Below are 55,834 nucleotides of genomic sequence, written 5' to 3' on the forward strand. Positions count from 1 at the left end.
CTGGCGCATGGCAGGTACTCAACGCAAGGAGAGCTTTGAGTATAAACACGCCACGCCGTGGAAAAATCCCCTTCAGGCGCGATAGTCTGGCGAACACATCACCCAGGAGCGGTCGGGGCATGGTCAGGCGTTTTCTTCCAGGGTTGATAGTCGTGCTGCTCAGTGGCTGCTCCAGCGTCAGTTACTACAGCCAATTGGCAGGTGGTCAGTGGCAGCTGTTGCGAGCCCGGGAGCCGGTTGCCGAGGTCATCGCCGATCCGTCGCGGCCGCAGGGGCTGCGTGATCATCTGGCTCAAGCACAGAAAGCTCGAACCTTCGCCAGCGAACACCTGAATCTGCCTGACAACCAAAGTTACCGGCTGTATGCCGATATCGGCCGACCTTATGTGGTCTGGAATGTCTTCGCCACGCAGGAATTTTCCCTGGCGCCTCAAACCCATTGCTTCCCCATTGCCGGTTGCGTGGCCTATCGCGGCTATTACAGCCAGGGCGCGGCACGGGGTGAGGCGGCGTTGTTGCGCCAGCAAGGCATGGACGTATCGATAGGTGGCGTCGAAGCCTATTCCACCCTGGGTTGGTTCAACGACCCGATCATGAATTCGATGATGAACTGGGGCGACGAACGCCTGGCCACGCTGATTTTCCATGAGCTGGCGCACCAGCGGTTCTACGTGAAGGATGACACCGAATTCAACGAGTCGTTTGCCAGCTTCGTCGAGCAGGAAGGCACCCGCCAGTGGCGCGCGGCCCAGGGCCTGGCGCCGCTTGGCAGCTCGACGCGGCAGCAGCGGGACCAATTTACCCAGCTGATCCTCGATACCCGTAAGCGCCTGGAAAAACTCTACGTGCAACCGCTGTCCGTCGAGGCGATGCGCCAGGCCAAGGCGGCCGAATTCGAGGCGTTGCGCCGTGAGTACCGGCAGATGCGCGATAGCCAATGGGGCGGGGACAAGCGTTATGACGCCTGGATGAACCTGCCGATGAACAATGCGCGGTTGTTGCCGTTCGGGCTGTATGACCGGTGGGTGCCGGCGTTTGCGGCGTTGTTCAGGCAGGAAGGCGGGGATTGGCGCAAGTTTTACGCCGCAGTGGAGAAGATGGGCGAGTTGCCGGTGGGGCAGCGCAAGGCTGCGTTGAGGCGGTTGGAAGGTACTGATCGGTAGAGCCTCATCGGCGGGCAAGCCGCTCCCAATGTGGGAGGAGGCTTGCCCCCGATGGCGGCCTCAGGGCCGCATCAAAAACGCCTGATGCATCTGCGCCAACGTCTCGAAATGCCAGGTCGGCGCTTCGGCGTTCAACTCTTCGAAACTGCCAAACCCATAACCGACGGCCGCCGAATCCACGCCATTGCTGCGCGCCCCGATCAGGTCGTGCTTACGATCACCGATCATCAAGGTAGTGGCCGGATCCAGGCCTTCTTCGCGGAGCACATGCGCAATCAACTCAACCTTGTTGGTGCGTGTCCCGTCCAGTTCACTGCCGTAGATCACCTTGAAGTGCCTGGCAAAATCGAAATGCCGCGCGATCTCGCGGGCAAACACCCAGGGCTTGGATGTGGCGACGTACAACTGGCGGCCCTGTTTGTCCAGGTCTTCGAGCAGCGGCATCACGCCCTCGAATACGCGGTTTTCATACAGCCCGGTGACCTTGAAGCGCTCGCGGTAGAAATTCACCGCCTCCCAGGCCTTGGCCTCATCGAAGTCGTAGAACTGCATGAAGGCTTGCAGCAACGGCGGGCCGATGAAGTGTTCGAGTTGGGTCAGGTCGGGTTCGTCGATGCCCAGTTTGCCAAGGGCGTACTGGATCGAGCGGGTGATGCCCTCGCGTGGGTCGGTGAGGGTGCCATCCAGGTCGAACAGGACGGTTTGGTAAGGGAGGGTCATTGGTCGAATCCTTCAGCCAGGTGCAGGTCTTTGAGCTTCACGTAGTTGGCGGCGCTGTAGGTGAAAAAGGCGCGTTCCTTGTCAGTCAGCGGGCGGATTTGTTTAACCGGGCTGCCCACATACAAAAAACCACTGTCGAGTTTCTTGCCCGGTGGCACCAGGCTGCCGGCGCCGATGATGACGTCGTCTTCCACCACGGCGCCGTCCATCACGATGCTGCCCATGCCGATCAAAATCCGGTTGCCCACCGTGCAGCCATGCAGCATGACCTTGTGGGCGATGGTCACGTCATCGCCGATCAGCAGCGGGAAACCGCCAGGATTGAACGGTCCGGCATGGGTAATGTGCAGCACGCAGCCGTCCTGCACGCTGGTGCGCGCGCCGATACGGATGCGGTGCATGTCGCCGCGAATCACGGTCAGCGGCCAGACCGAGCTGTCGGTGCCGATTTCGACATCGCCGATCACCACCGCCGAAATATCGACAAAAGCCCCGGCGCCCAGGGTTGGCGTGTGGTTCTGATAGGTGCGAAGGGTCACGATAGCCTCTCTCTTATGTGCTGATAGCTGCGGTGGGCGTTGATTGTAATTAAGATGGCCCCATCTTTGTTCTTACATGTTTCTTCAGCCAAGGTGCCAACCGTGAGCGCGAACAACCCTCTTCTGCAGTCCTACGACCTGCCGCCGTTCTCGGCGATCCGTGCCGAGCACGTGCAACCGGCCATCGAACAGATCCTCGCCGATAACCGTGTTGCCATCGAAGGCATCCTGCAAAGCCAGGGTAAAAATCCGACATGGGCCGGCCTGGTGCTGGCCATGGACGAATTGAATGATCGCCTGGGCGCCGCCTGGAGCCCGGTCAGTCACCTCAACGCCGTGTGCAACAGCGCCGAGCTGCGCGAAGCCTACGAGGCGTGCCTGCCGGCGTTGAGTGCCTACTCCACCGAGATGGGCCAGAACCGCGCGCTGTTCCAAGCCTTCGAAGCCCTGGCCAACAGCCCGGAAGCCGCCGGTTTCGACGTGGCGCAAAAAACTATTCTTGAACACTCCCTGCGCGACTTCCGCCTCTCGGGTATCGACTTGCCGCCTGAGCAGCAAAAACGTTACGCCGAAGTGCAGAGCAAGCTTTCCGAGCTGGGCAGCAAATTCTCCAACCAACTGCTGGACGCCACCCAGGCGTGGACCAAGCACGTCACCGAGGAAGCCACCCTCGCCGGCCTGACCGATTCGGCCAAGGCGCAGATGGCCGCTGCCGCGCAGGCCAAAGGCCTCGACGGTTGGCTGATCACCCTGGAGTTTCCGAGCTACTACGCGGTCATGACCTACGCCCAGGACCGCGCCCTGCGCGAAGAAATCTACGCGGCCTACTGCACCCGTGCGTCAGACCAAGGTCCGAATGCCGGTCAGAACGATAACGGCCCGGTGATGGAACAGATCCTCGATCTGCGTCAGGAACTGGCCAAGCTCCTGGGTTACGCCTCGTTCTCCGAGCTGAGCCTGGCCACCAAGATGGCCGAGTCCAGCGACCAGGTGTTGAGCTTCCTGCGTGACCTGGCCAAGCGCAGCAAGCCGTTCGCTGCCCAGGACCTGCAACAGCTCAAGGCCTACGCCGCCGAACAAGGCTGCGCCGACCTGCAAAGCTGGGACAGCGGTTTCTACGGCGAAAAGCTGCGTGAGCAACGCTACAGCGTGTCCCAGGAAGCCCTGCGCGCCTACTTCCCGATCGACAAGGTGCTGGGCGGCCTGTTCGCCATCGTGCAGCGTTTGTACGGCATCGAGATTGCCGAGCAAAAAGGCTTCGACACCTGGCACCCGGATGTTCGCCTGTTTGAAATCAAGGAAAACGGCCAGCACGTCGGGCGTTTTTTCTTCGACCTGTACGCCCGCGCCAACAAGCGTGGCGGTGCCTGGATGGACGGCGCGCGCGACCGTCGTCGCACCATCGACGGTGTGCTGCAAAGCCCGGTGGCGAACCTGGTGTGCAACTTCACCCCTGCCGACAGCGGTAAGCCTGCCCTGCTGACCCACGATGAAGTGACCACCCTGTTCCACGAATTCGGCCATGGCCTGCATCACCTGCTGACCCGCGTCGAGCATGCCGGCGTGTCCGGTATCAATGGCGTGGCGTGGGATGCGGTGGAGTTGCCAAGCCAGTTCATGGAGAACTGGTGCTGGGAGCCGGAAGGCCTGGCGCTGATCTCCGGTCATTATGAAAGCGGCGAGCCACTGCCCCAGGACCTGCTGGAAAAAATGCTCGCGGCGAAGAACTTCCAGTCCGGCCTGATGATGGTGCGCCAGTTGGAGTTCTCGCTGTTCGATTTCGAATTGCATGCCACCCATGGCGATGGCCGCAGCGTGGCCCAGGTGCTCGAAGGCGTGCGCGATGAGGTGTCGGTGATGCGTCCTCCGGCCTACAACCGTTTCCCCAACAGCTTTGCGCACATCTTCGCTGGCGGTTATGCCGCGGGCTACTACAGCTACAAATGGGCCGAAGTGCTGTCGGCGGATGCCTTCTCCAAATTCGAAGAAGACGGCGTGCTCAACGCAGAGACCGGCCGTGCATTCCGTGAGGCGATCCTGGCGCGCGGCGGCTCCCAGGCGCCGATGGTGCTGTTCGTCGACTTCCGCGGACGTGCCCCGTCGATTGACGCACTCTTGCGCCACAGCGGCCTGAGTGAGGACGCAGCAGCATGAGTGAAGGGCCTGTGATTACCAAAAAGCAATTTATCGCCGGGGCGGTCTGCCCGGCGTGCAGCGAACCGGACAAGTTGAAGATGTGGACCGAGGACAGCGTGCCGCATCGTGAGTGCGTGGCCTGCGGGTACACCGATACGCTGAATGATCAAGGTCTGTCGGTGCCCAAGGAATTGGGCACGCGGGTCAATACATCGGCGTTGAAAGCGCCGGACCCGAAGGTGCAGGCGGTGCAGTTCTTTCCTAACCCGAAGCTGAAGAAAGACTGACTCGTCTACCCCCTGGGAGTGCGTCTCAGGGGGTGACCAGCAGTGCGGTTTTTTCCTCGGCGGGCTCGTGATCCTTGTTCGCCGGGTTCAGCCAGCTGTTCATTGAGCACAGGGCAAAGGCGCTGGTGCTGCAATCGCCATTCGCCAAGGCTGTGCGCAACTTGTCGATATCGGCCCTCATCATGTAGCGAACGCCGTCCTTGAAGCCGTTACTGGTGCCGAAACCGCCCAAGGTCATCTCGTTCAGCGCATCCTCCTTGCTCCATCCCTGAATCACCACGCGATACATCGCCGCCATCAGGCCGGTGCGGTCAGAGCCGTGCTTGCAATGCATCAGCACCGGGCCGTCAGCTTCCGCTTCCTTGATCGCCCTGAGTGCCGCCAGCACGTCAGAGTCATCCACATGGTTGGTGCGATAACTCAACTGAACCTGACGGATGCCTGGCGCCTTCAGCCAGTTGCTATCGGACTCGGGCAGGAAGTTGATCACGGTCCCGATCTTGAGCTGTTCCAGCAACGGCGCTGCCTTGCTATCCGGCAATGCGCTGCGATAGAGCGTGGGCGTCATTTGATGCAGGTTGTAGCGGTCGCCCACTGGCTGGGCCCATTCTGGAGAACGCAGGGACGTAGCGTCATCGGCCCGAACAAAAGCTGTGGTGAACAGTGCCATGAACGCGAGGCCCAGGGCTGGCAACCAATGATGCTTGTACATGGGCGACGTCACCCTATAGGGAGTGGTTGATGGCGCCCAGAGTCGGTCACGGCGGGTCAAGGAGGTGTGAGGTGTGCGTCAAAGAATCGTGAATCCTCAATCTTTAGTCGCTGAAGCGATTCTCTCGATGCTTAGGCTGCTATCATTTGTAACTATTGTTTGCGCGCTGCGCTCTATCTCCCTGGATCACCTGGATCCAGATCGCCGCCCGACAACGCCAAGCCACTCCCTAGAAGCGGCTGATAACCCCGTGACCACATGATGAGGTGCCACCATGTCTGATCAAGATCAAGACAACCCCCGGCGTGACTTTCTACGCAAATCCTTGACCTTGATCCCGGTGGTCACGGTTGCCAGCACCGGCCTTGGCGGTTCGATGCTGATGGCGACGCCTGCGCCGGTCGAGGCTGCGCCAGCCAAGCCTGCGGCCAGCGAAAAAGCCTACGAGCCAAGCTATTTCACTGCCGAGGAATGGGCGTTTATCAACGCTGCCGTCGAGCGTCTGATCCCGGCCGATGCCCAAGGCCCCGGCGCCCTGGAAGCTGGCGCGCCGGAGTACATCGACCGGCAGATGAACACGCCTTACGCCAGCGGTGCCCTGTGGTTCATGCAAGGCCCGTTTAATGCCGATGCGCCACCGGAGATGGGCTGGCAGAGCAAGTTGGTGCCCAAGGACATCTATCGCCTGGGTATTGCCGCGACGGATGCCTGGTCGAAGGCGTTCAACGGCAAAGTTTTTGCTGCGCAAGACAGCGCTACCCGAGACGATATGTTGCGGCGCCTGGAGGCGGGCGGCAGTGAGGTTACGGCACATTTTGACGCGGTGCCGCCGAAGATGTTCTTCAACCTGCTGCTGCAAAACACCAAGGAAGGCTTCTTCTGCGACCCGATCCATGGTGGCAACAAAGGCATGGTCGGCTGGACCATGATTGGCTTCCCCGGCGCCCGCGCCGATTTCATGGACTGGGTGGAACGCAATGAGCAGTACCCCTTCCCGGCAGTATCCATCCGCGGCGAGAGGGCATAAACGTGGCGACCATCATGAAGAAAGTGGATGCGGTGATTGTCGGCTTCGGCTGGACCGGCGCGATCATGGCCAAGGAGCTGACGGAAGCCGGGCTGAACGTGGTAGCGCTGGAGCGCGGCCCGATGCAGGACACTTACCCGGACGGCAACTATCCCCAGGTCATCGACGAACTGACCTACAGCGTGCGTAAAAAACTCTTCCAGGACATCTCCAAGGAGACGGTGACGATTCGCCATAGCGTGAATGACGTTGCCTTGCCTAACCGTCAGCTCGGCGCGTTTTTGCCGGGTAACGGCGTAGGCGGTGCGGGCTTGCACTGGTCGGGCGTGCATTTCCGTGTCGATCCGATTGAACTGCGCATGCGCAGCCATTACGAGGAACGCTACGGCAAGCATTTCATTCCCAAGGACATGACCATCCAGGACTTCGGCGTGAGCTACGAAGAGCTGGAGCCGTTTTTCGACTATGCGGAAAAAGTCTTCGGCACCTCAGGCCAGGCCTGGACCGTGAAAGGCCAGGTGGTGGGTGAAGGTCGTGGCGGCAACCCCTATGCGCCGGACCGTTCCAACCCGTTTCCGTTGGAAGCGCAAAAGAACACAGTCTCCGCACAGCTGTTTCAGAAAGCCGCCGCCAGCGTCGGGTACAAGCCCTACAACCTGCCGTCAGCCAATACCTCGGGACCTTACACCAACCCCTACGGCGCGCAGATGGGCCCGTGCAACTTCTGCGGTTTTTGCAGCGGCTACGTGTGCTACATGTACTCCAAGGCCTCGCCGAACGTGAACATCCTGCCGGCGCTGCGCCAGGTGCCGAATTTCGAGCTGAGGCCCAACTCCCACGTGCTCAAGGTCAATCTGGACAGCACCAAGAGCAAGGCCACCGGCGTGACCTACATCGACGCCCAGGGCCGAGAGTGCGAACAACCGGCAGACCTGGTGATCCTCGGCGCGTTCCAGTTCCACAACGTGCGGCTGATGCTGCTGTCGGGCATCGGCAAGCCTTACGACCCGATGACCAATGAGGGTGTGGTGGGCAGGAACTTTGCCTACCAGAACATGGCCACCATCAAGGCGTTCTTCGACAAGGACACCCATACCAACAACTTTATCGGTGCCGGCGGCAATGGCGTGGCCATCGATGATTTCAACGCCGACAACTTCGATCACGGGCCCCATGGCTTTGTGGGCGGTTCGCCGATGTGGGTCAACCAGGCCGGCAGCCGGCCGATTGCCGGTACGTCCAACCCGCCCGGCACTCCGGCCTGGGGCAGTGCCTGGAAGCGCGCCACCGCCGATTACTACACCCACCAGGTGTCGATGGATGCTCACGGTGCCCATCAATCCTACCGGGGTAACTACCTGGATCTGGACCCTGTCTACCGTGATGCCTACGGCCTGCCGTTGCTGCGCATGACGTTCGACTGGCAGGAAAACGACATCAAGATGAACCGCTTCATGGTTGAGAAAATGGGCAAGGTCGCCGAAGCGATGAACCCCAAGGCGATAGCCGTGCTGGGCAAAAAAGTCGGTGAGCACTTCAACACCGCGTCCTACCAGACCACCCACCTCAACGGTGGCGCGATCATGGGGACCGACCCGAAGACCAGTGCGCTGAACCGCTACTTGCAGTGCTGGGATGTACACAACGTGTTTGTTCCCGGCGCATCCGCTTTCCCACAGGGCTTGGGCTACAACCCTACAGGCCTGGTGGCGGCATTGACCTACTGGTCGGCCCGGGCGATTCGCGAGCAGTACCTGAAAAACCCCGGCCCGCTGGTTCAGGCATAAGGAGCGATGACCATGAAAGCATTTGTTATCGCGACGTTTGCCCTGCTCAGCAGCTGCTCGATCAGTGCCGCCGAAACCGACCTGATCAAGCAGGGCGAATACCTGGCCCGCGCCGGCGACTGCGTGGCCTGCCACACCGCCAAGGGCGGCAAACCGTTCGCCGGTGGCCTGCCGATGGAAACCCCCATCGGTGTGATCTATTCCACCAACATCACCCCGGACAAGACCGGCCTGGGCGACTACAGCTTCGAGGACTTCGACAAGGCCGTGCGTCACGGTGTCGCCAAGAGTGGTAGTACGCTTTACCCGGCGATGCCCTACCCGTCTTATGCGCGCGTCAGCGAAAGCGACATGCAGGCGTTGTATGCGTACTTCATGAAGGGCGTGGAACCGGTCGCCCAGGTGAACAAGGACAGCGACATTCCGTGGCCGTTGAGCATGCGTTGGCCGCTGGCGGCGTGGCGCTGGATGTTTGCCCCTGAGGTGGTGGATAAGCCTGTCGTGGCCGACGCAGACCCGGTGATCAGCCGTGGCGCCTATCTGGTGGAAGGCCTTGGCCACTGTGGCGCGTGCCATACACCACGCGCCCTGACCATGCAGGAAAAAGCCCTGAGCGCGACTGACGGCAAGGCCTTCCTGTCCGGCAGCGCGCCACTGGAAGGCTGGATCGCCAAGAGCCTGCGCGGTGACCACAAGGACGGCCTCGGCAGTTGGAGCGAGGCGCAGCTGGTGCAATTCCTCAAGACCGGTCGCAGTGATCGCAGCGCGGTATTTGGCGGTATGAGCGACGTGGTCGTGCATAGCATGCAGTACATGTCCCAGGACGACCTGACCGCTATCGCCCGTTACCTCAAGAGCCTGCCGGCGGTGGACCCGCAGGACCAGCCGCACCAGTATGACAAGCAGGTGGCCGAGGCGCTGTGGAAGGGCGATGACAGCAAGCCCGGCGCCTCGGTGTACATCGACAACTGCGCGGCCTGCCACCGTACCGATGGCCATGGTTACACGCGGGTGTTCCCGGCGTTGGCGGGCAACCCGGTGGTGCAGACTGCAGACGCCACGTCGTTGATCAACATCGTGTTGAACGGCGGCACGTTGCCGGCCACTCACACGGCGCCGTCGACCTTTACCATGCCGGCGTTCGCCTGGCGCCTGTCGGACCAGGAAGTGGCGGATGTGGTCAGTTTCATCCGTGGCAGTTGGGGTAACCAGGGTGCCGCAGTGAAAGCCAGTGACGTGGCCGACCTGCGCAAGAACGACATGCGCACCACCTCGGGCGATGACCTGGGGCAGGTCACACAAAAGCACTGACCGCCAGACGGCACTGGTCAGGAACCTCGCGCCTCGATACTGTATATAAAAACAGTATCGAGGCGCTTTCATGTCTACTCCGCTGCCGCCCCGTGGTCGGGGCACGGCCACCAACCTGCATAACCGCTTTGCGCCCACCGTCAGCGTGGCGGAGGACGACGGCTGGTACCAGGAAGTGCCGCCGACCCAGGGCACCGAAGTGCGCATCGAAACGGCCAAGACCATCATCACCCGCAACAACTCTCCGGACCTGCCGTTCGACCGCTCCATCAATCCCTATCGTGGCTGCGAACATGGCTGCATTTACTGTTATGCACGGCCCAGTCATGCCTATTGGGACATGTCACCGGGGCTGGATTTCGAAACCAGGCTGATCGCCAAGAGCAATGCGGCCGACGTGCTGGAACAGCAGTTGTCGAAGCCGGGCTATGTGTGTGCACCGATCAACCTGGGTTCCAACACCGACCCGTACCAGCCTATCGAGCGTGAGTACAGGATCACCCGGCAAACCCTCGAAGTGCTGCTGCGCTATCGGCACCCGGTCACCATCATCACCAAGGGCTCGTTGATCCTGCGTGACCTGGACCTGCTGGCGGAGCTGGCCAGGCAACGCCTTGTGGCGGTGATGATCAGTCTCACCAGCCTGGATGATGAGCTCAAGCGCATCCTGGAGCCGCGCACCGCCGCGCCCAAGGCACGGTTGCGGGCCATACGGGTGATGCGCGAGGCGGGCATCCCGGTGGGCGTGCTGTGCTCGCCGATGATCCCGATGATCAACGACAGCGAGTTGGAAAGCCTGCTTACCGAAGCCCATGCCGCCGGTGCGCAGAGTGCGGCGTACATGATGTTGCGCCTGCCGCTGGAGGTGGCGCCGCTGTTCGAAGAGTGGCTGGCGGCGCATTACCCGCAGCGTGCGGCCCATGTGATGAGCCTGGTGCGCCAGGTGCGCGGTGGTGAGGTCTACGACAGTCGGTTCGGCGTCCGCATGCGGGGCGAGGGGCCGTTTGCCGACCTGCTGGCCCAGCGCTTCAGCAAGGCGATCAAACGCCTGGGGCTCGATCGCAGAGAAGGCTTCAATCTGGATTGCACGGCGTTCTGTCCACCGGGCAGACAGATGGCATTGTTGTAGACTGAAAAGGCAGAATGCACCGTTCCTGTAGGAATAGTCGCGTTTTGACATTACTGAAACCCGCGATCTAGAGCGGTTCATTCAGTTTGAGTTAAGTTTCGGTGGTTACCTTGTTCAGCGAGTGACTGATGAGTCGGCAGTCTGGTTGGTGGCTTTTACAACTATTTCACTGGCCTGGCGTCGAACTGACCTGAAAACTCCCCTGCATTAATCAAGAGGATGAATCATGAGTGACAAGGATAAACAGCCGTTGGCTGCGTCGGCTTCAGCCCCTCAGGTGGCAGAGTCTGCCGATGCAGCGCTAAAACACATCGTTGACGGCTTTTTGCATTTCCATCACGACGTCTTCCCTCAGCAGGAAGAACTCTTCAAGAAACTCGCCACGGCCCAGAGCCCGCGGGCGATGTTCATTACCTGCGCCGACTCGCGCATCGTGCCTGAGCTGATTACCCAAAGCTCTCCCGGCGACCTGTTCGTGACCCGCAACGTCGGTAACGTCGTGCCGCCTTATGGGCAGATGAACGGCGGTGTTTCCACTGCCATCGAGTACGCAGTACTGGCCCTGGGCGTGCAGCACATCATCGTGTGCGGGCACTCCGATTGTGGCGCCATGCGCGCGGTCCTCAACCCCGCCAGCCTGGAGAAGATGCCAACGGTAAGGGCCTGGCTGCGGCACGCCGAAGTCGCCAAGTCCATGGTCGAGGACAATTGCGACTGTGCCAACGAAGGCGAGAGCATGAAAGTGCTCACCGAAGAAAACGTCATCGCCCAACTGCAGCATTTGCGCACCCATCCTTCGGTGGCGTCGCGCATGGCCAACGGTCAGCTGTTTATTCACGGCTGGATCTACAACATCGAGACCAGTGAAATTCGAGCCTACGATGCTGATCAGTCGGCATTCCGACCGTTAAGCGGCGAAGGGCCGATTCCTTCCGCGACGCCTAAAGCGCGCTTCTAAACACTTCCCTGCCGGGTAAAGCGGTGGCTGCCATGGATGCAGCCAGGCTTTGCCGCGCCCGGCGAATACCTCGGGAGAGCCATCATGCGTGCTGCTCAATTGAAAGCTGTATTGCCACGGGAGCTGCTCGCCTCCGTGGTTGTGTTTCTGGTCGCCCTGCCCCTGTGCATGGGGATCGCCATCGCGTCCGGCATGCCGCCGGCCAAGGGCCTGATCACCGGGATTATCGGTGGCCTGGTGGTGGGCTGGTTGGCGGGCTCGCCGCTGCAGGTCAGCGGCCCGGCGGCGGGGCTGGCGGTATTGGTGTTCGAGCTGGTGCGCCAGCATGGGATGCTGATGCTCGGGCCGATCCTGCTGCTGGCCGGCTTCCTGCAACTGGTGGCCGGGCGCCTGCGCCTGGGCTGCTGGTTCCGCGTCACGGCGCCGGCGGTGGTGTACGGGATGCTGGCGGGGATCGGCGTATTGATTGTGCTATCGCAGATCCATGTGATGCTCGACGGTGCGCCCAAGCCCTCCGGGCTGGATAACCTGGCGGGCTTCCCCGCCGCGCTGGTGCAGGCGATTCCTACCTTGGGCGGCGGACTGGGTTGGCAGGCCGGATTGCTCGGTTTGTCGACGATGCTGGTGATGTACCTGTGGGATAAATTCCGTCCGCAAACCCTGCGTTTCGTGCCCGGAGCCCTGTTGGGCGTGGGCCTGGCAACGGTGACCAGCCTGGTGCTGGCGCTGCAGGTCAAGCGTGTGGAAGTCCCGGAGAACCTCGCCGACGCCATCGATTGGCTGCGTCCCAGCGACCTGTTGAACCTGGCTGACCCTCAGTTGTTGATCGCTGCGTTTGCGGTGGCGTTTATCGCCAGTGCCGAAACCTTGCTCTCTGCGGCAGCGGTCGACCGCATGCACAGCGGCCAGCGTTCCGATTTCGATAAGGAATTGTCCGCCCAAGGCGTGGGCAACATGTTGTGCGGCCTGGTGGGTGCTCTGCCGATGACCGGTGTGATCGTGCGCAGCTCGGCCAACGTGCAGGCCGGTGCCACCACGCGGTTGTCAGCCATGTTCCATGGCGTATGGCTGTTGGGGTTCGTACTGTTGCTGTCGAGCGTGCTGCAAAGCATTCCTGTGGCAAGCCTGGCGGGTGTGTTGGTGTACACCGGGATCAAGCTGGTGGACATCAAGGCCTTCAAGGCCCTCGGTCGTTATGGGCGTATGCCGATGTTTACCTACGCGGCCACGGCGTTGGCGATCATTTTCACCGACCTGCTGACCGGTGTGCTGGTGGGCTTCGGGCTCACACTGGTCAAGCTGGCGCTCAAGGCCTCGCGCCTGAAAGTCAGTCTGATCGACCTGCCCCCGGAGGGGGAAATGGAGCTGCGTTTGACCGGTGCGGCGACTTTTCTGAAAGTGCCGGCGTTGACCCGGGTGCTGGCGACGGTGCCTCCGGGCACGACTGTGCACGTACCGCTGAGTAACCTGAGTTATATCGACCATTCCTGCCTGGAGTTGCTGGAGGAATGGGACCGGGCGAATGCGGCCAAGGGCTCGAGGCTGGTGATCGAGGCGCGTGGGTTGAAGCGCAGGCTCGAAGGCCGGGTCAGGATGACGACAGGGATCGGCTCGGCGCCCTCAGTCGGCTGACGGAACCGGATCAACATGTGGGAGGGGTGTAGTCCCCTCCCACATTCGTTCTGTGTCGAATTCAGGATTTAAGCCGGCTGGTCCAACGCCAACTCAACCCCCAGCTGGCGGGACAGGCATGGCCAGCGCTTCCACGCGGCTTCCGTTGCCGGGCTTTTCAGCTGTTCGCGATACGCTTCGACAGACTCCAGTGCAAAGCTGTCTTCGTTGAGCATTTCATCCACCGCATGATGAACGGCTTCATCCAGCTGGTTGGCGAATGCTTCGCCGATCAACTGATGGGCAATCACGTTGGCCACGGTGGTATCTGCTGGAATCAGTGGCCGGCCAAAGTGTTTGATATACAAATCGTTGACCTCTTCCACCAGGCGATGGGCCAGGTAAGCCTCGTCCAGCAGACCGTCGAGCCCTTCATGGCCGGCCAGGATCGCGGGGGGCTGCAGGAAGAAATGCTCGGCGATTTTCAGCACTGGCTTGATCTGGCTTTCGATGCCGGCCTCGCGGGCCACGTCGTTGGCGGCGTCCAGCAGGTCCGGCACGAGATCGATGTAGGCCGTGACGAAACGGGTCATGACAATGTTGCGATCGCCATCAGCCAGGGAAATGGCCGAATGCAGGTGCGGCAATTGCTCTTCCAGCTGCTTGGCCAACTGGCCAGTGCTGGATTCGTGTTGATGGGCACGGGAAATCTGCTCGCGCAATGCGGCGGTGTTCATGAAGGCTCCAGTGAAGCAGGCGTAGGAATAGGGACAGCATAAGGTAGCTCGTTTATACGAGCGCCTAAGACGCATTTGTCATAATTATTTCATGGTTATGCACAGGCGTTATATCGAATTGCCATCGTTGGTCGGATAAACGATTCCGCACCCGGTTTTATTAGGCCTGGCCACTCATTTTTGCTCATTTGCCCCTACACATTGCGGGGTTGCAGAGCGTGTCTATACTCGGGTTTGTACGCGATTAGCTGATGACGCCAGACTGCATAAGCAGGTAAGGCTAAGCGGTTGTAAGCAGTATGGAAGCCGCTCCCTTCGACGCAGGTGCAAACCGGCGGGATAACAAGAACGATAAGGGGAACCCGCAATGACGCGACATCCACATGTTTGGATGGGCCTCCTGTTGTGGTCGGTATTCGGCCAGGCGCACGCCGCCTGGACAACGAATATGGCGCCAGGGGCAACTGAAGTCAGTCACGCTGTGTTCGACCTGCACATGACCATTTTCTGGATCTGTGTAGTGATCGGCATTGTCGTTTTTGGCGCGATGTTCTGGTCGATGATCCTTCATCGCCGCTCTACGGGCCAGGTTGCGGCCAAATTCCACGAAAGCACCACCGTGGAAATCCTCTGGACCGTGGTGCCCTTGCTGATCCTGGTCGCGATGGCCATTCCGGCGACCAAGACCCTGATCAATATCTACGACAGCACCGAGTCGGATATCGATATCCAGGTCACCGGCTATCAGTGGAAGTGGCATTACAAATACCTGGGCCAGGACGTGGAGTTCTTCAGCAACCTGGCCACGCCCGCCGAGCAGATCCATAACCAGGCCACCAAGGGCGAACATTACCTGCTGGAAGTCGACCAGCCGCTGGTGCTGCCGGTGGGCGCCAAGGTGCGCTTCCTGGTGACCGCCGCCGACGTGATCCACTCCTGGTGGGTGCCGGCCTTTGCGGTCAAGCGTGACGCCATCCCGGGGTTCGTCAACGAAGCCTGGACCCGCGTCGAGAAGCCTGGCATCTACCGTGGCCAATGCGCCGAACTGTGTGGCAAGGACCACGGTTTCATGCCCATCGTGGTAGAGGTCAAGTCCAAGGCCGACTACGACACCTGGCTCGGCGAGCGCAAGGCAGAGGCCGCCAAGCTCAAGGAGCTGACCTCCAAGGAGTGGACGCTGGAAGAGCTGGTGGCCCGCGGCGACAAGGTCTACCACACCACCTGCGTGGCCTGTCACCAGGCCGAGGGCCAGGGCCTGCCACCGATGTTCCCGGCCCTCAAGGGTTCGAAAATCGCCACCGGGCCCAAGGAAGGTCACCTGAGCCTCGTCTACCACGGCAAGCCCGGTACGGCGATGGCCGCATTCGGCAAGCAGCTCTCGGAAGTGGATATCGCCGCCGTGGTGACCTACGAGCGCAACGCCTGGGGTAACAACAAAGGCGACATGGTCACGCCTAAAGACGTGCTGGCCATCAAGCAGGCGGAAAGCAAATGACTTCATTCATTGCGTATGCCCCGAACCGCCCCGCCCACTCGCTTGCAGGAGAACGGCCATGAGCGCTGTGATCGATGACCATGGCCACGCCGGTGACCATGCCCACGGCCCCGCCAAAGGCTTGATGCGCTGGGTGCTGACCACCAACCATAAGGACATCGGCACGATGTACCTGTGGTTCGCGTTCACCATGTTCCTGCTCGGCGGCTCGTTCGCCATGGTGATCCGTGCCGAGCTGTTCCAGCCTGGCCTGCAGATCGTCGAGCCGGCGTTTTTCAACCAGATGACCACCATGCACGGCCTGATCATGGTGTTCGGGGCGGTAATGCCGGCGTTTGTCGGCCTGGCCAACTGGATGATTCCGCTGATGATCGGCGCGCCGGACATGGCCTTGCCGCGCATGAACAACTTCAGCTTCTGGCTGCTGCCGGCGGCGTTCCTGCTGCTGGTCTCGACCCTGTTCACGCCCGGTGGCGGGCCGAATTTCGGCTGGACGTTCTACGCCCCGCTCTCCACCACCTACGCACCGGAAAGCGTGACGTTCTTCATCTTCGCCATCCACTTGATGGGCATCAGCTCGATCATGGGTGCGATCAACGTGGTTGCCACCATCCTCAACCTGCGTGCGCCCGGCATGACCTTGATGAAAATGCCGCTGTTCGTCTGGACCTGGCTGATCACCGCATTCCTGCTGATCGCGGTGATGCCGGTGCTGGCCGGCTGCGTGACCATGATGTTGATGGACATCCACTTCGGCACCAGCTTCTTCAGCGCGGCCGGTGGCGGTGATCCGGTGCTGTTCCAGCATGTGTTCTGGTTCTTCGGCCACCCCGAGGTGTACATCATGATCCTGCCGGCGTTTGGCGCCGTCAGTTCGATTATCCCGACCTTCTCGCGCAAGCCGTTGTTCGGCTATACGTCGATGGTCTACGCCACGGCGAGCATCGCGTTCCTCTCGTTTATCGTGTGGGCGCACCATATGTTCGTGGTGGGCATTCCGTTGGTCGGCGAGTTGTTCTTCATGTACGCCACGTTGCTGATTGCGGTGCCCACCGGCGTGAAGGTGTTCAACTGGGTCAGCACCATGTGGCAAGGCTCCCTGACCTTCGAGACGCCGATGCTGTTTGCCGTGGCCTTCGTGATCCTGTTCACCATCGGCGGCTTCTCCGGATTGATGCTGGCGATTGCCCCGGCGGACTTCCAGTATCACGACACCTACTTCGTGGTGGCGCACTTCCATTACGTACTGGTGCCTGGTGCGATCTTCGGCATCTTCGCCTCGGCCTACTACTGGCTGCCGAAATGGACCGGCCACATGTACGACGAAACCCTGGGCAAGCTGCATTTCTGGTTGTCTTTCGTGGGCATGAACATGGCGTTCTTCCCGATGCACTTCGTGGGACTGGCCGGTATGCCGCGTCGGGTGCCGGACTACAACCTGCAGTTCGCCGACTTCAATATGGTCTCGTCGATTGGCGCGTTCATGTTTGGCGCCACGCAGATCTTCTTCCTGTTTATCGTGATCAAGTGCATCCGTGGCGGCCCGCCCGCGCCGGCCAAGCCGTGGGATGGCGCCGAAGGCCTGGAGTGGAGCGTGCCCTCGCCCGCGCCGTACCACACCTTCACCACGCCACCGGAGGTCAAATGAACAGGGTAAGCGGAGGTGGTCATGGCTGACTCCGTGCCCCTCAAGCGCCTGGTTACCCGCCTGCTGATCCTGGTGGTAGCGATGTTCGCCTTCGGCTTTGCCCTGGTGCCGATCTACGACGTGATGTGCAAGGCGTTCGGCATCAACGGCAAGACGGCCGGGCAGTACGAAGGCGAGCAGGTCGTCGACCTCACGCGCCAGGTACGGGTGCAGTTCCTGTCCACCAATGCCATCGACATGGTCTGGGAGTTTCATTCCAAGGCTGACGAGGTGGTGGTCAACCCCGGTGCCGTCACCGAGATGCTGTTCGTGGCCTACAACCCCACTGACAAGCCGATGACCGCCCAGGCGGTGCCGAGCATTTCCCCCGCCGAAGCGGCGATGTATTTCCACAAGACCGAATGCTTTTGCTTCACCCAGCAAGTGCTGCAGCCAGGCCAACGCATCGAGATGCCAGTGCGTTTTATTGTCGACCGTGACATGCCCAAGGATGTGAAGCATTTGACCCTGGCGTACACGCTGTTTGATATCACTGCGCGCCAACCGCCCGTGGCTGTCCGTACCGGCGGCTAGCTACTGTTTGCCCGCTCAATCAGGAGAGCGAATACATGTCGACTCATGATACGTACTACGTACCAGCGCAAAGCAAATGGCCGATAATTGCCACGATTGGCATGCTGGTCACCGTGTATGGCCTGGCCGTGTGGTTCAACGACCTGAAGGCGGCACGCCCGGAATCCCACGGGCCGTGGATCTTTTTCGTCGGAGGGCTGTTGCTGGCCTACATGCTGTTTGGCTGGTTCGGTGCAGTGATCAAGGAAAGCCGCGCCGGTTTGTACAGCGCCCAGATGGACCGCTCGTTTCGCTGGGGCATGACCTGGTTCATTTTTTCCGAGGTGATGTTCTTCATCGCGTTTTTCGGTGCGCTGTTCTACGTGCGCCATTTGTCCGGTCCCGCATTGGCCGGCGAAGGCCCCAAAGGCATTGCGCACATGCTGTGGCCGAACTTCGAGTTTGCCTGGCCGTTGCTCAACAACCCGGACCCGAAGCTCTATCCCGCGCCGGAGGGCACCATCAGCCCGTGGGGCTTGCCGTTGGTGAACACCATCCTGCTGGTGAGTTCCAGCGTGACCATCACCATTGCCCACCACGCCTTGCGCAAGGGGCATCGCGGCGCGCTGAAAATCTGGCTGGCGATCACCGTCTTGCTGGGCCTGGCATTCCTCGGGTTCCAGGCCGAGGAATACATCCATGCCTATAAAGAACTGGGCCTGACCTTGGGTTCGGGGGTGTACGGCGCGACGTTCTTTATGCTCACGGGCTTCCACGGTGCTCACGTGACCATCGGCACCATCATTTTGTTTGTGATGCTGATGCGCATCCTGCGCGGGCATTTCAATGCCGAGCATCAGTTCGGTTTCGAGGCGGCCAGTTGGTATTGGCACTTCGTGGATGTGGTGTGGATCGGGCTGTTTTTCTTCGTCTATGTGCTCTGAGGCGACTTACCAGGGCGCATGAGATACCAGCTGGCCGCTGAAAAATCCCCAGGCGATCAATGCCACGGTGATCACGGCCAGTACCACACGCACGGTCAAGGCCGTCACGAGGCGGTTGGAGTTGCCCTCGTCCTTGACCAGGAAGAACAGGCCACTGAACAGGCTCACGACGGTCGCGATCAGCATCAGGGCAATGGCTGCTTTGAGCATGGTCTGGTTCCTGGCGTTGGTGGGCATTAAGGGGATGGGCGGGCAATGAAAACAAGTATAGCCAGCGCCATGAAACGCTTTCGTCCAGGTATCGCACCGACCGTGGTGGTGATGATTCTGCTGCCTTTGATGGTGGGCTTGGGCGTCTGGCAGCTGTCGCGCGGCCATGAGAAGCAGTTGCTGGTGGACAGCTATGCCGAACGCCGCGCCGCTGAGCCGATCAGCAGTGTGCAACTCGGGGATATGGCGGACCCGGCCTTTCGCCGCGTGCATCTGCGCGGGCAATTCGATGCCGAGCACAGCGTATTGCTGGATAACCGCATGCGCGACGGCAAGGCAGGTGTCGAGTTGCTGCAACCCTTTCATGACCAGGCCAGCGGCCTGTGGTTATTGCTCAATCGGGGCTGGTTGCCGTGGCCGGATCGGCGCACCCCGCCCGTCTTCACCACCCCGGATCAGCCTTTAAATCTCGACGCCTGGGTGTATGTCGCGCCCGGCGAAACCTTCCAGCTGCATGCGGACCCCACGACCGCGCAATGGCCGCGCCTGTTGACCGCGTTGCACCCCGCCGCGCTGTGGGCTGAGCTGGGCCGCAACGGTTTTGCCTATGAGCTGCGCACCGAAGCCGGCCCCGGCACGTACGAAACCACCTGGCCCATCGTTGCGATGGGGCCGGAAAAACACTTGGCCTACGCGGTGCAGTGGTTCGCTATGTCCCTGGCGCTACTGGCTCTTTACCTCTACCTCGGATGGCACACCACAAAGGAGAAGCCCCATGGGAACGGCCACGAATCCACTCAACATGTCTGAGGTACCTGATCGGCGCAAAGGCCGCTGGCAGCTGATGCTGATCCTGCTGATGGTGATCGGTCCGATGGTGCTGGCCACCTTCATGTACAAACTGCAGTTCTGGGTGCCGGACAGTCGCAGCTACCACGGAGAAATGATCGGTAACGGTCAGACCCGCGCCGATATTGGCGTGCAGGCCGATGAACAGCGCTGGCAGTTGCTGGTCACCGCGCCTGGCGCCTGCGCCGCCGATTGCCAGCAACTGGTGTACCTCGCGCGCCAGTTGCAGATCGGCCTGGGGCGCGACGCTTCACGCGCCAGCCATGCCTTGGCCAGTGCGCAACCGGTCGCTGCCGACTATGACACCAAGCTCAAGGCCGAATACCCGCAATTGCAGCGCTACTCACTGGATCTCTCGACCTTCACCAAAAACGCTGCCGCGCCGGGCGCTGCGCAACTGTGGATCGTTGACCCTCACGGCAACCTGGTGCTGCGCTACGACGCCAAGGTCAAGGGCAAGGACTTGCTCAATGACCTGCGCCACCTGCTGAAACTGTCGAACATCGGATAAGGGCATCGTCATGGCCAAACCTGGATTTCGCCTCGCGTTGTTTGCCACCCTGCTGGCGCTGATCGTCGTGCTGCTCGGCGCCTACACCCGCCTGACCCACGCCGGCCTCGGTTGCCCGGACTGGCCGGGTTGCTACGGCTTTATCAGCGTGCCGCAAAGCGAGGCACAGCTGGCCCATGCCGAATTGCATTTTCCCGATACGCCCGTGGAGGCTGACAAGGGCTGGGCCGAGATGACCCATCGCTACTTCGCCGGCACCCTGGGCCTGTTGATTGTGCTGTTGGCGGCGCGTTCGTGGAGCCATCGGCGTGATCCGGGCCAGCCAGTGAAACTGCCGTTGTTTCTGTTGATAGTGGTGTTCGCCCAGGCGGCGTTTGGCATGTGGACGGTGACCTTGAAGCTGTGGCCCCAGGTGGTGACGGGGCACTTGTTGGGCGGCTTTGCGACCTTGAGCCTGTTGTTCCTGCTGACCCTGCGCTTGTCTGGGGTGTTGCCCGCGTTGATCGTGCCCAGGCGCCTGCAATATTGGGCCACGGCGGGTCTGGTGCTGGTGATCGGCCAGATCGCCTTGGGCGGCTGGGTCAGTTCCAACTATGCAGCGGTGGCCTGCATCGATTTGCCCACCTGCCATGGCCAGTGGTGGCCTGCGGCGGACTTTGCCAACGGCTTTCACCTGACCCAGCACATCGGCCCCAATTACCTGGGCGGCCAGCTCGACAGCGACGCGCGCACCGCTATCCACCTGACCCACCGCATCGGTGCAGTGCTGGTCACCCTGGTGCTTGCGGGGCTGGCCTGGCAGCTGCGTGCGGTGGGTATGACGCGGCTCGCGGGCCTGCTGTTGATTGCCCTGGCGGCACAAATCAGCCTGGGCCTGAGCAACGTGTATTTCCACCTGCCGCTGCCGGTTGCGGTCGGCCATAACGCCGGCGGTGCAGCGTTGTTATTGACCCTGGTGCTGGTCAATTACCACGCCCGCACCAGTCTGGTCCGGGTGCGTCACCAGTTGCCCTTCGGCTGGCGCTTCAGCCCGCGCAAACACGTATCGGGCCTCATCACCCTTAAAGGAGAGATGCCATGGCGACCTTGATCGGCGCGCGCCACAGCCAGGCGATCTGGCGCGACTACCTGGAGCTGACCAAGCCGAAAGTGGTGGTGCTGATGCTCATCACCTCCCTGGTCGGCATGTTCCTCGCCACCCGCGCCGGTGTGCCGTGGGCGGTGCTGGTTTTCGGCAACCTGGGGATAGCCCTGTGTGCCGGTGGCGCGGCGGCGGTGAACCATGTGGTGGACCGGCGGATTGATGCGGTGATGGCCCGCACCCATAAGCGACCGTTGGCGGAGGGGCGTGTGTCGCCGGTGGCGGCGCTGGCCTTTGCTTTGTTTCTAGCCGTTGCAGGATTGGCCTTGTTGCTGGCGTTCACCAATCCCCTGGCGGCATGGCTGACGCTGGCTTCGCTGCTCGGTTACGCGGTGGTCTACACCGGTTTTCTCAAGCGTGCGACGCCGCAAAATATTGTCATCGGAGGCCTGGCCGGTGCCGCGCCACCGCTGTTGGGCTGGGTTGCCGTCACCGGCCATGTCAGCGCCGAACCCTTGTTGCTGGTGCTGATCATCTTCGCCTGGACCCCGCCGCACTTCTGGGCCCTGGCCATTCACCGCAAGGAGGAATACGCCAAGGCCGATATCCCGATGCTGCCCGTCACTCACGGCGAGCACTACACCAAGGTGCATATCCTGCTCTATACCTTCGCCCTGTTGGCGGTGAGCCTGATGCCCTATGTGATCCACATGAGCGGCCCGCTCTACCTGGCCTGTGCGCTGGTTTTGGGCGGACGCTTTCTGCAATGGGCCTGGGTGCTGTACCGTGGCGCTCAGCCGCACGCGGCGATCAACACCTTCAAGTACTCTATCTGGTACCTGTTCCTGCTGTTTATCGCCCTGCTCGTAGACCACTACTTACTGTTGAACCTATGACTCGAACTCAAAAAACCGTCTTTATCCTGGTGGCCATCGTCGCGTTGATCATGGGCCTGACCGTTAACAAAGTGCTCTCGGGCAAGGGCCAGGGCGACCCTACCGCGTTGATCGACGCCGGCATCATCCTGCTGCCGCAAAGCCGCCAGCTGCCGCCGGTCAGCATGACCAACCAGGACGGCCAGCCGGTGCGGGTCAACGAGTTGAAAGGCAAGTGGAGCCTGCTGTTCTTCGGCTACACCTTCTGCCCCGACATCTGCCCGACCACCCTCGCCCAACTGCGCCAGATCAAGAGCGAGTTGCCTAAGGAGGCTGTGGATAAGCTGCAGGTAATCCTGGTCAGCGTCGACCCGAACCGCGACACCCCGACCCAGCTCAAGCAGTACCTGGGCTACTTCGACCCGCAATTCGAAGGCCTCGCCGGCGCGAACGTGGAGGATGTGCAGAAGGTCTCGAATGCCGTGAGCATCCCGTTCATCCCGGCAGACACCAGCAAGCCCAACTACACCGTCGACCACAGCGGCAACCTGGCGCTGATCGGTCCGGATGGTACCCAGCGCGGCTTTATCCGTGCGCCGTTGAACAACCAGAAGCTGGTGGCGCAACTGCCAGGGCTGTTGCAGCGCAAGTAACAAGGCAATACACAACACATGTGGGAGGGGGTAAGCCCCCTCCCACATTTTTTGATCTCCAGCGTGTTGGAGACCGAGTCGGATCAGAACGCCGGCAGGATCGCGCCTTTGTACTTCTCTTGGATGAATTGCTTCACCTCAGGGGTGTGCAGGGCTGCAATCAGCTTCTTCATCGCGTCCGAATCCTGGTTGTCTTCGCGGCTCACGAGGATGTTCACGTAAGGCGAGTCATTGCCTTCGATCACCAGGGCGTCCTTGGACGGGTCCAGCTTGGCTTCCAGCGCATAGTTGGTGTTGATCAGCGCCAGGTCGACCTGGGTCAGCACGCGCGGCAGGGTGGCGGCTTCGAGTTCGCGGAATTTCAGGTTTTTCGGGTTTTCGGTGATGTCCTTGATGGTCGACAGGATGTTGGTCGGGTCCTTCAGGGTGATCAGGTTGTGCTTGGCCAGCAGCAACAGCGCGCGGCCACCGTTGGTGGCGTCGTTCGGGATCACCACGTTGGCGCCGTCAGGCAGGTCTTCCAGTTTTTTGTACTTGCTGGAGTAAGCGCCCAGGGGCTCCAGGTGCACAGCGCCGACGCTCACCAGGTGAGTGCCTTTGGCTTTGTTGAATTCATCCAGGTATGGCTGGTGCTGGAAGAAGTTCGCGTCCAGGCGCTTTTCCGCTACCTGGACGTTGGGCTGTACGTAATCGGTGAAGACTTTGACTTGCAGGTCCACGCCTTCTTTGGCGAGGGCAGGTTTCACGAATTCCAGGATTTCCGCGTGGGGCACCGGCGAGGCAGCGACTTTCAGGGTCTCGGCGGCGTGGGCGGAAAACGCGGCAACGGCGGCGAAAGCAACCAGTAGTTTTTTCATCCAACAAGCTCCTTGTTCGGGCATGTGCCGGCTTTTGACCGGCAATGGCCGTTATTTTCGAGAAAAGTGCACCACCAGCTTGTCGCCGACGGTTTGCAGAATTTGCACCAGGATCAACAGCATTACCACGGTGACCACCATCACATCGGTCTGGAAGCGCTGGTAACCGAAACGGATCGCCAGGTCACCCAGGCCTCCGGCACCGACGACACCGGCCATGGCCGTGTAGGACACCAGGGTAATCGCCGTCACCGTTATCGCCGCGAAGATGCCGGGGCGTGCCTCGGGCAGCAGCGCGTTGATGATGATCTGGCGGGTGCTGGCCCCCATGGACTGGGTGGCCTCGATGATGCCGCGGTCCACTTCACGCAAGGCGGTTTCCACCAGGCGCGCGAAGAATGGCGTGGCCCCTACGACCAGCGGCGGGATCGCGCCCGCTACGCCCAGGGAGGTACCGGTGATCAGCACGGTGAACGGGATCATCACGATCAGCAGGATGATGAACGGCAGCGAGCGCAGGATGTTCACGACCAGCGACAGCAGCGCGTACAGGCCTTTTTGCTCGAACAGCTGGCGTGGGCTGGTCAGGAACAGCAGCACGCCTAAAGGCAGGCCCAATACCACGGTGAAAAACAGCGAACCGAACAGCATGATCATGGTGTCGCCGGTGGCGAGCCAGATTTCGGACCAGTCGATATTGGCGAAGAAACTCAAGAAAACGTCCATCAGCGCAGCACCTCCATGTGGACGTCTGCGGCGGTAAAGCGGGCAAAGGCCGCTTCCATGTCACCGCCGGTGACCGCAAGGGTCAGTTGCCCGTAGGGGATGTCCTTGATGCGGTCGATGCGGCCGGCGAGGATGCTGTAGTCCACCCCCGTTTCGCGGGCGACGGTACCCAGCAATGGCGCGTAGGTCGCTTCACCCTGGAACGTCAGCCGTACGATGCGACCCGGTACATGGGCGAAGTCATCACGCTGCTCGCCTTCATCGACCTGCTCGGCTTCCTGCACAAAACGCTTGGTGGTCGGGTGCTTGGGGTGCAGGAACACGTCGGCCACCGAGCCTTGCTCGACGATCACGCCGGCGTCCATCACGGCTACCTGGTCACACACGCGGCGGATCACATCCATTTCATGGGTGATCAGCACGATGGTCAGTTTCAACTCGCGATTGATCTCGGCCAGCAATTGCAGGACCGAGGCGGTGGTCTGCGGGTCGAGGGCGCTGGTGGCCTCGTCGCATAGCAGGATTTTCGGCTTGGTCGCCAGGGCGCGGGCAATGCCGACGCGCTGCTTCTGGCCACCGGACAACTGCGCCGGGTACTTCCCGGCGTGGTCCGACAGGCCGACGCGGGCAAGTAGCTCGGCGACACGTTGGTCGATGTCCTTGCGCGACAATTCGCCGGCCAGGGTCAGTGGCAAGGCCACATTGTCGGCAACGGTCTTGGACGCCAGCAGGTTGAAGTGCTGGAAGATCATCCCGACCTGCTGGCGGAAACGGCGCAGGCCGTTGGCGTCCAGGGCGGTGACTTCTTCGCCGTCCACCGTGATCTGGCCGCCGCTGGGCTCTTCCAGGCGGTTGATCAGGCGCAGCAGCGTGCTTTTACCTGCACCCGAGTGGCCGATCAGGCCAAACACCTGGCCGTTTTCGACGCGCAGGCTGGTGGGGTACAGCGCGGGAATATCCTTACCGGCGACGCGGTAGGTTTTATGGACGTTTTGAAACTCGATCACGTAGCGAACCTTGTGGGGCGCATTGAAAAGGGATCAGCGGTTAGCCGGGCGCGCATTTTAGCCTGTCCGTATAGCGTTTCTTAGCATTTATTTCGCATTCAACCAGTGATTTGGCAATAACGCGATCAAAGGTCATAAAAAAGGAACGGCAGAAAACCGTGTCAGTCACTACTTAAGCAACTCGATTTCCCAGGTGCCGTGCCTGGGGTTTTGCTCAAACGAGCCGGGGACCGCTCTGGCCACTTTGAATAAGGAGTTTTGACTGATGAGTACCAAGAAGCCAGCCACCCCGTCGAAGAGTGAACTTGCAGGCACCGACACCCTGGACCGTGGCAACACCAACGCCAAGCTGCAAGCCCTGGAGGAATTCCGTTCCGATGCGACCGGCCAGGCCCTGCGTACCAACCAAGGCGTGAAGATCTCCGACAACCAGAACACATTGAAAGTCGGTGCCCGCGGCCCCTCGCTGCTGGAAGACTTCATCATGCGTGAAAAAATCACGCACTTTGACCATGAGCGTATCCCCGAGCGCATCGTGCATGCCCGGGGCACCGGCGCCCATGGCTATTTCCAGACCTATGAAAACCATTCCGCGCTGAGCAAGGCAGGTTTCCTGCGTAACCCCGAGCATAAAACCCCGGTGTTCGTGCGTTTCTCCACCGTGCAGGGCCCGCGTGGCTCGGGCGATACGGTGCGTGACGTGCGCGGTTTCGCGGTGAAGTTCTTTACCGACGAGGGCAACTTCGACCTGGTCGGCAACAACATGCCGGTGTTTTTCATTCAGGATGCGATCAAGTTTCCCGACTTCGTGCATGCGGTAAAACCTGAGCCACACAACGAAATTCCTACCGGCGGCTCGGCCCACGATACGTTCTGGGATTTTGTTTCGTTGCAGCCGGAGTCGGCGCACATGGTGATCTGGGCGATGTCTGACCGCGCCATTCCAAAAAGCCTGCGTGCCATGCAGGGGTTTGGCATTCACACCTTCCGCTTGATCAATACCGAAGGTAAGTCCAGCTTTGTGAAGTTCCACTGGCACCCGAAGGTCGGCACCTGTTCCCTGGTGTGGGACGAAGCGCAAAAGCTTGCCGGTAAAGATACCGATTACCACCGCCGTGACCTGTGGGAAGCGATTGAAAGCGGCGACTACCCTGAGTGGGAGCTGGGTGTGCAGATCGTTGCGGAAGAAGACGAGCATAAGTTCGACTTTGACCTGCTCGATCCGACCAAGATCATCCCCGAGGAACTGGTGCCGATCACGCCGCTGGGCAAGATGGTGCTGAACCGTAACCCGGATAACTTCTTTGCCGAAGTCGAGCAGGTCGCGTTTTGCCCGGGCCACATCGTGCCGGGTATCGACTTGACCAACGACCCGTTGCTGCAAGGTCGTCTGTTTTCCTACACGGATACGCAGATCAGCCGTCTCGGTGGGCCGAACTTCCATGAGCTGCCGATCAACCGGCCTGTAGTGCCTTTCCACAATGGCCAGCGCGACGCCCAGCACCGCACCGTGATCGACAAGGGCCGAGCCGCGTACGAGCCGAATTCGATCGATGGTGGTTGGCCGAAAGAAACGCCGCCGGCTGCCCAGGATGGCGGTTTCGAAACTTATTACGAGCGTGTCGATGCCAACAAGGTACGTGAGCGCAGTGAGTCGTTTGGTGACCACTTCTCGCAAGCCGCGCTGTTTTTCCACAGCATGAGCCACCACGAGAAAGAGCACATCATCGCGGCCTACAGCTTCGAGTTGGGCAAGGTGGAGCGCGAGTTTATCCGCGCGCGTCAGGTCAACGAGATTCTGGCCAATATCGATCTGGAACTGGCCAAGCGCGTGGCGCAGAACCTTGGTCTGCCGGCGCCGACCAAAGGCACGGTAGCGCCGCGTGAGTCTTCGCTGAAAGAGTCGCCGGCATTGAGCCAGGTGAACCTGCTGTCCGGCGATATCAAGACGCGCAAAGTCGCGATTCTCGCGGCTGACGGTGTGGATGGCGCGGCAATCGATGCGCTGAAAAAAGCACTGGCTGCAGAAGGTGCCCATGCCAAGTTGCTGGGGCCGACCTCGGCGCCGGTGAAGACGGCGGATGGCAAGCGCCTGCCGGTGGATGCGTCGATGGAAGGCATGCCGTCGATTGCGTTTGATGCGGTGTTTATCCCTGGCGGGAAAGAGTCGGTGAAAGCACTGAGCGGCGATGGTGTGGCGTTGCATTACGTTCTGGAGGCCTACAAACACCTGAAGGCGATTGCAGTTGCCAGTGACGTGAAGCCACTGCTGGATCTGCTGAAGCTGGAGACGGATGCGGGGTTGATCGTGGGTTCGGATGCGAAAGCGTTCAAGGCGTTTTTTGCCGCGATTGCACAGCATCGGGTTTGGGATCGTGAGCCGAAGGCTAAGGCGATTCCGGCCTGATTTTTTGGTTGTTTGTTAGATCGCCATCGGGGGGGCAAGTCGAATCGTCGCACCGCCCCGATGCTTTATTCCGCCTTGCGCGGGATCAGCACAACCTGCGCCGGAATATGTTTCAGAATCTGCCGATGAATCTTCAGGTCATACCCTGAATCAATACGCTTCACCCGTTTGGTCAGCAACGTGGCCAGCCACGGGTAATCCTGGGTGCGCGGCGCCTGGATCGTCACATCGCACTGGTAATTCACCACGTCGGTGGCAATCGCATCCAGTTGATGGCGCAGCGCTTCAATATCAGTAAGGTTCAGCGCCACGGTGGTGCTTGGCGCGGCCGGGTCGATGACCTTGGCAGCGGGCTTGGCTTCGGCGGCCTTGAGGGCCTCTTCGGCTTTATCCAGCTCGACTTTACGGGCGTGGGTGATGGCGCTGTTGACGCCACCGGTCAGCGCCGGCGCCTTGGGCATCAGCGCGCGGGCACGGCTCAGGGCGGTGGCGGCGGCGTTTACATCGCCTTTTTGCAGCACAATCTGGCTGCGCTGCAGGTAAGCCTCGGCCAATTGACGTTGGTAGGGCTCCAGCGTCGGGTCATTGGGCGACTGGGCCTGCAGCGCGGCCAGTTGGTCTTCGGCGGTGGCCAGCTCACTGCTGGCCAGGTTTTGCTCCAGCTGCGCGATGGCCGCAGCACGCGGATCCGGGGCCTCTGGGGCGGCGGGCGGTGTGCTTTGACAGGCGCCCAGCAGCAGGGAAAACGCGGCAAGGAGCAGATAACGGGAGGTGAACAACTTCATTCCTGCGACTCTCTATTTGCGCAAAAAGCGAGCAAGTCTACACCCCTCGACGGGGCAGGACAAAACTCAGCAGAAACAGGGCGGCCGCCGTGACTACGATCGACGGTCCGGCCGGTGTGTCCTTGAACCATGACAACGCCAGGCCCCCGCACACTGCCAGCATCCCCAACAGGCTGGCACCGATTGCCATCTGCTCCGGCGAGCGGGCGTGGCGCTGGGCGGCGGCGGCCGGAATGATCAACAGCGATGTGATCAACAATACGCCGACAATCTTCATCGCGACAGCGATCACCACGGCAATCAGCAGCATCAGGGCCATGCGCAACGCTGGTACGGGCAAACCTTCGACCCTGGCCAGTTCTTCATGCACCGTGATGGCCAGCAGTGGGCGCCACAGGGCGACCAATAGCACCAATACTGCGGCGCTGCCGCCGAGAATCCAGGCAAGATCGGTGGGGCTGATCGCCAGCAGGTCGCCGAACAGATAGGCCATCAGGTCGATGCGCACTTCATGCATAAAGCTCAGCACCACCAGGCCCAGGGACAGCGTGCTCGGCGCCAGGATGCCCAACAGGGTGTCCGAGGCCAGTGGCTGGCGCTGTTGCAGGGTCACCAGCAGCACCGCCAGCAGCAGGCAACCCACGGTCACGGCGATGGTCGGGCTCACATCCAGCAGGAAGCCCATGGCCACGCCCAGCAGCGCGGCGTGGGACAAGGTGTCGCCAAAATACGCCATGCGCCGCCAGACCACGAACGAGCCCAGCGGGCCCGCCACCAGCGCCAGAGCCAAGCCTGCCAGCAGGGCGTAAAGCAGAAAATCAGCCATGCTTGCAGCTATCTCCATGAACGTGGGTGTGGGGCGTCGCGGGATCGTCAACGACAGCGCCATGCAGGTCATGGGCGTGATCGTGATGGTGGTGATAGATCGCCAGGCTCTGGGCGTTCTTGCCGAACAGTTCGACGAACGCCGGGTCGCTGCTGACTTGTTCCGGGTGGCCGGAGCAGCACACGTGGCGGTTGAGGCATACCACTTGGTCGGTGGTGCTCATCACCAGGTGCAAATCATGGGAGACCATCAGCACGCCGCAGCCATGGCGGTCGCGCAGGCGGGTGATCAGGCTGTACAGCTCGGCCTGGCCGGCGACGTCGACGCCCTGCACGGGTTCATCCAGCACCAGCAACTCGGGCTCGCGCAGCAGGGCACGGGCCAGCAGCACGCGCTGCATTTCGCCGCCGGAGATGCTTTGCACCGGGCTGTCGATGACCTGCTCGGCACCGACTTCCTTGAGGGCGGCCTGCGCGCGGGCGCGGTCCACACCGGGCACCAGGCGCAAAAACCGCAGTACAGACAAGGGCAAGGTCGGATCAACATGCAGCTTTTGCGGCATGTAGCCCACGCGCAGCCTGGGCTTGCGCCACACGCTGCCGGTGTCGGGCTTGAGCAGGCCGAGTACGGCGCGCACCAGGGTGGTCTTGCCGGCGCCATTGGGGCCGATCAGGGTGACGATCTGCCCCGGCTCGACGCTCAAGGCGATGTTATCCAGCACGTTCTGCCCGGCAAACGTGACGCCGACCTGCTCCAGGCGGATTAACGCGTTGCTCATCAAGCCCCCTGGCAGCCCGAGCACAGGCCGACCACTTCGACCGTCTGCCCTTCGACCCGGAAGCCTACGTCGGCGGAGCTCTTGATGATGGCGTCGCTGATGCTTTTTTGTTCAAGCTCGATGGCGGCGTGGCACTCGCGGCAGATCAGGAACTGGCCCTGATGCGCGTGCTCCGGGTGGTTGCAGCCGACAAAGGCGTTGAGCGAGGCAATGCGGTGCACCAGGCCGTTTTCCAGCAGGAAATCCAGCGCGCGGTACACGGTCGGCGGCGCGGCCCGGCGGCCGTCCTGCTCGCTGAGCACACCCAGGATGTCGTAGGCACCCAGGGGCTTGTGGCTCTGCCAGACGAGTTCCAGCACCCGGCGACGCAGGGCGGTCAGGCGCAAGCCTTTCTGTGCGCACAGGGTGTCGGCCTCCGACAGCGCGGTATGCACGCAGTGAGAGTGGTCGTGTGGACGGCTGGCAAGCGGTGTTTTAGGCATGAGCGGCGACAGATATTTGATAGAGACGTTATTATGTTACCCGTTCCTACGTCATTGAGTGGTCATCGTGTCCCGACTTTTTCCCGTTTTTGTCGTATTTGTCACCAGTTTGTTCCTCGCTGGCGCCGCTCAGGCCGAGGTCAAGGTGCTCACGAGCATCAAGCCATTGCAGTTGATTGCCGCTGCCGTGCAGGACGGTGTGGCGGTTCCGGAGGTATTGCTGCCGCCGGGTGCATCGCCCCATAACTTCGCCTTGCGCCCATCCGACGTACGGCGCGTGCAGTCGGTCGATCTGCTGTATTGGATCGGGCCGGACATGGAGGGCTTCCTGCCTCGCGTGCTCAAGGGGCGTACCGCGCTGACCGTAGCAGTTCAAGACCTGCCGGGGATGAAATTGCGTCGGTTCGCCGAAGATAGCCATTCCCACGCCGACGATGCCGACGAACATGACCATGATCACCGCCCGGGGAGCCTGGATGCGCACCTGTGGCTGTCCACGGTGAACGCTCGGGTGATCGCAGCGCGTATGGCCGCTGACCTCAGTGCAGCGGACCCCGTGAACGCCGCGCGTTATCAGAGCAATGCCAAGGCTTTCGACGAGCGCCTGGATGCACTGGATGCGCGCCTGAAAAAACGCCTGGCGAGCATCGGTGACAAACCTTACTTCGTGTTCCACGAAGCCTTTGATTACTTTGAAGACGCCTACGGGCTCAAGCACACCGGCGTGTTCAGCGTTGCCGCCGAAGTGCAGCCTGGCGCCCAGCATGTGGCGGCGATGCGTATGCGTTTGCAGGAAGTGGGCAAGACCTGTGTGTTCAGTGAACCGCCGCTGCGTCCACGTTTGGCGGAAACCCTGGTGGCAGGTTTGCCGGTGAAGCTGGCGGAATTGGATGCGCTGGGCGGCTACACCCCGGCCACAGCCCAGGGTTACGAACAGGTGCTGGAGAAGTTGGGGAACGACTTGGCAGGGTGCCTGGAGTCGTTATAAGCCGCAACGCAGATCAAATGTGGGAGGGGCTTGCTCCCGATAGCAGAGTGCCAGTCAGTGCATAAGTTGACTGATCTACCGCTATCGGGAGCAAGCCCCCTCCCACATTTTTTTGCCCGCCTGAACCGTTAAAGGGCGAACGGCAGGTGGACAGTGACGTCTTGGCGTTGCGCCAGCCGATGCTCGAACTCGGCGGGATCGTGAATGAGAACATCCTGCCCGGCAAAGGACTCAGCGGCGATCAGGCGCGACAGCCAGAACCGCACGCACGCCACCCGCAGCATGGTCGGCCATAGCTCGGCCTCCTTGGCCGTGAACGGCCGCAGGCCTGCGTAGGCACCCAGCAACGCTCGGGCGCGCGGGCCATCAATTACGCCATCGGCGTCCGAACACCAGTCATTCAGGGCGATTGCCACGTCGTACAGCATCGGGCCCGAGCAGGCATTGTAGAAGTCGATCAGACCCGTCAGGTGCGTGCCCTCGAACATCGCGTTGTCGCGGAACAGGTCGGCGTGCACGTTGGCGCGTGGCAGGGCGAGGATCTCGGCCTTATGGGCCTCGATTTCAGTCAATGCTGCTTGCAGCAGGCTTTGCTGTGCATCGTCCAGGTGCGAAATCAGCTGCGCACCCTCGCTGAGCATCCAGTCCAGGCCGCGATCGGTTCTGCGCTCCAGCACCTTCTCGCCTTGCGTCGCCAGGTGCAGATGGCCGAGCAGGTCGCCGACCTGGGCGCAATGCTGTGAGTTGGCGTCCTTGATGTGCTTGCCGGCCAGGCGTGGTTGCAGCAGGGCTGGTTTGCCTTTCAGTTCGCGCAATGCAACGCCATCGGTGGTACGCAGGGCATAGGGCACCGGCAGGTTGGCGTCGTGGAGCACGTCGAGCAGTTCGATGAAGAACGGCATTTCCTGCACGGGCCCGCGCTCAACCAGGGTCAGGACGTACTCGCCCTGTTCCAGGCTGATAAAGAAATTGGTGTTTTCGCTACCAGCGGCAATCCCCTGGAAGTCAAGCAGGCGGCCGAGCCCGTAGGGGGCGAGAAAGGTTTCCAGCTCGGGCCGAGCCAGGGGGGTGAACACAGACATGGTTAAAACTGCCAGTACGGGCGCCGCAGTGGGCGGCGCCAATTGAAGTTAAGAAATCATTTCCATTCGAAGATCTTCCATGACGGGATCAGCATATCCGGCTGGTCAGAGCGGATGAAGTTCGCGTCGGTTCCATCCGCGCGTACCAGGAAATACGGAGGCGCGCCTTTTACGGTCACCTTGATTGCATACAGGAAACCGTTTTGACGGTACTCCTGGATAGTCCGGTCGCCTTCCGTGCGAATGGTCACTTCCGGATCACCCGAAGGCGCGCTGTCTGCCGCCATGGCAGCCATCGGAGCGAGTGCAATCAGGCCGGTCAACAGCAGGCGATTGAATGTACGCATGATAACCTTGTCCCTTTGTTTTCATTGGTCCGGCTATTCTAGCGCCTGACCCGCCGAAAAGGTTGATCCTGCTCATGAGCCAAGCCCCCCTCGTCCTGGTGGACGGTTCGTCTTACCTGTACCGCGCGTTCCACGCGCTGCCACCGCTGACCACTTCCAAAGGCCTGCCGACCGGTGCGGTCAAGGGCGTGTTGAACATGCTCAAAAGCCTGCGCAAGCAGTACCCGGACAGCCCGTTCGCGGTAGTGTTCGACGCCAAGGGTGGGACGTTTCGCGATGACATGTACGCCGAATACAAGGCCAACCGCCCAAGCATGCCCGATGACATGCGCGTGCAAATCGAGCCCCTGCACCAGAGCGTGATCGCCCTGGGCTTCCCTTTGCTGTGCGTCGAAGGCGTCGAGGCCGATGACGTGATCGGTACCCTGGCCCGCAGCAGTGCGGCCGCTGACCGTCCGGTGGTGATCTCCACCGGCGATAAGGACATGGCGCAGTTGGTCGACGGGCACATTACCCTGGTCAACACCATGACCGGTAGCTCGATGGACATCGAAGGCGTAAAGGAGAAATTTGGCGTCGCTCCGGAGCAGATCATCGACTATCTGGCGTTGATGGGCGATTCGTCCGACAACATCCCGGGCGTTCCGGGCATTGGTCCGAAGACCGCTTCCGGCTTGCTGGTGGGCGTGAACGGCGGCCTCAAAGAGCTTTATGAGCAGTTGGACATTGTGCCGACCCTGCCGATCCGCGGTGCCAAGACGCTGCCGGCGAAGCTGGAAGAGCATAAGGAGATGGCATTCCTCTCCTATCAGTTGGCGACGATCAAGATCGATGTGCCGCTGGACGTGGGTCTGGACGATTTGCACCTGATTGAACCGGATCGCGAAAAGTTGCTGGAGCTTTACACCCTGCTGGAGTTCAAGAGCTGGTTCGATGAGATTCAGCGCGATGCCAAGCGAGTGGAGCTCAAGGCCGCGCCTGTTGCCGAGGACATTGTTGAGGCCGCGCCCGCGGCACCCGCAGAAACGACCTACACCACGATCCTCGACCAAGCCACATTCGATGCCTGGCTGAAGAAGCTCAACGACGCGAAGTTGTTCGCTTTCGACACCGAAACCACCGGGATCGACGCTCAGCAGGCGCAACTGGTGGGGGTTTCCTTCGCCGTGCAGCCCCATGAAGCCGCCTACATCCCGCTGACCCATTCCTACATCGGTGCGCCGCAGCAGCTGGATCGCGACACTGTGTTGCTGGCCTTGAAGCCATTATTGCAAGACCCGAGCAAGCTCAAGGTCGGCCAGCACGCCAAGTTCGATATGAATATCCTGGCCAACTGTGCCATCGGCGGCGACCCGGCGAATGGCATCAGCGTGCGCGGTATCGCGTTCGACACCATGCTTGAATCCTACGTGTTGAATTCCACTGCGACCCGCCATGATATGGACAGCCTGGCCAAGAAGTACCTGGACTACGACACCGTCAGTTTCCAGGACATCGCCGGCAAAGGCGCCAAGCAGCTCACGTTCGACCAGATCCCGCTCGAACAGGCTGGCCCTTATGCCGCCGAGGATGCGGACGTGACGCTGCGCCTGCATCAGGCACTGCACGCACAGCTCACCGCCATACCGAGCCTGGCGAGTGTGTTGACGGACATCGAAATACCCCTGGTGCCGGTGCTTGCGCGTATCGAACGCCAGGGCGCGCTGGTGGATGCGCAGCTGCTCGGTGTCCAGAGCATCGAGCTGGGCAACAAGATGGTCGAACTGGAGCGCCAGGCGTTCGAGATCGCCGGCGAAGCATTCAACCTGGGTTCGCCCAAGCAGCTCGGCGCGATTCTCTACGAGAAACTCGGCCTGCCGGTGCTGAAAAAAACGGGCAAGGGCCAGGCATCCACGGCAGAGGAAGTGCTGGCCAAGCTGGCCGAAGATGACTATCCGCTGCCCAAGGTACTGATGCAGTACCGCAGCATGAGCAAGCTGAAAAGCACTTACACCGACCGCTTGCCGGAGCAGATCAACCCGCGGACCGGGCGTGTTCACACCTCTTACCATCAGGCGGTGGCGGCGACCGGGCGGCTGTCTTCCAGCGACCCGAACCTGCAGAACATCCCGGTGCGCACCGCCGAAGGGCGGCGCATCCGCCAGGCGTTTGTCGCGCCCAAGGGCTACAAACTGCTGGCGGCGGACTATTCGCAGATCGAACTACGGATCATGGCGCACCTGTCCAAGGACGAGGGGCTGATGAATGCGTTCCGTAACGACCTGGATGTGCATACCGCCACGGCGGCCGAGGTGTTCAAGGTCGAATTGGCTGAGGTCACCTCCAATCAGCGTCGCAGTGCCAAGGCGATCAACTTTGGCCTGATCTACGGCATGGGGGCACAGAAGCTCGGCAAGGACATCGGTGTCGATACCAAGACCGCAAAGGCTTACATCGATGTGTACTTCGCCCGCTACCCAGGCGTTCGCGAGTACATGGAGCGCACCCGCGCCCAGGCTGCCGATCAAGGCTACGTGGAAACCTTCTTTGGACGTCGGCTGTATTTGCCGGATATCAACTCCAACAAGCCCCAGGAGCGCGCGGCCGCAGAACGCACGGCGATCAACGCGCCGATGCAGGGCACGGCGGCGGATATCATCAAGAAGGCCATGGTGCTGGTGGATAACTGGCTGACCGCGTCGGGCCTGGATGCCAAGGTGATCCTGCAGGTACACGATGAACTGGTGCTCGAAGTGCGGGAGGATCTGGTGGCCGAGGTCAGCGAGAAGATTCGCGAGCACATGAGCGCGGCCGCGCAGTTGGATGTGCCGTTGGTGGTGGACGTTGGCGTAGGCGACAACTGGGACGAAGCGCACTGATTTCGCGGCATCGCCACCACCGAGTGTGGTGGCGCAGTGCTTTAGATCGGAAATCCGCTGCAGTTATTTCCAATAGTTTTTTGAACCTGCCGGAACTTAACCTGTGAACTGCTACTCAGAGTTACTGAATGGGTGGTGAAGCCCTTCAATGCTCCTATGTTGTGTTAAGTGTTGGCAGATATCCGGACCCCGCCCTAGCGGTCCGGTACTTGAACCCCGAACTTCCCCTCCCCATACGAAGTCCGGGGTTTTTTTTGCCCGTAGAAAAGTTACTCGGCGAGTTCCGCACCTTTGTCAGCCAATTCCATCCAGCCGGCCAGCACGGTATAGGCATCTTCCAGGCCCATGCGCTTGGGGGCCGAGAACAGCTGGATGGTGATTGTGTCACCCCAACCCTTGCGGATTTCGGACTGCACTTTGAGCAAGGTGTTCTTGGCGGCGCCGTAGGTAAGCTTGTCGGCCTTGGTCAGCAGGATATGCATCGGCATGCCGCTGGCGACCGCCCAATCCAGCATCAGCAGGTCGAAGTCGGTCATTGGATGACGGATATCCATCATCAGGATCAACCCCTTCAAGCTCTCCCGGCCACCCAGGTAAGCCTCCAGGTGACGCTGCCAGTGCAGCTTCAGCGGGATAGGTACTTTTGCATAACCATAGCCCGGCAGGTCGACCAGACGCCGATCATCGTCTAGCTTGAAGAAGTTGAGTAACTGCGTGCGGCCCGGGGTTTTCGAGGTGCGTGCGAGGCTGGCGTGGGTCAGGGTGTTCAGTGCGCTGGATTTACCGGCGTTGGAGCGACCGGCAAAGGCGACTTCAAAGCCTTCGTCATCGGGGCATTGGTCAACTTTGGCGGCGCTGAGCATGAAGGTGGACTGTTGGCACAGGCCGAGGATGGGGTTCTTGAGTTGCATGAGATTTCCGATGTGGGCGGTGCCGAAAAAGGGTGCGGCAAGCGGTGTCGTTTCCGTTTCAGTAGCGCCAGTATATAATGCCGCAGATTTTGTGTGTGCTTTGTCCCAGCGAAGGATGAAGTTCACGGGAGCGATAGACCTTTATTGCGCATTAGAACGCAAAACGCTCTCAAACCCTGAAAAGGTCGATGTATGACCCGATGGTTGCTCGCTTTCGGTGCCCTGGTTCCGCTGTATGGCGCTCAGGCTACACAGGATCCGGAAGCGGTGTACAACCGAGTTTGCGTGGCTTGCCATGCCGGCCAACTGCCGAACGCCCCGAAACGGGGTGACCAGGCAGCCTGGGCGCCAAGACTGGCGCAGGGCATGGACACGCTGGTGCAACACGTGACCCAGGGTTTCAAGGCAATGCCGCCGCGTGGTTTGTGCATGGACTGCAGTACCGAGGATTACCAGGCCATCATTGAGTTGATGGTGAGTAAACCCGGTAGATAACTCTTAAACCCTTAGCCGTAGTTGGATTAGCTGATGAACAAACTGATCGTGAGTCTGCTGTTGACCTTGGGCATCACCGGTGTTGCCGTCGCCGCAGAGGGCCCCCTTAAAGGTGATGCCACTGCCGGTCAAGCGAAAGCCGCCGTATGTGGTGCCTGCCATGGGCCGGATGGTAACAGCCCGGCGCCGAACTTCCCCAAATTGGCCGGCCAGGGTGAGCGTTACCTGACCAAGCAGATGCACGACATCAAGGATGGCAAGCGCACGGTCCTGGAAATGACCGGCCTGCTGACCAACCTCAGTGACCAGGACCTGGCAGACCTCGCGGCTTATTTTGCCAGCCAGAAAGGCAGTGTGGGAGCTGCTGATCCGAAACTGGTGGCCCGTGGTGAGAAACTGTTCCGCGGCGGTGACCTGGATAAAGGCCTGCCTGCCTGCACCGGTTGCCACTCGCCCAATGGCGCGGGCATAGCCGCCGCCGGCTTCCCGCACCTGAGCGGCCAGCACGCTACCTACATTGCCAAGCAGCTGACCGATTTCCGTAAGGAAGAGGCCGGGCGAGCCAATGATGGCGACGCGGCAATCATGCGCACCATCGCTCGCAAGCTGAGTGATGAAGACATTGCGGCGGTCTCCAGCTACATCCAGGGCCTGCACTAAGGTGCACGCAACGTTAACGCTCGATTAATCCATCGATGCAAGCATAAAAAGGGTGGCTTAGGCCGCCCTTTTTTGTGGCCGCTGCCGTTACACTAACGAACTCATGCCCGCGTAGACCTGTCACAACAAAGGTCGCGTGAGGCGACTTTATTTGTCCAGGAGTAAAGCATGCGTAATCTGATCCTCAGCGCCGCTCTCGTCACTGCCAGCCTCTTCGGCATGACCGCGCAAGCTGCCGATGTGCCGCTTGAAGCCGGTAAAACCTACGTTGAATTGGCCAACCCAGTGCCGGTTTCGGTACCGGGCAAGATCGAAGTGGTAGAGCTGTTCTGGTACGGCTGCCCGCATTGCTACGCTTTTGAACCGGTCATCAACCCTTGGGTCGAGAAGCTGCCTAAGGACGTGAACTTCAAGCGCATCCCCGCCATGTTCGGCGGCCCATGGGATGCCCACGGCCAACTGTTCCTGACCCTGGAAGCCATGGGGGTGGAGCACAAGGTCCACAACGCGGTATTCGACGCCATCCAGAAACAAGGCAAGCGCCTGACCAAGCCGGACGAAATGGCTGACTTCATTGCCACCCAAGGCGTCGACAAGGACAAGTTCCTGGCCACCTTCAACTCCTTCGCCATCCAGGGCCAGATCAAACAGGCCAAGGAGCTGGCGCAGAAGTACGGCGTGCAAGGCGTACCGACCATGATTGTCAACGGCAAGTATCGTTTCGACCTGGGCACTACCGGTGGTCCTGAAGCGACCCTCAACGTTGCCGACCAGTTGATCGCCAAAGAACGCGCAGCCAAGTAAGGGGCTCCTCATGCGCCGCTGGGGTACTGAACGTGTGGTTGGCCTGCGTGAACCGCAGGTCAACGCACATCACCTGGAGTCCACAGGTTTGCCGGCAGACAACCGCCTGCGCCTGCTCAGCTTCAATATCCAGGTGGGCAACAGCACCGAGAAGTACCGGCACTACCTCACCCGTGGCTGGCAGCATTTGCTGCCCCACAACGGCCGGGCCGGTAACCTGCAGAAGATCGGGGACCTGTTGAATGATTTCGACCTGGTCGCCCTGCAGGAAGCCGACGGCGGCAGCATGCGTTCCGGCTATATCAATCAGGTCGAACACCTGGCGCACCTCGGGGCCTTCCCCTACTGGTACCAGCAGCTCAATCGCAACCTCGGGCGCCTGGCGCAGCACAGTAATGGTGTGCTCAGCCGTTTGAAGCCCACCTCCATCGAAGATCACCCATTGCCGGGCCCCAAGGGGCGCGGGGCGATTCTCGTGCGTTTTGGCGAAGGGCCTGAGGCCTTGGTGGTGGTGATGATGCACCTGGCGCTCGGGGGGCGTACGCGCAACCTGCAATTGGCCTACGTGCGCGACCTGATTGGCAACTACAAGCATCAGGTGTTGATGGGTGACATGAACACCCATGCGAACGACCTCCTGCTGAATTCCCCGTTGCGTGACCTCGGGCTACTGGCGCCGCAAGTCGAAGCCACGTTCCCCAGCTGGCGCCCGCAACGCTGTCTTGACCATATCCTGCTCAGCCCGAGCCTCACACTTGAGAGTGTGCAGGTACTGGCGCAGCCCATCTCCGATCACCTGCCAGTCGCGGTAGAGATTCGTCTGCCGGGTTCGCTCACGGCTGATGCATTGCCCGCGTTGAGCCCCGGCCCTCGCGGACCCCTTGCATGAGCGACGACGCCCAGCGCTGGAAAGAAAAATACCTGTTAAGCATCGAGCAACAAGAAAAGCTCGAACGCCGTTGGGCTGCCCGCCTCGACCTGCTGCGTCGTGGGCTGGTGCGCAGCACACTGGCGGCGGAAGGCACCGACCGCGCGGTTGACCAATGCATGAAGGAAATGCGCGACGTCGTGCGTACCGACGACATGGACGCTGCCCTCGCCGCCTTGCTGCCGCGCCTGGAGAAGGCGGTACTGGATTCGGAGCAGCGCCGCGAAACCCGGATCGACCAGATGAGCACCGCACTGACCTCCCTGGTCACGCAGTTGCAAAAGCTGCCGCTGCCCCGTGAGGTCGCCCGTCCGCTGAAAACCTTTGCCAAGCAGTTGGATGGCCGCGTCAGCCAGGCACGTGAGATTCCCCTGTTACTCAGCGAATTGAGCAGTCTGCAAGGGCAGGCGCTGGATAACCTGGAGCCGGACGGTGAAACCGTGCGCCCTGGGCCGGGTTTATTGCAGCGCCTGTTTGGTGCCAAGGACGTGTCGAGCGAGGCAGCGGCCAGTGAGCCCGTCTCCAGCCCGTCACCGGCGCCGGTTGCCGCCAAGCCCGTCGCCGAGCCCCAGGCGCCCGAACAGTCCGAGGAACTGGCGCAAGCCTTGCGGGCCTTTGCGCCGCAGCCTCAGGAACCGGTTGCCGCGCAGCCTGAACCCGCAGCGCCGGCCAAGGCGGTTGATGCCAGCAGTGAAAAGTTTGTGTACGAGGCGCCTGCTCAAAGCGGCGCCTTGGCTGCGCCTGTCGACGTTTCTCCAGCACCTGTCGTGCCCGGCAAGCCTGAGCCACAGGTGGAAGAAACCAGCACCGAAAGCGCCCTCGCCGCCTTTATCGAACCGCCACAGGCTGTGGTCGAGGCACCGCAGGAGACGGTGATCGGCAGCCTCTCGCTCCCTCCAGTGCTTGAGGCCGAAGAGCCGGACCCCGACGAACTTCAATCGGATGGCCTCTACTCCTTGCCGGATTCACCGGAGCCGTCGTACAGCTCCGTGGCCAAGCACATCGAAGACACCCTGATCGGCCTGTTGGAGGAGTTGGCCTTGCCCGAGCGCCATCGGCCCCAGGCCGAAGCCATGCGTGAGCGCTTGGCCCACGGGTTGAATTGGTACGAATTGCTGCCGATCCTCGATGACTTGGCGGTGCTGATGCTGGCGATCACCGACAGCGGGCAGCACGAGTTCGAGGCATACCTCAAACAGCTCAACGAGCGCCTCGAAGCCTTTCAGGGCCATTTGCAAGTGGCCAGCGACGGCCATGCCGACAGCCGCTCCGCTGCGAGGGAGTTGGACACGCAGATTCGCGAACAGGTCGACGGCCTGCAAAGCAGTGTCCAGGAAGCCGCGGACCTGGACAGCCTCAAGCAGGTGCTCGAAAGCCATCTGGAAGGTTTACTCGGCACCATGGACGAGCACCAGCAACAGCGTGACCAGCGCGAGCAGGAAGTGGCAGCGCGCTTGAAAGGCCTGGCCGAGCGGGTCGCCAATATGGAGCAGGAAGCCCAAGGCTACCGTGAGCACCTGGAGGTGCAACGCCAGAAGGCCTTGATCGATCCGCTCACCGGCTTGCCTAACCGCGCGGCCTGGAGCGAGCGCCTGGATCATGAGGTCAATGCCTGGCACCAGCGTGGCAATAGCCTGTCGCTCGCGATGCTGGACCTGGATCACTTCAAGCGCATCAACGATGGCTACGGCCATCTGGCGGGTGACAAGGTGCTGAAAATCATCGCCAACGTCCTGCGCAAGCGCCTGCGCACCAGCGACTTTATCGCGCGGTTTGGCGGTGAGGAGTTTGTGTTGCTGATGCCCCACTCATCCCTCTCGGATGCGTTGGCGGTGGGTGAGGTGCTACGTGCTGCGATTGCCGCCTGCCCATTCCACTTCAAGGGCGAGCCGGTGACGATTACCGTGTCCATGGGCGTGGCGCAGTTCCTGCCCGGTGAGCGCAGTGAGCTGGCGCTCAAGCGAGCGGACGAAGCGTTGTATCGGGCCAAGGCCGCTGGGCGTAACCAGGTGCAGGCGGCGTAAAAGATGTTCCATTGTGTAATTTGACCGCCGGGCCACAAACGGTACGTTACACTGTTGCATTATCGTCTTCAGCGTACTGTCTTCCGCCATGAAATCCTTGTACTTCGCCTGTGTATTTCTCCTGCTCGCCGGCTGCGCCACTGGCCCGCGCCTGGACACCCGCCACCCCTCGCTAAACCACGACAACCGCGTGCAGTTCGTGGTCGTCCACTACACCTCTACCAATCTTGAGCGTTCCCTGGCCCTGTTGACCCACGGCCAGGTCAGCGCTCATTACCTGATCGGTGACGACGCCGGCGCCACTATCTACAAGCTGGTGGATGAAAGCCAGCGGGCCTGGCATGCCGGGGAAAGCGAGTGGATGGGGCGCACCTGGCTCAACTCCAGCTCCATCGGTATCGAAATCGTAAACCCTGGCTACAAGGACACCCCTACAGGCCGCCTGTGGTACCCGTACTCCGAGGCCCAAGTGAAGTCGCTGGTGGTGTTGCTCAAGGACATCAGCAAGCGCAATGGCATCGATCCCAGGAACATCATCGGCCATAGCGATATCGCACCCCTGCGCAAGCTCGATCCGGGGCCGCTGTTCCCCTGGAAGCGCCTGGCCGATGAGGGCCTGAGTGTGTGGCCGGATGCCCAGGCCGTCGCCCGTTTCCAGGTGCAGTACGCCGCTGAATTGCCGAGCATCACTTGGTTCCAGGAAGAATTGGCGCTCCTCGGTTACCCGACACCCCAGACGGGTGAGTTGGATGTCGCCACGCGCCATGTGATCGCGGCGTTCCAGATGCGCTTCCGGCCATCCCGGTTCGATGGCGTGCCGGATGCCGAAAGTGCTGCCATCCTGCGTGCCCTGAACCGGCGCTAAGCTGGCGCCTACAAGGGCAGCGCCATATAGAACTGGGTGCCCTGCCCCGGCCGCGAATACACCCCCATGCGGCCGCCGTGCAATTGCACGATCTCCTTGCACAGCGCCAGCCCCAGGCCGGCGCCGCCTTTCTTGCGGCCAACCTGGACGAAGGGTTCGAAGATGCGCCCTTGCTGGCCATAAGCAATACCTTCGCCGTTGTCTTCGACGCTGATAATCACCCGCTCGCCATGACGTCGCGCCTGCAGGCGAATTTGCCCACCGTCGGCGGTATGACGCAGGGCATTGCCCAGCAGGTTGTCGAGCACCCGTTCCAATTGCGCCTGGTCGGCATACAGCCGTGGCAGATCGGATTGCACTTCTACCAGCAGTTCTATGTGTTGCGCATTGGCGGGCTCCGCAAAGCGCGCGCGGGCGTGTTCGAGCAGATCGGTCACGTCGCAGGGGCCCAAGGTGAGTTTCTGCAGGCCATTCTGGTAGCGCGAGAAATTGAGCAGGTCGTTGATCAACTGCATCAGGCGCTGCATTTCTTCATTGACCGTATCCAGCAGGTCCGCTTCACGGGATTCCGGCGGGAACTTCGCGCGTTCACGGAACAGGCCGAACGCCATATGCATGCCGGTCACCGGCGTGCGCAGTTCATGGGACGCGCGCAAGACGAATTCGCTGCGTACCCGCTCGAAGGCGCGCTGTTCGGTGACGTCGTGCAGCACCATCACCGCCCCAAGGATATGTCCCTGGGTATGGCTGACGGGAGTGAGGCTGTAGGTCAGCAGGCGCAGTTCGCCTTCGACTTCGACTTCCAGGTCCTCCGGCGCGCGCTCCAGAGTGCCGCCGCGCAGCACCAGTTGCAGTTGTTCATCCAGCTCCGGGCGCACCAGGGCTTCGCCAAGGCCTTGGCCCAGGCGTTCCTCGTCCCAGCCCAATTGGCGTTGCGCAACGGGGTTGAGATGCTCCAGGCGGCCTTGGCGGTCAATCATCAGCAGGCCGTCGTCGATGCTGTCGAGCACGGCTTGCAGGCGCTGCTGGCCGGCCAGCAACTCGTCAACATTTGTCGCCTGATGCTGGCGCACCGCCTCGGCCATAAGGCCGAAGCGACGGGTCAACAGGTTCATTTCCGCTGCCGAAGAGAGCGGTAGGGTCACTTCAAAATCGCCCTGGCCGATCTTGTCGGCTGCTTTTGCCAGCGCTTCGATCGGGCCGCCAAATCGCCGGGCGATGCCATGGGCCGTGACAAATCCGATGATCAGCACTGCAAGGCCCACCAACCCCAGCAAACCGGCGATCAGCAAGGCGCGCCCGCGGGATTTATGCTCGCTGGCGCTGATGTTTTCCAGGGCTTGTTTATGTTCGGCAATCAGCCCGTTGCGCAGCACATTGAAGGTTTCGGTGAGTTTTTCCTTGCTGCCCGGTGGTGGCGACGCCTGCTGGGATTGCTCGAAGGCGTCCAGCAGGTCCTGGTATTGGGCTCGCGCCTGGCTGAAACCGTGGTTATGGCCGTCGCGTTGCTCATGGGCGATGCCTTGGTCCAGCAGGTCGAAGTAATGCTGCTTGGAGCTTTGCAATGCCTGCGGATCGGGGCGATGTTCCAGCATCATGATCAATTGGTCGCCCAGGCTTTGGCGCAGTTTGAGCCCCAGGTCCAGCGTGACGAAGTTGCTGCGAATCAGGGACTCCTGGGTCTTGGCCATTTGCATGACGCTGACCAGACCCAGGATCAGACCCAGCAGGGCGACGGTGATCAGCGCTGAGATACTCAGGAACAATCGAGTGCGCAGTGTCATCGCTAGCTTCATAGGGTGCAGCTCACAGGTTGTACTGTTTGCGTTTGCGGTACAGGGTCGACGCGTCGATGCCGAGGGTGCGGGCGGCCTGGTCCAGGGTATCGCTGGTGGCCAATACGGCGCCGATATGGGCTTTCTCCAGCTCGTCCAGGCTCAACGCCGCGCCAATGCGCGGGGCGTTATTGGTCGGTTGTTCGGCCATGCCGAGGTGGATGATTTCGACCTTTTCCTGTGGGCAGATGATGCTGGCGCGTTCCACCACGTTGCGCAGTTCGCGGATATTGCCTGGCCAGCGATAGTTGAGCAGGGCTTCGCGCGCTTGATCACTGAAGCCCCGCGCCGGGCGGGCGTATTCCTTGACGAAGCGCGCCAGGAAGCGGTCTGCCAGGGTGAGGATGTCTTCACTGCGCTCGCGCAGCGGGGGCAGGTGCAAGGTGATGACGTTGAGGCGATACAGCAAGTCTTCACGGAAGCGACCGTCGCGCACCATGTCTTCCAGGTTCAGGTTGGTGGCGGCCAGGATACGCACATCGGCGCGACGGGTGACCGGGTCGCCCACGCGCTCATATTCCTTGTCCTGGATAAATCGCAGCAACTTGGGTTGCAGAGTGAGGGGAAAGTCGCCGATCTCGTCGAGAAACAGTGTACCGCCGTCCGCCTGGTTGACCCGGCCCAACGTGCTCTCACTGGCACCGGTAAAGGCACCACGGCTATGGCCGAACAGCTCGCTTTCCATCAGTTCTGCCGTCAGCGACGGACAGTTGATGGTCACGCAGGATTTCTTCGAGCGCTTGCTCCAGCCGTGAATGGCCCGGGCCAGTTCGCCTTTACCCGTGCCGGACTCGCCGAGGATCAGGATGTTGGCATCGGTGCCCGCCACCTGGCGTGCGGTTTCAAGCACAACCATCATTGACGGGCTGTGGGAGTCGAGGCCGTCTTTCTGCTGGCGTACGGCGCCTTCCAATGCTTCCAGGCGCGCGGAAAGTTGGCGCACTTCCAGCTGTTTGGCGGTGGCCAGGCGAAGTTGGTCGGGGCTGCAAGGCTTGACCAGGTAGTCGGCGGCACCCGCCTGGATCGCGTCCACGGCGGTATCGACGGCGGAATGGGCGGTGACGATCACCACACGCATCCACGGCGCCTGGATCCGCATCTGGGCCAACACATCCAGGCCATTGTCTTCACCCAGGCGCAGGTCCAGGAAGCACAGATCGAACACCTGGCGTTGCATCAGGGCATCGGCCTGGGCGGCGCTGTTGGCGGTGGCGACGGTGTAGCCTTCATCTTCCAGGCAATAACGGAAGGTGCGGAGGATCGCGGACTCGTCATCCACTAAAAGAATGCGGCCTTGAAGTTCCTTGGCTGATTCCATCTGTCCCGCGCTCCTTAACTATGAATGATGGTGTTTAGTCCCGGAATAATCGGGCAAGTTGCATGGTTTATTCTGATCGATAAAAAGCAACGTCGTGCAGCTATCTGCAAGTCTTCCTACAAAGCCCCGTCTGATGGCGTTTTCATGCCGTCTTGCCACTTCGGCAACTCAACCCGCGCATTCGATCCTTTGACCCGACCGCTGGCCATCGTGCATTTCGCACGGCCTGTAGCGGTGGATCGTGCAGGATGCTGCGCCGCCAGTTGAGCCTTAATTTATAAGATGTTGATTTTAATGGTTTTTATTTTGTAAAAAAGCTGGCATGCGCTCTGCAATACCTCTCTCAAGAGCGTCATGAACGAATAATCAGAATGCGGGAGAAAAGCAGCATGACTCGCCAACACCTCAGCCAACTGCGTGTATCGCCACTGCGTATGCAACAGGGGCTGTTTGCCAGCCTGGCCCTGATGGTCACGCTGATTGCAGGCCAGCAGATGCAACATTGGCAGCAGAGTCAGCCCCAAGCCCCGCAATTCGAACGTCCGGTAATGACCCAGACCCATTTCAGTTCCATTGAGAGCCGTGCCGTCGGGAGCGTTTCTGCCGATGTGACCGCCAAGCAATTGAGAGTGGCCGATCAGGACTCCACCCTGGGCGAGCTGCCAACCCAAGAGCGTTGGGTGTTCTAGGCAAAAACGTCGGACGCTTGTGTTGAGCGCCTGAACGGCATCACCGCTGTTACCTTTTATAAGCGTAAGGAGAATCACCATGTTGAGTTGGGCAATCACATTTCTGATCATCGCCATTGTGGCCGCAGTCCTGGGCTTCGGTGGTATCGCGGGCACCGCCACGGGTATCGCCAAGATTCTGTTTGTGGTCTTCCTGGTGATGTTCATTGCTTCGTTCTTCTTTGGTCGTCGCGGCCGAGGCTGAAAATGACCACTTTGTCCCTCAAAGCGATTGCTGCCGCTGTGCTCTTGGGCGGCAGCGGCTTCGCGATGGCCGCTAATGACGGTCAGTCGCGGGCCAACGAACTGCTCAGCGCGGATCCGCAGTACCGCGAGACCTGGCAAGGCGTGGTGAAGAAAGAAGAGCGCCTGCCGGAATGGGTCTTGAACCTGTCGGGCACGGCCGAGCAGATGAATGCCGTGGAAGAAGATGGCGATAAGTACTTGGTGGGGCCGCTCTGCGAAACTGCGGATACGTGCCTTAACAAGCGCCTGATCGTCGCCTTCAGCCTCGACAAGGAAGATGCCTACGCCATGTTGGTGGAAGTCCCTGCCGGTTTGCCGGCGGACAAGTCTCCGACGCGGCATGCCGATTACCGGTTTATCGGTAAGCCGGACGAAGGCATGCAGAAGCTGCTGATGGAGCAGCTGAAGAAAGATCCGAATTGGTACTAGGTTGCGTCTGACGGGTCTGTCGTCTGCGCGATCAGCGTCCATAGAAAGAAGCCTCTCGCTTCTTTCTGTCTGCATCCCCCGCCAAGGGGGATGCATGACCAGGGGGCCGGGTTGTTCTGATCAATTGAGATCGGCGTGACCTACGGGCACAGGGAGTGCCTGCGCAAGGGCCAGGTCAGGTGAAAAGCTGCGACGCAGGTTCACAAGCCCACGGCTTGCTGAACTTGCGGCGGGCTTGTGACTCTTATTCCCGCCTCCTATGCCGCCCATAGCCACAAATCCTGATTTTGCTTTCGACCAACCATTACTGGGTGTGTCGGGGCGACCATCTATCGAGAAAGTTTTGCTCGCGCCATAGGACGTTTCCGACGCTCGACGGCAGAGTTCCCCGGCATTTCTGCCAACCTCTCCAAGACCTGCAAAATCTCTGCGCGAGCCTGAATTGGCAGGTTCACGGCATATTCACCGGACAAAATGTCACATTTGAACTGACCGTTCGGACAGTTATTATGGAAAAAAGTCATGCCGATTTGGCATGGGGTAGGCGTTTACGGCATTAGACGTCGTCCCCTTGCATGGGAATAGTTGCGCCTTTTTTCGCCTGCCAGTAAGCCATTTCGGCCATGCTGCGGTGACCTTCCATGGAGGCAGATGCGCACACTTTTTCGCTCTCGAGCGTTGCAGCTGGCGCATTTGCCTTAAGTCCACTTGAAGTAAGGGTAATGACATGAAGAAGGCAAAGCTAAGCCTCGCCTGGCAGATCCTCATCGGTTTGGTATTGGGGATCGCAATCGGCGCAGTGCTCAACCATTTCAGTGCTGAAAAGGCCTGGTGGATCAGCAATGTGTTGCAGCCAGCGGGCGATATCTTTATCCGCCTGATCAAGATGATCGTGATCCCGATTGTGATTTCCTCGTTGATCGTCGGCATTGCCGGTGTCGGTGACGCGAAAAAACTCGGGCGCATCGGCGTCAAAACCATCCTTTACTTCGAAGTGGTCACCACCATCGCCATCGTGGTCGGCCTGCTGCTGGCCAACCTTTTCCACCCGGGCGCAGGCATCGACATGAGTACCCTGGGTACCGTCGATATTTCCAAGTACCAGGCGACCGCCGCCGAGGTGCAGCATGAGCATGCGTTCATCCAGACCATCCTCAACCTGATCCCGTCTAACATCTTCGCCGCTGTAGCCCGTGGCGAGATGCTGCCGATCATCTTCTTCTCCGTGCTGTTCGGCCTGGGCTTGTCGAGCCTCAAGCCGGAGCTGCGCGAGCCGCTGGTGACCATGTTCCAGGGCGTGTCCGAGAGCATGTTCAAAGTCACCCACATGATCATGAAGTACGCCCCCATCGGCGTATTCGCGCTGATCGCGGTGACCGTGGCCAACTTCGGCTTTGCCTCGCTGCTGCCGCTGGCCAAGCTGGTGATCCTGGTTTACGTCGCCATCCTGTTCTTCGCCTTTGCGGTGCTGGGCCTGATCGCTCGCCTGTTCGGCTTCTCGATCCTCAAGCTGATGCGCATCTTCAAGGACGAGTTGGTGCTGGCCTACTCCACCGCCAGTTCCGAAACTGTGCTGCCGCGTGTGATCGAGAAGATGGAAGCCTACGGCGCGCCCAAGGCCATCTGCAGCTTCGTGGTGCCGACCGGCTACTCGTTCAATCTCGACGGTTCGACCCTGTACCAGAGCATCGCGGCGATCTTTATCGCCCAGCTGTATGGCATCGACCTATCGATCGGCCAGCAACTGATGCTGGTATTGACCCTGATGGTCACCTCCAAAGGCATCGCTGGTGTGCCGGGCGTGTCCTTCGTGGTGCTGCTGGCCACCCTGGGCAGCGTGGGTATCCCGCTGGAAGGCCTGGCCTTCATCGCCGGTGTCGACCGCATCATGGACATGGCCCGTACCGCGCTGAACGTGATCGGCAACGCCCTGGCCGTGCTGGTCATCTCGCGCTGGGAAGGCATGTACGACGACGCCAAGGGCGAGCGCTACTGGAACTCCCTGCCGCACTGGCGCACCAAGCAAGCCCTGCCGACTGCCCAAGCCACTCGCGGCTGATAGCCCGACGGCTGTAAGACAAACCCCGGTAAATCCGGGGTTTGTCGTTTCTGTCAGCCCCGCTATCATTCGCCCCATCTTTCGGGGGATTCAACTGATGCTCAATGGCCTGTGGCTTGGCTTCTTTGTCGTGGCAATGGTGTCAGCACTGGCGCAATGGCTGGTGGGCGGTAACGCCGGGATTTTCGCGGCGATGGTCGAAAGCATTTTCGCCATGGCCAAATTGTCGGTGGAAGTGATGGTGCTGTTGTTCGGCACCCTGACGTTATGGCTGGGCTTCTTGCGTATCGCCGAAAAAGCCGGGATTGTCGAATGGCTGGCCAAGGCCCTGGGCCCGCTGTTCCTGCGCCTGATGCCGGAAGTGCCGGCCGGTCACCCGGCCATTGGCCTGATCACCCTCAACTTTGCCGCCAACGGCTTGGGCCTGGATAACGCAGCAACACCTATCGGCCTGAAGGCCATGAAGGCGCTGCAAGAGCTCAATCCCATCCCTAACACGGCGACTAACGCACAAATCCTGTTCCTGGTGCTCAATGCATCCTCCCTGACCCTGTTGCCGGTGACGATCTTCATGTATCGCGCCCAGCAAGGTGCGCCCGATCCGACCCTGGTATTCCTGCCGATCCTGCTGGCCACCAGCGCATCCACATTGGTGGGCCTGCTGTCGGTGGCGGTGATGCAGCGCCTGCGGCTGTGGGACCCGGTGGTGCTGGCCTACCTGGTTCCAGGCGCATTGGTACTGGGTGGGTTCATGGCCCTGCTGGCGACCCTCTCGGCCACCGCATTGGCCGGGTTGTCGTCAATCCTCGGCAACCTCACGTTGTTCGGCCTGATCATGCTGTTCCTGCTGATCGGCGCGCTGCGCAAGGTTAAGGTCTACGAAGCATTTGTCGAAGGCGCCAAGGAAGGCTTCGACGTCGCCAAGAACCTGCTGCCGTACCTGGTGGCGATGCTGTGTGCGGTGGGCGTGTTGCGTGCCTCCGGCGCGTTGGACCTGGGCCTCGAAGGCATTCGCCATGTGGTGGCCTGGACGGGCATGGACACGCGCTTTGTCGACGCCTTGCCGACGGCGATGGTCAAGCCCTTCTCCGGCAGCGCGGCCCGGGCGATGTTGATCGAGACCATGCAGACCCAGGGCGTGGACAGCTTCCCGGCGCTGGTGGCGGCGACGATTCAGGGCAGTACGGAAACCACCTTTTATGTGTTGGCGGTGTACTTCGGTTCGGTGGGCATCCAGCGGGCGCGGCATGCCGTAGGCTGCGCGTTGCTGGCTGAGTTCGCCGGTGTGGTGGCGGCGATTGCGGTGTGCTACTGGTTCTTTGGCTGAGGCTTAAATAGCTATCGGGAGCAAGCCCCCTCCCACATTCTGAATGTGTTCACAGATCCACATGTGGGAGGGGGCTTGCCCCGATGAGGCCCTCAGCGTTTCACCGCACCATTGCCCTGCTGAACAACCCACTCCACCACCTGCCTGTTCAACTGATCTCCCGCCAACCCAAACCCGGTCACCACCGCCGGCACTTTGGTGTCAGTCACCGCCTGCTGCACTTCAAACCGCCGGCTGGCAATAATCCGCTGATCACTCCCACGCACCAGGCGTGCGTCGAGGCGGATCACCACCGCTACCGCACTGCCCCGGTACTCGCTCTGAAACGCCTGCAACTGCCCGCCCAATTCATAATCGGCCTGCAGGTTGGTGTCGTCGGTGCTCAACAGCGTTACGCGTCCATCGCGCTGGAACCCGTCCATCAGGCGATTGCGCAGCAGCACCGGCACTGGGTCGCTCCAGCGTGAGTTCGCATAGCTGCTGATCAAATCGCCATTGGGCACCACGGCGATGCGTGGGCTGTCGAGGAACTCACTGGTCTGCGGCTTGGCCAGGCGCAGCGACCAATTGACTGGCGCGCCCTGGGTCGTGCCCTGGGCCGTAGGCAGTCGGTAGACGTCCGACGGATCCGCCTTGGGCAGGATCGAACACGCGCTGATCAGCGCCAAGGCCACAGGGGCGATCATTTGGTAAGCACGCTTCATGGCGTGAACTCCTTGTTCTTGTCGCTGCCCAGCAGGTAGCCGCTGGGGTTGGCTTCCAGGCGGCGAGAGATGGCGCGCAGTGAACCGAGGGTTTCGCGCAGTTCGCGCACGGCCGGCGCCAGTTCGTTGAGGCCCTGCATGCCGCTGTTCACCGAGTCCTTGTTGTTGGTCAGCAAGGTATTGATGGTGGCGGTGCTTTGCTCAAGGGATTTCATCGCCTGTTCGGCGCTGCCGAAGACCTGCTTGCCTTGATCACTGAGCAGGCCATTGGCGTGGCGCATCAGCGCCGTGGTTTGCTCCAGGGCGGCCCCGGCCTGCTTGCTTACCTGCATCAATTGCTGCATCACCACCTTGATATCCCCACGCTGGTCGGCAATCGCGCCGGTGGTTTGTTCCAGATGGTCCAGGGTGTTGCTGAGGCGTTCGACATTCTGCGCGGAGAACATGTCGTTGGCGTTGTGCAGCAGCAGGTTGATGCTGGTCATCAGGTCGTTGCTGTTATTGAGTAATCGCGCGATCGGCGATGGCGAGGCGATGATCTCCGGCAGGTTGCCGTCCTTGCCCTTGAGCTCCGGGCTTTGCGGCGTGCCGCCGCTGAGTTGGATGATCGAGGTGCCGGTGATGCCGGTCAGCGCGAGTTTGGCCTGGGTGTCTTCCTTGATCGGCGTCTGGCCGGCCAGGCGAATGCGCGCGAGTACGCGGCGCGGGTCCTTGGGATCCAGGCGCAGGCTGATGACATCGCCCACCTTGATCCCGCTGTATTGCACCGAGCTGCCCTGGGACAGACCGCTGACCGCTTCGTTGAAGATCACTTCGTAATCCTGGAAGGCGCTGTCGACGCTGGATTTGGCCAGCCACAGGCCAAACAGCATCGCGCCGACCACCACGATCACGCTGAACAGACCGATCATCACATGATGGGCTCGGGTTTCCATGTCATACCTCGTTGAGCGGTTGAGCGGCATCCAATGCCGCGCGGCCACGGGGGCCGTGGAAATATTCGTGAATCCAGGCGTCGTCCGTTTCCGAGACGATATCGATGGCATCGGCCACCAGCACCTTCTTCTGCGCCAGCACCGCCACACGGTCGGTGATGGTGTAGAGCGTGTCCAGGTCATGGGTGACCAGGAACACGCTCAGGCCCAGCGCATCACGCAGGGTCAGGATCAGTTGGTCGAATTGCGCCGCACCAATCGGGTCGAGGCCGGCGGTGGGTTCGTCGAGGAACAGGATGTCCGGGTCCAGTGCCAGGGCGCGTGCCAGGGCCGCGCGCTTGATCATGCCGCCGGACAGCGAAGCGGGGTATTTGTCGGCCGCCGACAGCGGCAGTCCGGCCAAGGCCAGCTTGACCGCAGCCAGGTGCTCGGCATCACGGCGGCTGAGCCCGGCATGTTCGATCAGCGGCAGCGCGACGTTCTCGGTCACCGTCAGCGAGGAGAACAGCGCGCCCTTCTGGAACAGTACGCCAAAGCGCCGTTCCACCAGCGAGCGTTCATGTTCCGGCAGGCTCGGCAGGTTCTTACCGAACACCCGCACTTCGCCTTCACTGGGCCGGCGCAGGCCGACGATGCTGCGTAGCAGCACTGATTTACCGCTGCCGGATCCGCCGACCACCGCAAGGATTTCGCCCTTGTACAGATCCAGGTCGAGATGCTCGTGCACGCGTTGGCTGCCAAAGCGATTGCACAGGCCACGCACTTCAATCACCGCCTCGGTGGGCGCACGGTGCAGACGACTCACCAGCCCATCTCCATGAAGAACAACGCAGCCACCGCATCCAGCACGATCACCACAAAGATCGATTGCACCACGCTGGAGGTGGTGTGGGCGCCGACCGATTCGGCGCTGCCGCTGACCTTGAAGCCTTCCAGGCAGCCGATGGCGGCGATCAGGAAGGCGAAGAACGGGGCTTTTACCATGCCCACCAGGAAGTGCTGCACGCCAATGTCCGATTGCAGCAGCGAGAGGAACATCGCCGGCGAGATGTCCAGGGCCACGGCGCAGACCACGCCGCCGCCGACGATCCCCGCCAGCATCGCCATGAACGTCAGCATCGGCAGTGCCACCAGCAACGCCAGCACGCGCGGCAATACCAGCAACTCCATCGGGTCCAGGCCCAGGGTGCGGATGGCGTCGATTTCTTCATTGGCCTTCATCGAGCCGATTTGCGCGGTAAAGGCGCTGGCGGTGCGACCGGCAATCAGGATGGCCGTGAGCAATACGCCGAATTCCCGTAGGAAAGAGAACGCCACCAGGTCCACGGTAAAGATCGTTGCGCCAAAGCTCTTGAGCACTGTAGCGCCGAGGAACGCCACGACGGCACCGACCAGAAAGGTCAGCAACGCGACGATGGGCGCGGCGTCGAGGCCGACCTGTTCAAGATGGGCGACCATCGGCGTCAGGCGCCAGCGCTTGGGCCGGAAAATGCCCCGGGCAAAGGTTTCGAGGATCAGGCCGATAAAGCCCAGCAGTTGCTTGCTGTCTTGCCAGACCTTGTCCACGGCCGCGCCGATACGCGCCAGCACCTGAATGCCAGTGGCTTCTTCCGGCGCTTTGTCCGGCACGCAAAAATCGTTGAGGGAGCGGTAGACGGTCTTGAGCAGCGCGCGGTCGGCTGCGGACAGGCTGCAGTCGGTCTGCTCGGCGGATTGTTCGATACGGGTGGGCCCCAGCAGCTCCACCAGCAGCGAGGCGCCGGCGGTATCCAGGGCGCCGAGGCCATTGAGATCGATGCGCGCACCAGCATCGTATTGGCCGTCGAGCTTGTCCGACAGCTTCTTCAGGTTTGCGTAGTGGGCAAGCGTCCAGTCCCCTGTAATCCGCAGTAACGGGGGAGCGGTGGACGTATCGAGGTGGGCTGTGCCGGCCGTAGTACTACTGGTCATAAGCTCCGAGCTTGTCTGGCTATCCACAATTCCTACGTAATAGCACGATCCTGCCTACTTTGGGTTGTCGGTTTGTGCTGTGTCCGTCACTTTAAAACGCAGCACGCCGATCACCTGGCCGTCCTCCGTCAACACTTGGACTTGCCAGCGCCCTACCGCTTCGGGCGGGAAGTTCTGCTTGTGGGTCCAGGCGCGGTAGCCCTCCTTGCGTCCGCCGTGGATGTCCAGGGCGATGCGGTCGACCTCTTTGCCGTTGAATTTCCACACGTGGTAGATGCGCTCATCCAGCCCGCGCGGCGCGTTGATTGCGGTGTAGGCATAGAGCCCGCCGCTGCGCAGTTGGGCGGCGCTGACTTCCTTGAGGTCGTCACCCGGCGTGCGGTCTTGCAGTTGGGTGCTGATCGCCACTTCGGTCATCCACAAGGTGGCCGGCGGTACCCAACTGCGCAGGAACCAGCCCGCGCAACCAATGGCGGCCGTTACCCCCAGCAGCATCGCCCAGCCCTTGAGGCTGCGCAGCGGCAGGCTCACCGCCAGGCTTGGAATCGACAAGGCCATGGCGACGCCGAGGGCGAGTTTGTAACTTTCGGCGGTGGTCAGGTGCAGGATGATCGGCAGCGCAGTGAGCAGCGCGGCGAACAGGGTCAGGGTGTGCAACGCGAGGAACAACGAACGCTTGGGCGCCAGCCATTTGTAGTACAGCGGGTCGACGATCGAAACCAGCGCAGCCGCGCCGAGCAGGCCGGTGAACACCGATTGGCCGCTGTTCCAGGCGGTGGTGACGAAAAAGAACGGCAGCACGAAGAACAGACTTTCCTGGTGAATCATCTGGGTCGCGTAGCGCAGCAGGGGTTCGGGTATTTCGCGCTTGAAGACTTTGGTGAACAGCTGGGTAAAGCTGTTTTCCAGCATCAGCCACAGCCAGCTCACCAGCATGATCACCGCGATCCAACTGGCCATGCCCTGCTGGCGATCCACCAGGATGAAGCTGCATACACCCGAGATAAAACCGCCGAGTGCAATCACCCCTGGGTAGCGCTTCATCAGTTCGAGGACGCGGGTGATTAAGCGGGTCAGGTTTTGCATTCGGCGGTTCGCAGTCTTTGTAGGAAAAAATCCCAGACAGAATAACGTCTTAGGCCAGGGTTCGGTGCCTCATTACGCGATCCGTTTGCGATAACGGCGCACGCCGATCAACGCAATGGCGATCAGCCCGAGGACGCCGGCGCCGATCCAGTTGAGCATGTCGTAGCTCAGCAGTGGTTTCTCGATGCGCCAGTAACCCGGTTGCTTGAGCAACTCGCGCATGGCCTGGCTGGTCTGCTCCAGGCTCACGGCCTTGATGCGTTTGACCGGGTCGCTGAAGTGGCCGTTGTCGTAATCGCCCGAGGCGCTCCAATAATAGTCGGCCAGCGCGCTGTTGCCCTGCACGGCCCAGGCCTGGCGGGCGATGGCGGCCTGTTTGAGGCGGGCAAATACCGTTGGGTCAAGGCCGTCCTTGAGCAGTTGCGCCTTGAGGTCTTGCAGCACCTGCTCGG

General features: G+C 61.0%; 56 protein-coding genes (2 of these 56 cut by a window edge). 32 read left to right on the top strand and 24 right to left on the bottom strand.

What is annotated here, in order from left to right; all coding sequences use genetic code 11:
• Window positions 1-9 carry the 5' end (the start) of a PA0061/PA0062 family lipoprotein gene (locus BFP99_RS00595; RefSeq protein WP_065926833.1) on the bottom strand. The gene continues 414 nt to the left of window position 1, outside the view, so 9 of the gene's 423 nt are visible here — the first part of the coding sequence; the start codon lies at window positions 7-9; its stop codon lies beyond the left edge, outside the window.
• A 110-nt stretch (window positions 10-119) separates the two neighbouring features.
• On the opposite strand from BFP99_RS00595, the gene BFP99_RS00600 reads away from it, so the two are divergent.
• A complete protein-coding gene (locus BFP99_RS00600; protein ID WP_065946458.1) occupies window positions 120-1,163 on the top strand; it encodes an aminopeptidase in 1,044 nt (347 codons plus the stop codon).
• 60 nt (window positions 1,164-1,223) lie between these two features.
• Here BFP99_RS00600 and BFP99_RS00605 read toward each other — a convergent pair whose 3' ends face one another.
• Entirely contained in the window at window positions 1,224-1,883 is a 660-nt protein-coding gene (locus BFP99_RS00605) for an HAD family hydrolase (RefSeq protein ID WP_065926835.1), read from the bottom strand.
• Window positions 1,880-2,422 carry a gamma carbonic anhydrase family protein gene (locus BFP99_RS00610; protein WP_065926836.1) on the bottom strand — a complete coding sequence of 181 codons (543 nt, stop codon included), beginning with the start codon at window positions 2,420-2,422 and terminating at the stop codon, window positions 1,880-1,882. Before BFP99_RS00610 ends, BFP99_RS00605 begins: the two co-directional genes overlap by 4 nt.
• Before the next feature lie 54 nt (window positions 2,423-2,476).
• Between BFP99_RS00610 and prlC the strand changes: the two genes are divergently transcribed.
• Both prlC and BFP99_RS00620 read left to right on the top strand, forming a co-directional pair.
• On the top strand, window positions 2,477-4,576 hold the full coding sequence (gene prlC / locus BFP99_RS00615; RefSeq protein WP_174556988.1) for an oligopeptidase A: 2,100 nt from the start codon (window positions 2,477-2,479) through the stop codon (window positions 4,574-4,576).
• The gene (locus BFP99_RS00620; protein WP_027608125.1) at window positions 4,573-4,845 is read left to right on the top strand and encodes a YheV family putative zinc ribbon protein; all 273 of its coding nucleotides are present in this window, start codon (window positions 4,573-4,575) and stop codon (window positions 4,843-4,845) included. The genes prlC and BFP99_RS00620 overlap by 4 nt, the downstream gene beginning before the upstream one ends.
• A gap of 25 nt (window positions 4,846-4,870) precedes the next feature.
• On the opposite strand, the gene BFP99_RS00625 is transcribed toward BFP99_RS00620, so the two are convergent.
• Entirely contained in the window at window positions 4,871-5,557 is a 687-nt protein-coding gene (locus BFP99_RS00625; RefSeq protein ID WP_065946459.1) for a phosphatase domain-containing protein, read from the bottom strand.
• 274 nt (window positions 5,558-5,831) lie between these two features.
• On the opposite strand from BFP99_RS00625, the gene BFP99_RS00630 reads away from it, so the two are divergent.
• From BFP99_RS00630 to BFP99_RS00655, 6 genes are all read left to right on the top strand, one after another.
• Entirely contained in the window at window positions 5,832-6,584 is a 753-nt protein-coding gene (locus tag BFP99_RS00630) for a gluconate 2-dehydrogenase subunit 3 family protein (protein WP_027608123.1), read from the top strand.
• 2 nt (window positions 6,585-6,586) lie between these two features.
• Window positions 6,587-8,371 carry a GMC family oxidoreductase gene (locus BFP99_RS00635; RefSeq protein ID WP_065946460.1) on the top strand — a complete coding sequence of 595 codons (1,785 nt, stop codon included), beginning with the start codon at window positions 6,587-6,589 and terminating at the stop codon, window positions 8,369-8,371.
• A gap of 12 nt (window positions 8,372-8,383) precedes the next feature.
• Window positions 8,384-9,682 (top strand): cytochrome c, encoded by a 1,299-nt coding sequence (locus BFP99_RS00640; RefSeq protein ID WP_027608121.1) that lies wholly within the window; start codon window positions 8,384-8,386, stop codon window positions 9,680-9,682.
• 70 nt (window positions 9,683-9,752) lie between these two features.
• Window positions 9,753-10,811 (top strand): PA0069 family radical SAM protein, encoded by a 1,059-nt coding sequence (locus BFP99_RS00645; RefSeq protein WP_065926840.1) that lies wholly within the window; start codon window positions 9,753-9,755, stop codon window positions 10,809-10,811.
• Window positions 10,812-11,037: 226 nt separating this feature from the next.
• Complete coding sequence (locus tag BFP99_RS00650; protein ID WP_027608119.1) at window positions 11,038-11,769, top strand: carbonic anhydrase; 732 nt, start codon at window positions 11,038-11,040, stop codon at window positions 11,767-11,769.
• A gap of 84 nt (window positions 11,770-11,853) precedes the next feature.
• A complete protein-coding gene (locus tag BFP99_RS00655) occupies window positions 11,854-13,401 on the top strand; it encodes a SulP family inorganic anion transporter (protein ID WP_065946461.1) in 1,548 nt (515 codons plus the stop codon).
• A gap of 68 nt (window positions 13,402-13,469) precedes the next feature.
• Here BFP99_RS00655 and BFP99_RS00660 read toward each other — a convergent pair whose 3' ends face one another.
• The gene (locus tag BFP99_RS00660; RefSeq protein ID WP_065926842.1) at window positions 13,470-14,117 is read right to left on the bottom strand and encodes a hypothetical protein; all 648 of its coding nucleotides are present in this window, start codon (window positions 14,115-14,117) and stop codon (window positions 13,470-13,472) included.
• Between the two features lie 367 nt (window positions 14,118-14,484).
• Between BFP99_RS00660 and coxB the strand changes: the two genes are divergently transcribed.
• Genes coxB through BFP99_RS00680 form a run of 4 tightly spaced genes read left to right on the top strand, consistent with a single transcriptional unit; the run spans window position 14,485 to window position 18,756 of the window.
• Entirely contained in the window at window positions 14,485-15,612 is a 1,128-nt protein-coding gene (gene coxB / locus BFP99_RS00665; RefSeq protein ID WP_065926843.1) for a cytochrome c oxidase subunit II, read from the top strand.
• A gap of 58 nt (window positions 15,613-15,670) precedes the next feature.
• On the top strand, window positions 15,671-17,260 hold the full coding sequence (gene ctaD, locus BFP99_RS00670; RefSeq protein ID WP_024072609.1) for a cytochrome c oxidase subunit I: 1,590 nt from the start codon (window positions 15,671-15,673) through the stop codon (window positions 17,258-17,260).
• Window positions 17,261-17,281: 21 nt separating this feature from the next.
• On the top strand, window positions 17,282-17,833 hold the full coding sequence (locus tag BFP99_RS00675) for a cytochrome c oxidase assembly protein (RefSeq protein WP_065926844.1): 552 nt from the start codon (window positions 17,282-17,284) through the stop codon (window positions 17,831-17,833).
• Between the two features lie 35 nt (window positions 17,834-17,868).
• On the top strand, window positions 17,869-18,756 hold the full coding sequence (locus BFP99_RS00680) for a cytochrome c oxidase subunit 3 (RefSeq protein WP_027608047.1): 888 nt from the start codon (window positions 17,869-17,871) through the stop codon (window positions 18,754-18,756).
• A 6-nt stretch (window positions 18,757-18,762) separates the two neighbouring features.
• Here the strand turns inward: BFP99_RS00680 and BFP99_RS00685 are convergent, their stop codons facing one another.
• Window positions 18,763-18,966, bottom strand: coding sequence for a twin transmembrane helix small protein (locus BFP99_RS00685; protein ID WP_016978774.1), 204 nt, complete (start codon window positions 18,964-18,966; stop codon window positions 18,763-18,765).
• 45 nt (window positions 18,967-19,011) lie between these two features.
• On the opposite strand from BFP99_RS00685, the gene BFP99_RS00690 reads away from it, so the two are divergent.
• From BFP99_RS00690 to BFP99_RS00710, 5 genes are read left to right on the top strand one after another with little or no spacing between them, the layout of a single operon-like run.
• Window positions 19,012-19,776: an SURF1 family protein gene (locus BFP99_RS00690; RefSeq protein ID WP_065926845.1), complete on the top strand. Its 765-nt coding sequence runs from the start codon at window positions 19,012-19,014 to the stop codon at window positions 19,774-19,776.
• Window positions 19,742-20,326: a hypothetical protein gene (locus tag BFP99_RS00695; RefSeq protein ID WP_065946462.1), complete on the top strand. Its 585-nt coding sequence runs from the start codon at window positions 19,742-19,744 to the stop codon at window positions 20,324-20,326. Before BFP99_RS00690 ends, BFP99_RS00695 begins: the two co-directional genes overlap by 35 nt.
• A gap of 10 nt (window positions 20,327-20,336) precedes the next feature.
• Window positions 20,337-21,416 carry a COX15/CtaA family protein gene (locus tag BFP99_RS00700; protein ID WP_065946463.1) on the top strand — a complete coding sequence of 360 codons (1,080 nt, stop codon included), beginning with the start codon at window positions 20,337-20,339 and terminating at the stop codon, window positions 21,414-21,416.
• Window positions 21,404-22,303, top strand: a complete 900-nt coding sequence (gene cyoE / locus BFP99_RS00705) for a heme o synthase (RefSeq protein ID WP_065926848.1) — start codon at window positions 21,404-21,406, stop codon at window positions 22,301-22,303. The genes BFP99_RS00700 and cyoE overlap by 13 nt, the downstream gene beginning before the upstream one ends.
• Complete coding sequence (locus BFP99_RS00710; RefSeq protein WP_065926849.1) at window positions 22,300-22,935, top strand: SCO family protein; 636 nt, start codon at window positions 22,300-22,302, stop codon at window positions 22,933-22,935. Before cyoE ends, BFP99_RS00710 begins: the two co-directional genes overlap by 4 nt.
• Before the next feature lie 83 nt (window positions 22,936-23,018).
• Here the strand turns inward: BFP99_RS00710 and BFP99_RS00715 are convergent, their stop codons facing one another.
• The 3 genes from BFP99_RS00715 to BFP99_RS00725 are packed head-to-tail and all read right to left on the bottom strand — an operon-like array spanning window position 23,019 to window position 25,525.
• Window positions 23,019-23,792, bottom strand: a complete 774-nt coding sequence (locus BFP99_RS00715) for a MetQ/NlpA family ABC transporter substrate-binding protein (RefSeq protein ID WP_065926850.1) — start codon at window positions 23,790-23,792, stop codon at window positions 23,019-23,021.
• Window positions 23,793-23,843: 51 nt separating this feature from the next.
• Entirely contained in the window at window positions 23,844-24,518 is a 675-nt protein-coding gene (locus BFP99_RS00720) for a methionine ABC transporter permease (protein ID WP_065926851.1), read from the bottom strand.
• The gene (locus tag BFP99_RS00725) at window positions 24,518-25,525 is read right to left on the bottom strand and encodes a methionine ABC transporter ATP-binding protein (RefSeq protein WP_065946464.1); all 1,008 of its coding nucleotides are present in this window, start codon (window positions 25,523-25,525) and stop codon (window positions 24,518-24,520) included. The genes BFP99_RS00720 and BFP99_RS00725 overlap by 1 nt, the downstream gene beginning before the upstream one ends.
• Before the next feature lie 265 nt (window positions 25,526-25,790).
• On the opposite strand from BFP99_RS00725, the gene katE reads away from it, so the two are divergent.
• Window positions 25,791-27,932 carry a catalase HPII gene (gene katE, locus BFP99_RS00730; protein WP_065946465.1) on the top strand — a complete coding sequence of 714 codons (2,142 nt, stop codon included), beginning with the start codon at window positions 25,791-25,793 and terminating at the stop codon, window positions 27,930-27,932.
• A gap of 65 nt (window positions 27,933-27,997) precedes the next feature.
• Here katE and BFP99_RS00735 read toward each other — a convergent pair whose 3' ends face one another.
• Genes BFP99_RS00735 through zur form a run of 4 tightly spaced genes read right to left on the bottom strand, consistent with a single transcriptional unit; the run spans window position 27,998 to window position 30,803 of the window.
• Window positions 27,998-28,717, bottom strand: coding sequence for a PA5502 family lipoprotein (locus tag BFP99_RS00735; RefSeq protein WP_065926854.1), 720 nt, complete (start codon window positions 28,715-28,717; stop codon window positions 27,998-28,000).
• 37 nt (window positions 28,718-28,754) lie between these two features.
• Entirely contained in the window at window positions 28,755-29,543 is a 789-nt protein-coding gene (gene znuB, locus BFP99_RS00740; protein ID WP_027608036.1) for a zinc ABC transporter permease subunit ZnuB, read from the bottom strand.
• The gene (znuC, locus tag BFP99_RS00745; protein WP_065926855.1) at window positions 29,536-30,321 is read right to left on the bottom strand and encodes a zinc ABC transporter ATP-binding protein ZnuC; all 786 of its coding nucleotides are present in this window, start codon (window positions 30,319-30,321) and stop codon (window positions 29,536-29,538) included. The genes znuB and znuC overlap by 8 nt, the downstream gene beginning before the upstream one ends.
• A complete protein-coding gene (gene zur, locus BFP99_RS00750; RefSeq protein ID WP_026136513.1) occupies window positions 30,321-30,803 on the bottom strand; it encodes a zinc uptake transcriptional repressor Zur in 483 nt (160 codons plus the stop codon). Before zur ends, znuC begins: the two co-directional genes overlap by 1 nt.
• Before the next feature lie 58 nt (window positions 30,804-30,861).
• Between zur and BFP99_RS00755 the strand changes: the two genes are divergently transcribed.
• Window positions 30,862-31,791 carry a zinc ABC transporter substrate-binding protein gene (locus tag BFP99_RS00755; protein ID WP_065946466.1) on the top strand — a complete coding sequence of 310 codons (930 nt, stop codon included), beginning with the start codon at window positions 30,862-30,864 and terminating at the stop codon, window positions 31,789-31,791.
• 128 nt (window positions 31,792-31,919) lie between these two features.
• Here the strand turns inward: BFP99_RS00755 and BFP99_RS00760 are convergent, their stop codons facing one another.
• On the bottom strand, window positions 31,920-32,873 hold the full coding sequence (locus tag BFP99_RS00760; protein ID WP_065946467.1) for a homoserine kinase: 954 nt from the start codon (window positions 32,871-32,873) through the stop codon (window positions 31,920-31,922).
• A gap of 56 nt (window positions 32,874-32,929) precedes the next feature.
• Complete coding sequence (locus tag BFP99_RS00765; protein WP_060756492.1) at window positions 32,930-33,220, bottom strand: DUF2782 domain-containing protein; 291 nt, start codon at window positions 33,218-33,220, stop codon at window positions 32,930-32,932.
• Between the two features lie 74 nt (window positions 33,221-33,294).
• Here BFP99_RS00765 and polA point away from each other — a divergent pair, with 74 nt between their 5' ends.
• Complete coding sequence (polA, locus tag BFP99_RS00770) at window positions 33,295-36,078, top strand: DNA polymerase I (protein ID WP_065926858.1); 2,784 nt, start codon at window positions 33,295-33,297, stop codon at window positions 36,076-36,078.
• Window positions 36,079-36,347: 269 nt separating this feature from the next.
• Here the strand turns inward: polA and yihA are convergent, their stop codons facing one another.
• Entirely contained in the window at window positions 36,348-36,989 is a 642-nt protein-coding gene (yihA, locus tag BFP99_RS00775; RefSeq protein ID WP_027608030.1) for a ribosome biogenesis GTP-binding protein YihA/YsxC, read from the bottom strand.
• 192 nt (window positions 36,990-37,181) lie between these two features.
• Here yihA and BFP99_RS00780 point away from each other — a divergent pair, with 192 nt between their 5' ends.
• The 6 genes from BFP99_RS00780 to BFP99_RS00805 all read left to right on the top strand — a co-directional run bounded on the left by BFP99_RS00780 (window position 37,182) and on the right by BFP99_RS00805 (window position 42,765).
• The gene (locus BFP99_RS00780; protein ID WP_027608029.1) at window positions 37,182-37,484 is read left to right on the top strand and encodes a c-type cytochrome; all 303 of its coding nucleotides are present in this window, start codon (window positions 37,182-37,184) and stop codon (window positions 37,482-37,484) included.
• Window positions 37,485-37,517: 33 nt separating this feature from the next.
• Window positions 37,518-38,144 carry a c-type cytochrome gene (locus BFP99_RS00785; RefSeq protein ID WP_065926859.1) on the top strand — a complete coding sequence of 209 codons (627 nt, stop codon included), beginning with the start codon at window positions 37,518-37,520 and terminating at the stop codon, window positions 38,142-38,144.
• 168 nt (window positions 38,145-38,312) lie between these two features.
• Window positions 38,313-38,948: a thiol:disulfide interchange protein DsbA gene (gene dsbA / locus BFP99_RS00790; protein WP_027608027.1), complete on the top strand. Its 636-nt coding sequence runs from the start codon at window positions 38,313-38,315 to the stop codon at window positions 38,946-38,948.
• A 10-nt stretch (window positions 38,949-38,958) separates the two neighbouring features.
• Window positions 38,959-39,837, top strand: a complete 879-nt coding sequence (locus tag BFP99_RS00795; RefSeq protein WP_065946468.1) for an endonuclease/exonuclease/phosphatase family protein — start codon at window positions 38,959-38,961, stop codon at window positions 39,835-39,837.
• On the top strand, window positions 39,834-41,900 hold the full coding sequence (locus tag BFP99_RS00800; protein ID WP_065946469.1) for a diguanylate cyclase: 2,067 nt from the start codon (window positions 39,834-39,836) through the stop codon (window positions 41,898-41,900). Before BFP99_RS00795 ends, BFP99_RS00800 begins: the two co-directional genes overlap by 4 nt.
• Before the next feature lie 88 nt (window positions 41,901-41,988).
• Window positions 41,989-42,765, top strand: a complete 777-nt coding sequence (locus tag BFP99_RS00805; protein WP_065926862.1) for an N-acetylmuramoyl-L-alanine amidase — start codon at window positions 41,989-41,991, stop codon at window positions 42,763-42,765.
• Window positions 42,766-42,773: 8 nt separating this feature from the next.
• Here BFP99_RS00805 and BFP99_RS00810 read toward each other — a convergent pair whose 3' ends face one another.
• A complete protein-coding gene (locus tag BFP99_RS00810) occupies window positions 42,774-44,561 on the bottom strand; it encodes a KinB sensor domain-containing domain (protein WP_065926863.1) in 1,788 nt (595 codons plus the stop codon).
• 10 nt (window positions 44,562-44,571) lie between these two features.
• The gene (gene algB, locus BFP99_RS00815) at window positions 44,572-45,918 is read right to left on the bottom strand and encodes a sigma-54-dependent response regulator transcription factor AlgB (RefSeq protein ID WP_065926864.1); all 1,347 of its coding nucleotides are present in this window, start codon (window positions 45,916-45,918) and stop codon (window positions 44,572-44,574) included.
• 389 nt (window positions 45,919-46,307) lie between these two features.
• Between algB and BFP99_RS00820 the strand changes: the two genes are divergently transcribed.
• The 5 genes from BFP99_RS00820 (at window position 46,308) to BFP99_RS00840 (ending at window position 50,707) form a co-directional block, all read left to right on the top strand.
• A complete protein-coding gene (locus BFP99_RS00820; RefSeq protein ID WP_065926887.1) occupies window positions 46,308-46,607 on the top strand; it encodes a hypothetical protein in 300 nt (99 codons plus the stop codon).
• A 79-nt stretch (window positions 46,608-46,686) separates the two neighbouring features.
• Window positions 46,687-46,851, top strand: coding sequence for a DUF1328 domain-containing protein (locus BFP99_RS00825; RefSeq protein ID WP_003170804.1), 165 nt, complete (start codon window positions 46,687-46,689; stop codon window positions 46,849-46,851).
• A gap of 2 nt (window positions 46,852-46,853) precedes the next feature.
• Entirely contained in the window at window positions 46,854-47,321 is a 468-nt protein-coding gene (locus BFP99_RS00830; RefSeq protein ID WP_065946470.1) for an inhibitor of vertebrate lysozyme family protein, read from the top strand.
• Between the two features lie 727 nt (window positions 47,322-48,048).
• Entirely contained in the window at window positions 48,049-49,380 is a 1,332-nt protein-coding gene (gltP, locus tag BFP99_RS00835) for a glutamate/aspartate:proton symporter GltP (protein ID WP_065926866.1), read from the top strand.
• 97 nt (window positions 49,381-49,477) lie between these two features.
• On the top strand, window positions 49,478-50,707 hold the full coding sequence (locus BFP99_RS00840) for a nucleoside recognition domain-containing protein (protein ID WP_027608018.1): 1,230 nt from the start codon (window positions 49,478-49,480) through the stop codon (window positions 50,705-50,707).
• 92 nt (window positions 50,708-50,799) lie between these two features.
• Here the strand turns inward: BFP99_RS00840 and BFP99_RS00845 are convergent, their stop codons facing one another.
• From BFP99_RS00845 to BFP99_RS00870, 6 genes are all read right to left on the bottom strand, one after another.
• Window positions 50,800-51,411 carry an ABC-type transport auxiliary lipoprotein family protein gene (locus BFP99_RS00845; RefSeq protein ID WP_065926867.1) on the bottom strand — a complete coding sequence of 204 codons (612 nt, stop codon included), beginning with the start codon at window positions 51,409-51,411 and terminating at the stop codon, window positions 50,800-50,802.
• Window positions 51,408-52,346, bottom strand: coding sequence for an MlaD family protein (locus BFP99_RS00850; protein ID WP_065946471.1), 939 nt, complete (start codon window positions 52,344-52,346; stop codon window positions 51,408-51,410). Before BFP99_RS00850 ends, BFP99_RS00845 begins: the two co-directional genes overlap by 4 nt.
• A gap of 1 nt (window position 52,347) precedes the next feature.
• Window positions 52,348-53,151, bottom strand: coding sequence for an ABC transporter ATP-binding protein (locus tag BFP99_RS00855; protein WP_065937854.1), 804 nt, complete (start codon window positions 53,149-53,151; stop codon window positions 52,348-52,350).
• Window positions 53,148-54,296: an ABC transporter permease gene (locus tag BFP99_RS00860; RefSeq protein WP_027608014.1), complete on the bottom strand. Its 1,149-nt coding sequence runs from the start codon at window positions 54,294-54,296 to the stop codon at window positions 53,148-53,150. The genes BFP99_RS00855 and BFP99_RS00860 overlap by 4 nt, the downstream gene beginning before the upstream one ends.
• A gap of 54 nt (window positions 54,297-54,350) precedes the next feature.
• A complete protein-coding gene (locus tag BFP99_RS00865; RefSeq protein ID WP_065946472.1) occupies window positions 54,351-55,382 on the bottom strand; it encodes a DUF5924 family protein in 1,032 nt (343 codons plus the stop codon).
• Window positions 55,383-55,454: 72 nt separating this feature from the next.
• Window positions 55,455-55,834, bottom strand: the final stretch of a protein-coding gene (locus BFP99_RS00870; protein WP_065946473.1) for a M16 family metallopeptidase. Its footprint extends 1,003 nt past the window's final position; the window shows 380 of its 1,383 coding nt (coding positions 1,004-1,383); its start codon lies beyond the right edge, outside the window; the stop codon is at window positions 55,455-55,457.

Origin of the sequence: Pseudomonas sp. 1 R 17 (assembly GCF_900067035.1) — a bacterium.
Lineage (GTDB): Bacteria > Pseudomonadota > Gammaproteobacteria > Pseudomonadales > Pseudomonadaceae > Aquipseudomonas > Aquipseudomonas marginalis.

Bases quoted from the DNA above. Each gene is read 5' to 3' on its own strand.
- BFP99_RS00600 (WP_065946458.1), top strand. From the start codon at position 120: ATGGTCAGGCGTTTTCTTCCAGGGTTGATAGTCGTGCTGCTCAGTGGC.
- BFP99_RS00605 (WP_065926835.1), bottom strand. From the start codon at position 1,883: ATGACCCTCCCTTACCAAACCGTCCTGTTCGACCTGGATGGCACCCTC.
- prlC (WP_174556988.1), top strand. From the start codon at position 2,477: ATGGCCCCATCTTTGTTCTTACATGTTTCTTCAGCCAAGGTGCCAACC.
- BFP99_RS00620 (WP_027608125.1), top strand. From the start codon at position 4,573: ATGAGTGAAGGGCCTGTGATTACCAAAAAGCAATTTATCGCCGGGGCG.
- BFP99_RS00625 (WP_065946459.1), bottom strand. From the start codon at position 5,557: ATGTACAAGCATCATTGGTTGCCAGCCCTGGGCCTCGCGTTCATGGCA.
- BFP99_RS00630 (WP_027608123.1), top strand. From the start codon at position 5,832: ATGTCTGATCAAGATCAAGACAACCCCCGGCGTGACTTTCTACGCAAA.
- BFP99_RS00640 (WP_027608121.1), top strand. From the start codon at position 8,384: ATGAAAGCATTTGTTATCGCGACGTTTGCCCTGCTCAGCAGCTGCTCG.
- BFP99_RS00645 (WP_065926840.1), top strand. From the start codon at position 9,753: ATGTCTACTCCGCTGCCGCCCCGTGGTCGGGGCACGGCCACCAACCTG.
- BFP99_RS00650 (WP_027608119.1), top strand. From the start codon at position 11,038: ATGAGTGACAAGGATAAACAGCCGTTGGCTGCGTCGGCTTCAGCCCCT.
- BFP99_RS00655 (WP_065946461.1), top strand. From the start codon at position 11,854: ATGCGTGCTGCTCAATTGAAAGCTGTATTGCCACGGGAGCTGCTCGCC.
- BFP99_RS00660 (WP_065926842.1), bottom strand. From the start codon at position 14,117: ATGAACACCGCCGCATTGCGCGAGCAGATTTCCCGTGCCCATCAACAC.
- coxB (WP_065926843.1), top strand. From the start codon at position 14,485: ATGACGCGACATCCACATGTTTGGATGGGCCTCCTGTTGTGGTCGGTA.
- ctaD (WP_024072609.1), top strand. From the start codon at position 15,671: ATGAGCGCTGTGATCGATGACCATGGCCACGCCGGTGACCATGCCCAC.
- BFP99_RS00675 (WP_065926844.1), top strand. From the start codon at position 17,282: ATGGCTGACTCCGTGCCCCTCAAGCGCCTGGTTACCCGCCTGCTGATC.
- BFP99_RS00680 (WP_027608047.1), top strand. From the start codon at position 17,869: ATGTCGACTCATGATACGTACTACGTACCAGCGCAAAGCAAATGGCCG.
- BFP99_RS00685 (WP_016978774.1), bottom strand. From the start codon at position 18,966: ATGCTCAAAGCAGCCATTGCCCTGATGCTGATCGCGACCGTCGTGAGC.
- BFP99_RS00690 (WP_065926845.1), top strand. From the start codon at position 19,012: ATGAAAACAAGTATAGCCAGCGCCATGAAACGCTTTCGTCCAGGTATC.
- BFP99_RS00695 (WP_065946462.1), top strand. From the start codon at position 19,742: ATGGGAACGGCCACGAATCCACTCAACATGTCTGAGGTACCTGATCGG.
- BFP99_RS00700 (WP_065946463.1), top strand. From the start codon at position 20,337: ATGGCCAAACCTGGATTTCGCCTCGCGTTGTTTGCCACCCTGCTGGCG.
- cyoE (WP_065926848.1), top strand. From the start codon at position 21,404: ATGGCGACCTTGATCGGCGCGCGCCACAGCCAGGCGATCTGGCGCGAC.
- BFP99_RS00710 (WP_065926849.1), top strand. From the start codon at position 22,300: ATGACTCGAACTCAAAAAACCGTCTTTATCCTGGTGGCCATCGTCGCG.
- BFP99_RS00715 (WP_065926850.1), bottom strand. From the start codon at position 23,792: ATGAAAAAACTACTGGTTGCTTTCGCCGCCGTTGCCGCGTTTTCCGCC.
- BFP99_RS00720 (WP_065926851.1), bottom strand. From the start codon at position 24,518: ATGGACGTTTTCTTGAGTTTCTTCGCCAATATCGACTGGTCCGAAATC.
- katE (WP_065946465.1), top strand. From the start codon at position 25,791: ATGAGTACCAAGAAGCCAGCCACCCCGTCGAAGAGTGAACTTGCAGGC.
- BFP99_RS00735 (WP_065926854.1), bottom strand. From the start codon at position 28,717: ATGAAGTTGTTCACCTCCCGTTATCTGCTCCTTGCCGCGTTTTCCCTG.
- znuB (WP_027608036.1), bottom strand. From the start codon at position 29,543: ATGGCTGATTTTCTGCTTTACGCCCTGCTGGCAGGCTTGGCTCTGGCG.
- znuC (WP_065926855.1), bottom strand. From the start codon at position 30,321: ATGAGCAACGCGTTAATCCGCCTGGAGCAGGTCGGCGTCACGTTTGCC.
- zur (WP_026136513.1), bottom strand. From the start codon at position 30,803: ATGCCTAAAACACCGCTTGCCAGCCGTCCACACGACCACTCTCACTGC.
- BFP99_RS00760 (WP_065946467.1), bottom strand. From the start codon at position 32,873: ATGTCTGTGTTCACCCCCCTGGCTCGGCCCGAGCTGGAAACCTTTCTC.
- BFP99_RS00765 (WP_060756492.1), bottom strand. From the start codon at position 33,220: ATGCGTACATTCAATCGCCTGCTGTTGACCGGCCTGATTGCACTCGCT.
- polA (WP_065926858.1), top strand. From the start codon at position 33,295: ATGAGCCAAGCCCCCCTCGTCCTGGTGGACGGTTCGTCTTACCTGTAC.
- yihA (WP_027608030.1), bottom strand. From the start codon at position 36,989: ATGCAACTCAAGAACCCCATCCTCGGCCTGTGCCAACAGTCCACCTTC.
- BFP99_RS00780 (WP_027608029.1), top strand. From the start codon at position 37,182: ATGACCCGATGGTTGCTCGCTTTCGGTGCCCTGGTTCCGCTGTATGGC.
- BFP99_RS00785 (WP_065926859.1), top strand. From the start codon at position 37,518: ATGAACAAACTGATCGTGAGTCTGCTGTTGACCTTGGGCATCACCGGT.
- dsbA (WP_027608027.1), top strand. From the start codon at position 38,313: ATGCGTAATCTGATCCTCAGCGCCGCTCTCGTCACTGCCAGCCTCTTC.
- BFP99_RS00795 (WP_065946468.1), top strand. From the start codon at position 38,959: ATGCGCCGCTGGGGTACTGAACGTGTGGTTGGCCTGCGTGAACCGCAG.
- BFP99_RS00800 (WP_065946469.1), top strand. From the start codon at position 39,834: ATGAGCGACGACGCCCAGCGCTGGAAAGAAAAATACCTGTTAAGCATC.
- BFP99_RS00805 (WP_065926862.1), top strand. From the start codon at position 41,989: ATGAAATCCTTGTACTTCGCCTGTGTATTTCTCCTGCTCGCCGGCTGC.
- BFP99_RS00810 (WP_065926863.1), bottom strand. From the start codon at position 44,561: ATGAAGCTAGCGATGACACTGCGCACTCGATTGTTCCTGAGTATCTCA.
- algB (WP_065926864.1), bottom strand. From the start codon at position 45,918: ATGGAATCAGCCAAGGAACTTCAAGGCCGCATTCTTTTAGTGGATGAC.
- BFP99_RS00820 (WP_065926887.1), top strand. From the start codon at position 46,308: ATGACTCGCCAACACCTCAGCCAACTGCGTGTATCGCCACTGCGTATG.
- BFP99_RS00825 (WP_003170804.1), top strand. From the start codon at position 46,687: ATGTTGAGTTGGGCAATCACATTTCTGATCATCGCCATTGTGGCCGCA.
- BFP99_RS00830 (WP_065946470.1), top strand. From the start codon at position 46,854: ATGACCACTTTGTCCCTCAAAGCGATTGCTGCCGCTGTGCTCTTGGGC.
- gltP (WP_065926866.1), top strand. From the start codon at position 48,049: ATGAAGAAGGCAAAGCTAAGCCTCGCCTGGCAGATCCTCATCGGTTTG.
- BFP99_RS00840 (WP_027608018.1), top strand. From the start codon at position 49,478: ATGCTCAATGGCCTGTGGCTTGGCTTCTTTGTCGTGGCAATGGTGTCA.
- BFP99_RS00845 (WP_065926867.1), bottom strand. From the start codon at position 51,411: ATGAAGCGTGCTTACCAAATGATCGCCCCTGTGGCCTTGGCGCTGATC.
- BFP99_RS00850 (WP_065946471.1), bottom strand. From the start codon at position 52,346: ATGGAAACCCGAGCCCATCATGTGATGATCGGTCTGTTCAGCGTGATC.
- BFP99_RS00860 (WP_027608014.1), bottom strand. From the start codon at position 54,296: ATGACCAGTAGTACTACGGCCGGCACAGCCCACCTCGATACGTCCACC.
- BFP99_RS00865 (WP_065946472.1), bottom strand. From the start codon at position 55,382: ATGCAAAACCTGACCCGCTTAATCACCCGCGTCCTCGAACTGATGAAG.